Annotated in this window: 51 protein-coding genes; 38 read left to right on the top strand and 13 right to left on the bottom strand. The window is 30.8% G+C overall.

What is annotated here, in order from left to right; genetic code table 11:
- The 4 genes from ACN0WI_RS12550 to ACN0WI_RS12565 form a co-directional block, all read left to right on the top strand.
- A partial coding sequence (locus ACN0WI_RS12550) for a thioredoxin family protein (RefSeq protein WP_417887286.1) occupies nt 1–769 on the top strand: 769 nt, incomplete at its 5' end.
- A gap of 19 nt (nt 770–788) precedes the next feature.
- On the top strand, nt 789–3,581 hold the full coding sequence (locus ACN0WI_RS12555; protein ID WP_417887287.1) for a M16 family metallopeptidase: 2,793 nt from the start codon (nt 789–791) through the stop codon (nt 3,579–3,581).
- A gap of 174 nt (nt 3,582–3,755) precedes the next feature.
- Nucleotides 3,756–4,640 (top strand): helix-turn-helix domain-containing protein, encoded by an 885-nt coding sequence (locus ACN0WI_RS12560; protein WP_417887288.1) that lies wholly within the window; start codon nt 3,756–3,758, stop codon nt 4,638–4,640.
- Between the two features lie 298 nt (nt 4,641–4,938).
- Complete coding sequence (locus ACN0WI_RS12565) at nt 4,939–5,598, top strand: DUF2490 domain-containing protein (RefSeq protein WP_417887289.1); 660 nt, start codon at nt 4,939–4,941, stop codon at nt 5,596–5,598.
- Nucleotides 5,599–6,025: 427 nt separating this feature from the next.
- On the opposite strand, the gene pckA is transcribed toward ACN0WI_RS12565, so the two are convergent.
- From pckA to ACN0WI_RS12585, 4 genes are all read right to left on the bottom strand, one after another.
- Nucleotides 6,026–7,657: a phosphoenolpyruvate carboxykinase (ATP) gene (gene pckA / locus ACN0WI_RS12570; RefSeq protein ID WP_417887290.1), complete on the bottom strand. Its 1,632-nt coding sequence runs from the start codon at nt 7,655–7,657 to the stop codon at nt 6,026–6,028.
- Between the two features lie 75 nt (nt 7,658–7,732).
- On the bottom strand, nt 7,733–8,503 hold the full coding sequence (locus ACN0WI_RS12575; protein ID WP_417887292.1) for a universal stress protein: 771 nt from the start codon (nt 8,501–8,503) through the stop codon (nt 7,733–7,735).
- Nucleotides 8,504–8,741: 238 nt separating this feature from the next.
- Complete coding sequence (locus ACN0WI_RS12580; protein ID WP_417887293.1) at nt 8,742–9,488, bottom strand: energy transducer TonB; 747 nt, start codon at nt 9,486–9,488, stop codon at nt 8,742–8,744.
- 565 nt (nt 9,489–10,053) lie between these two features.
- Nucleotides 10,054–11,919, bottom strand: coding sequence for an ABC-F family ATP-binding cassette domain-containing protein (locus tag ACN0WI_RS12585; protein ID WP_417887294.1), 1,866 nt, complete (start codon nt 11,917–11,919; stop codon nt 10,054–10,056).
- Between the two features lie 107 nt (nt 11,920–12,026).
- Between ACN0WI_RS12585 and ACN0WI_RS12590 the strand changes: the two genes are divergently transcribed.
- From ACN0WI_RS12590 to ACN0WI_RS12730, 29 genes are all read left to right on the top strand, one after another.
- Nucleotides 12,027–12,818: a polysaccharide biosynthesis/export family protein gene (locus tag ACN0WI_RS12590; protein ID WP_417887295.1), complete on the top strand. Its 792-nt coding sequence runs from the start codon at nt 12,027–12,029 to the stop codon at nt 12,816–12,818.
- A gap of 3 nt (nt 12,819–12,821) precedes the next feature.
- Nucleotides 12,822–15,296, top strand: coding sequence for a polysaccharide biosynthesis tyrosine autokinase (locus ACN0WI_RS12595; protein ID WP_417887296.1), 2,475 nt, complete (start codon nt 12,822–12,824; stop codon nt 15,294–15,296).
- Nucleotides 15,297–15,378: 82 nt separating this feature from the next.
- The gene (locus tag ACN0WI_RS12600; RefSeq protein ID WP_417887297.1) at nt 15,379–16,239 is read left to right on the top strand and encodes an ABC transporter permease; all 861 of its coding nucleotides are present in this window, start codon (nt 15,379–15,381) and stop codon (nt 16,237–16,239) included.
- Nucleotides 16,239–17,516 carry an ABC transporter ATP-binding protein gene (locus ACN0WI_RS12605; RefSeq protein ID WP_417887299.1) on the top strand — a complete coding sequence of 426 codons (1,278 nt, stop codon included), beginning with the start codon at nt 16,239–16,241 and terminating at the stop codon, nt 17,514–17,516. The genes ACN0WI_RS12600 and ACN0WI_RS12605 overlap by 1 nt, the downstream gene beginning before the upstream one ends.
- Nucleotides 17,509–18,294, top strand: coding sequence for a sulfotransferase domain-containing protein (locus ACN0WI_RS12610; RefSeq protein WP_417887300.1), 786 nt, complete (start codon nt 17,509–17,511; stop codon nt 18,292–18,294). The genes ACN0WI_RS12605 and ACN0WI_RS12610 overlap by 8 nt, the downstream gene beginning before the upstream one ends.
- A gap of 2 nt (nt 18,295–18,296) precedes the next feature.
- Complete coding sequence (locus ACN0WI_RS12615; RefSeq protein ID WP_417887301.1) at nt 18,297–19,397, top strand: glycosyltransferase family 4 protein; 1,101 nt, start codon at nt 18,297–18,299, stop codon at nt 19,395–19,397.
- Nucleotides 19,398–19,399: 2 nt separating this feature from the next.
- A complete protein-coding gene (locus ACN0WI_RS12620; protein WP_417887302.1) occupies nt 19,400–20,404 on the top strand; it encodes a glycosyltransferase family 2 protein in 1,005 nt (334 codons plus the stop codon).
- Entirely contained in the window at nt 20,401–21,537 is a 1,137-nt protein-coding gene (locus ACN0WI_RS12625) for a glycosyltransferase (protein ID WP_417887304.1), read from the top strand. Before ACN0WI_RS12620 ends, ACN0WI_RS12625 begins: the two co-directional genes overlap by 4 nt.
- A gap of 52 nt (nt 21,538–21,589) precedes the next feature.
- Complete coding sequence (locus tag ACN0WI_RS12630; RefSeq protein WP_417887305.1) at nt 21,590–22,423, top strand: glycosyltransferase family 2 protein; 834 nt, start codon at nt 21,590–21,592, stop codon at nt 22,421–22,423.
- A complete protein-coding gene (locus tag ACN0WI_RS12635; protein ID WP_417887306.1) occupies nt 22,420–23,205 on the top strand; it encodes a glycosyltransferase in 786 nt (261 codons plus the stop codon). Before ACN0WI_RS12630 ends, ACN0WI_RS12635 begins: the two co-directional genes overlap by 4 nt.
- Nucleotides 23,206–23,214: 9 nt before the next feature.
- Nucleotides 23,215–24,237, top strand: a complete 1,023-nt coding sequence (locus ACN0WI_RS12640) for a glycosyltransferase family 2 protein (protein WP_417887307.1) — start codon at nt 23,215–23,217, stop codon at nt 24,235–24,237.
- 8 nt (nt 24,238–24,245) lie between these two features.
- Complete coding sequence (locus tag ACN0WI_RS12645; RefSeq protein ID WP_417887308.1) at nt 24,246–24,929, top strand: sulfotransferase family 2 domain-containing protein; 684 nt, start codon at nt 24,246–24,248, stop codon at nt 24,927–24,929.
- Between the two features lie 56 nt (nt 24,930–24,985).
- Entirely contained in the window at nt 24,986–25,843 is an 858-nt protein-coding gene (locus tag ACN0WI_RS12650) for a glycosyltransferase (protein WP_417887441.1), read from the top strand.
- Nucleotides 25,836–26,900: a glycosyltransferase family 2 protein gene (locus ACN0WI_RS12655; protein ID WP_417887309.1), complete on the top strand. Its 1,065-nt coding sequence runs from the start codon at nt 25,836–25,838 to the stop codon at nt 26,898–26,900. The genes ACN0WI_RS12650 and ACN0WI_RS12655 overlap by 8 nt, the downstream gene beginning before the upstream one ends.
- Before the next feature lie 12 nt (nt 26,901–26,912).
- Nucleotides 26,913–28,067 carry a glycosyltransferase gene (locus ACN0WI_RS12660; protein WP_417887310.1) on the top strand — a complete coding sequence of 385 codons (1,155 nt, stop codon included), beginning with the start codon at nt 26,913–26,915 and terminating at the stop codon, nt 28,065–28,067.
- A gap of 272 nt (nt 28,068–28,339) precedes the next feature.
- Nucleotides 28,340–29,494 carry a cytidylyltransferase domain-containing protein gene (locus ACN0WI_RS12665; RefSeq protein WP_417887311.1) on the top strand — a complete coding sequence of 385 codons (1,155 nt, stop codon included), beginning with the start codon at nt 28,340–28,342 and terminating at the stop codon, nt 29,492–29,494.
- Nucleotides 29,491–30,366 carry an N-acetylneuraminate synthase family protein gene (locus ACN0WI_RS12670; RefSeq protein ID WP_417887312.1) on the top strand — a complete coding sequence of 292 codons (876 nt, stop codon included), beginning with the start codon at nt 29,491–29,493 and terminating at the stop codon, nt 30,364–30,366. Before ACN0WI_RS12665 ends, ACN0WI_RS12670 begins: the two co-directional genes overlap by 4 nt.
- Entirely contained in the window at nt 30,366–31,763 is a 1,398-nt protein-coding gene (locus ACN0WI_RS12675; protein WP_417887313.1) for a UDP-glycosyltransferase, read from the top strand. The genes ACN0WI_RS12670 and ACN0WI_RS12675 overlap by 1 nt, the downstream gene beginning before the upstream one ends.
- A 1-nt stretch (nt 31,764) precedes the next feature.
- Nucleotides 31,765–33,018: an alpha-1,2-fucosyltransferase gene (locus tag ACN0WI_RS12680; protein WP_417887314.1), complete on the top strand. Its 1,254-nt coding sequence runs from the start codon at nt 31,765–31,767 to the stop codon at nt 33,016–33,018.
- On the top strand, nt 33,015–34,175 hold the full coding sequence (locus ACN0WI_RS12685) for a glycosyltransferase family 4 protein (protein WP_417887315.1): 1,161 nt from the start codon (nt 33,015–33,017) through the stop codon (nt 34,173–34,175). The genes ACN0WI_RS12680 and ACN0WI_RS12685 overlap by 4 nt, the downstream gene beginning before the upstream one ends.
- A complete protein-coding gene (locus ACN0WI_RS12690; protein ID WP_417887316.1) occupies nt 34,172–35,695 on the top strand; it encodes a glycosyltransferase family 2 protein in 1,524 nt (507 codons plus the stop codon). The genes ACN0WI_RS12685 and ACN0WI_RS12690 overlap by 4 nt, the downstream gene beginning before the upstream one ends.
- Complete coding sequence (locus ACN0WI_RS12695) at nt 35,696–36,688, top strand: glycosyltransferase family 2 protein (RefSeq protein ID WP_417887317.1); 993 nt, start codon at nt 35,696–35,698, stop codon at nt 36,686–36,688. It abuts the gene before it with no gap.
- On the top strand, nt 36,685–37,653 hold the full coding sequence (locus ACN0WI_RS12700; RefSeq protein WP_417887318.1) for a glycosyltransferase: 969 nt from the start codon (nt 36,685–36,687) through the stop codon (nt 37,651–37,653). The genes ACN0WI_RS12695 and ACN0WI_RS12700 overlap by 4 nt, the downstream gene beginning before the upstream one ends.
- Entirely contained in the window at nt 37,650–38,765 is a 1,116-nt protein-coding gene (locus ACN0WI_RS12705; RefSeq protein ID WP_417887319.1) for a glycosyltransferase family 4 protein, read from the top strand. The genes ACN0WI_RS12700 and ACN0WI_RS12705 overlap by 4 nt, the downstream gene beginning before the upstream one ends.
- Entirely contained in the window at nt 38,762–39,826 is a 1,065-nt protein-coding gene (locus ACN0WI_RS12710) for a glycosyltransferase family 4 protein (RefSeq protein WP_417887320.1), read from the top strand. The genes ACN0WI_RS12705 and ACN0WI_RS12710 overlap by 4 nt, the downstream gene beginning before the upstream one ends.
- 53 nt (nt 39,827–39,879) lie before the next feature.
- Nucleotides 39,880–41,184, top strand: a complete 1,305-nt coding sequence (locus ACN0WI_RS12715) for an O-antigen ligase family protein (protein WP_417887321.1) — start codon at nt 39,880–39,882, stop codon at nt 41,182–41,184.
- A 34-nt stretch (nt 41,185–41,218) separates the two neighbouring features.
- Entirely contained in the window at nt 41,219–42,160 is a 942-nt protein-coding gene (locus ACN0WI_RS12720; protein ID WP_417887322.1) for a glycosyltransferase family 4 protein, read from the top strand.
- A complete protein-coding gene (locus ACN0WI_RS12725) occupies nt 42,157–43,161 on the top strand; it encodes a glycosyltransferase family 4 protein (protein WP_417887323.1) in 1,005 nt (334 codons plus the stop codon). Before ACN0WI_RS12720 ends, ACN0WI_RS12725 begins: the two co-directional genes overlap by 4 nt.
- A gap of 16 nt (nt 43,162–43,177) precedes the next feature.
- Complete coding sequence (locus ACN0WI_RS12730) at nt 43,178–44,566, top strand: exopolysaccharide biosynthesis polyprenyl glycosylphosphotransferase (RefSeq protein ID WP_417887325.1); 1,389 nt, start codon at nt 43,178–43,180, stop codon at nt 44,564–44,566.
- Nucleotides 44,567–44,574: 8 nt separating this feature from the next.
- On the opposite strand, the gene lnt is transcribed toward ACN0WI_RS12730, so the two are convergent.
- Entirely contained in the window at nt 44,575–46,170 is a 1,596-nt protein-coding gene (lnt, locus tag ACN0WI_RS12735) for an apolipoprotein N-acyltransferase (protein ID WP_417887326.1), read from the bottom strand.
- Between the two features lie 123 nt (nt 46,171–46,293).
- On the opposite strand from lnt, the gene ACN0WI_RS12740 reads away from it, so the two are divergent.
- Nucleotides 46,294–47,031, top strand: coding sequence for a CDP-alcohol phosphatidyltransferase family protein (locus tag ACN0WI_RS12740; RefSeq protein ID WP_417887327.1), 738 nt, complete (start codon nt 46,294–46,296; stop codon nt 47,029–47,031).
- Between the two features lie 122 nt (nt 47,032–47,153).
- Here ACN0WI_RS12740 and lptB read toward each other — a convergent pair whose 3' ends face one another.
- The 4 genes from lptB to ACN0WI_RS12760 are packed head-to-tail and all read right to left on the bottom strand — an operon-like array spanning nt 47,154 to nt 50,094.
- A complete protein-coding gene (lptB, locus tag ACN0WI_RS12745; protein ID WP_417887328.1) occupies nt 47,154–47,894 on the bottom strand; it encodes an LPS export ABC transporter ATP-binding protein in 741 nt (246 codons plus the stop codon).
- Between the two features lie 39 nt (nt 47,895–47,933).
- Nucleotides 47,934–48,296, bottom strand: coding sequence for a carboxymuconolactone decarboxylase family protein (locus ACN0WI_RS12750; RefSeq protein WP_417887329.1), 363 nt, complete (start codon nt 48,294–48,296; stop codon nt 47,934–47,936).
- Between the two features lie 2 nt (nt 48,297–48,298).
- Nucleotides 48,299–49,129, bottom strand: coding sequence for a twin-arginine translocase subunit TatC (tatC, locus tag ACN0WI_RS12755; protein ID WP_417887330.1), 831 nt, complete (start codon nt 49,127–49,129; stop codon nt 48,299–48,301).
- Nucleotides 49,129–50,094, bottom strand: a complete 966-nt coding sequence (locus tag ACN0WI_RS12760; protein ID WP_417887331.1) for a KpsF/GutQ family sugar-phosphate isomerase — start codon at nt 50,092–50,094, stop codon at nt 49,129–49,131. The genes tatC and ACN0WI_RS12760 overlap by 1 nt, the downstream gene beginning before the upstream one ends.
- An 83-nt stretch (nt 50,095–50,177) precedes the next feature.
- On the opposite strand from ACN0WI_RS12760, the gene recQ reads away from it, so the two are divergent.
- Both recQ and ACN0WI_RS12770 read left to right on the top strand, forming a co-directional pair.
- Complete coding sequence (gene recQ, locus ACN0WI_RS12765; protein ID WP_417887332.1) at nt 50,178–52,373, top strand: DNA helicase RecQ; 2,196 nt, start codon at nt 50,178–50,180, stop codon at nt 52,371–52,373.
- Between the two features lie 6 nt (nt 52,374–52,379).
- Nucleotides 52,380–52,592, top strand: coding sequence for a hypothetical protein (locus ACN0WI_RS12770; protein ID WP_417887334.1), 213 nt, complete (start codon nt 52,380–52,382; stop codon nt 52,590–52,592).
- 74 nt (nt 52,593–52,666) lie between these two features.
- Here ACN0WI_RS12770 and ACN0WI_RS12775 read toward each other — a convergent pair whose 3' ends face one another.
- Nucleotides 52,667–53,437, bottom strand: a complete 771-nt coding sequence (locus ACN0WI_RS12775; RefSeq protein WP_417887335.1) for a hypothetical protein — start codon at nt 53,435–53,437, stop codon at nt 52,667–52,669.
- Between the two features lie 30 nt (nt 53,438–53,467).
- Nucleotides 53,468–54,175 carry a class I SAM-dependent methyltransferase gene (locus ACN0WI_RS12780; protein WP_417887336.1) on the bottom strand — a complete coding sequence of 236 codons (708 nt, stop codon included), beginning with the start codon at nt 54,173–54,175 and terminating at the stop codon, nt 53,468–53,470.
- Nucleotides 54,176–54,195: 20 nt separating this feature from the next.
- Here ACN0WI_RS12780 and ACN0WI_RS12785 point away from each other — a divergent pair, with 20 nt between their 5' ends.
- Nucleotides 54,196–54,690: a YkgJ family cysteine cluster protein gene (locus tag ACN0WI_RS12785; protein WP_417887337.1), complete on the top strand. Its 495-nt coding sequence runs from the start codon at nt 54,196–54,198 to the stop codon at nt 54,688–54,690.
- A gap of 7 nt (nt 54,691–54,697) precedes the next feature.
- Here ACN0WI_RS12785 and ACN0WI_RS12790 read toward each other — a convergent pair whose 3' ends face one another.
- Nucleotides 54,698–55,948 (bottom strand): exo-beta-N-acetylmuramidase NamZ domain-containing protein, encoded by a 1,251-nt coding sequence (locus tag ACN0WI_RS12790; RefSeq protein WP_417887338.1) that lies wholly within the window; start codon nt 55,946–55,948, stop codon nt 54,698–54,700.
- A gap of 1 nt (nt 55,949) precedes the next feature.
- Between ACN0WI_RS12790 and ACN0WI_RS12795 the strand changes: the two genes are divergently transcribed.
- Entirely contained in the window at nt 55,950–57,182 is a 1,233-nt protein-coding gene (locus tag ACN0WI_RS12795; protein WP_417887339.1) for an ABC transporter permease, read from the top strand.
- Here the strand turns inward: ACN0WI_RS12795 and ACN0WI_RS12800 are convergent.
- The gene (locus tag ACN0WI_RS12800; protein WP_417887340.1) at nt 57,179–57,643 is read right to left on the bottom strand and encodes a copper resistance protein NlpE N-terminal domain-containing protein; all 465 of its coding nucleotides are present in this window, start codon (nt 57,641–57,643) and stop codon (nt 57,179–57,181) included. The genes ACN0WI_RS12795 and ACN0WI_RS12800 overlap by 4 nt on opposite strands.
- Nucleotides 57,644–57,671: the final 28 nt, after the last annotated feature.

Here is a 57,671-nt window from a genome sequence, read left to right on the forward strand (position 1 = left end):
AGTATTACAACTGCACTTATTAGAACGTGAAACCTTTTTAGCAATTTGGATAGCCGTGTTTGGTGGTTTAGCTTTATACCTTTTTGGTAAAATTCGATTACCACATGATAGTCCTTTGGAATATATTTCAGTAGGACGATTAAGTTTGGGGTTAGTGGTGCTAACTTTTACCATTTATCTAATTCCCGGACTATGGGGCGCACCTTTACAATGGATAAGCGGCTTTCCGCCACCAATGCAATATAGCGAATCCCCTTATGGAGTTGGGAATAGCGAAGGCGGAGGATTAGCGGCAACTCCTAAAACTTTAGAAGAGGGGATGGAACTGGGCCCATTAGATTTACCGGTATTTAAAGATTATGAAAGAGGAATGGCTTATGCCAAGAAAGAAGGGAAACCGGTGTTATTAGATTTTACAGGGTATGCATGTGTAAACTGTAGAAAGATGGAAGAACGCGTGTGGCCTGATCCACAGGTGGAAAGTATATTGCGAGATGAGGTGGTATTGATATCCTTGTATGTAGATGATAAAAAGGAGTTACCAGAAGAAGAGCAATATGTATCGGAAACCACGGGTCATAAGGTACGAACAATAGGGAATAAATGGAGCGATTTTCAGATAACACATTATAAAGCAAATGCACAACCTTATTATGTACTTATCGATAATGAGGGAGCGATGCTAGAAGAGCCAACAGCTTACGATCCGGATATAGAATCGTATACACAATGGTTAAAAGATGGTATTAAAGCTTATAAAAAGAAGTAATAAATCTAAAATTTATAAAATGAGATTAAGTAAAAATATTTTTTTACTATTTGTACTAATAGCCAGTTTTGGCTACGGACAGCAGCAGAAAATAAAATATGCTGATATAGTTCAAGGAGAATTAGAAAATGGAATGCATTATTATATAATGCATAACGAAGAACCGGAAAATAGAGCATCATTTTATTTTGCCCAGAATGTAGGATCTATTCTAGAAAATGATACCCAGCAAGGTTTAGCACATTTTTTAGAACATATGGCATTTAATGGTTCAGATAATTTTCAGGATAAAGGAATGTTAGAATATCTTGAAAAAAATGGAATTAAGTTTGGCTCGGAAATTAATGCCTTCACAAGTTTCGATGAAACAGTATATAACATTAATCAAGTTCCGGTTCAGAATCAAAAATTAATAGATTCTGTATTACTTGTATTGCATGACTGGTCTGGATATTTATCATTAACAGATAAAGAGATTGATAATGAAAGAGGTGTGATTAATGAAGAATGGAGAAGTAGAAATACACCTAATTACCGTGCTTCTTCTAAAATTTGGTTAGAAGGATATTTAAAAGGATCTAAATATGAAAACCGAATGGCAATTGGTAAAATGGATATTGTTAATAATTTTAAATATGATACCCTTCGAGCTTATTACAAACGTTGGTACCGTCCCGACCAACAAGCTGTAGTTATTGTAGGAGATGTAGATCCTGAGGAAATGGAAAAGAAAGTGAAATCAGTTTTTTCTGAAATTCCATTAAGAGAAGATTTGCCTAAGAGACCCAAATTCGATGTTCCTTTAAATAAAGACTTTATTTATCTAAAAGCAACTGATAAAGAATTAGGTGAACCAACTGTTAGCTATTTTATAAAACGTAACACAGAGGAATTATCTGTTCTAGAGAAAGAAAAACAAGGTTTAATTAATGGGTATGCTAATTACATATTAAATAATAGATTGTCTGAATTAATGGTGTCAGAAGATAGTCCGGTATTAAATGCTAGTTTAGGAATTCAAGAATTTGTTAGACCTTTAGAAGTATTAACATTAAACATTGTACCTAAAAAAGATAGTTTATTAGCTGCGCTAGATTTTACACTTACCGAATATAATCGTTTTGCTAAATATGGTGCTACAGAAGCAGAATTGGAAAGAACTAAAGCTGCTTTTAAAACAAGTTTTGAATCTTCAAAAAAGAACATCAATAAGCGTAGTAACGATTCTTATGCATCAGAAATTTATAGTGCTTTCTTTAGTGGAGAACAAATTACAGATTATAAATGGACATTAGATTATGATATTTCAATAGTAGATAAAATTACAAACCAAGATATTATTGATTATTTATCAAAATATCAAGGTGAAATAGGTAGAGGAGTAGCTTTTAAAGGATCTAGTGAACATTCATATCCAAATAAATCTGAGGTTTTATCACTTGTTGAAGAGGTAACTAATAAGAAACTAAAACCTTATTCAGAAAAAGTATTTGATAAGAAATTAGTAGAAGAAGATTTGAAGGGAGCCCGTGTGGTTTCTAAAGAAAAAATAAAAGGTATTGATGGTAATTTATATACCCTATCAAACGGTATTAAACTTGCTTTTTATAAAACTGATTTTGAAAAAGACAAACTATATGCACAGGGTTTTAGTCCTGGAGGACAATCTTTAATTACTACAGAAAACCTACCAAATGTATTGGTAGCACCTTATTTAGTGTCTCAATCTGGTTTAGGATCGTTAAATAAAATTGAATTACAAAAGTTATTAGCTGGTAAAGATGTATCGGTAAATACGTCTATTAATCAATTTAGTGAGGATGTATCAGGAATGTCGAGCACAGAAGATGCAGAAATAATGTTACAAGAAATCTACTTGTATTTTACTGCTCCTCGTTTTGATAAAAATGCATTCAATATTTTAAAACAAAATTTAGAGAGTAACTTAATTGCTAAAAAGAATAATGTACAGAGTGTATTTCAAGATTCACTTTCGTTAGCAAGTACAAATTATAGTGATAGAACATTGATTTTCGATCAGTCTCTTATCGATTCAATTAAATTTGATAAAATCTCGAAAATCTATACTACTCGAATTTCAAATGCAAGCGATTTCACCTTTGTTTTTATAGGAGACTTTAATGAAGAAAATTTATTGAAGTTAGCTCGAAAGTATCTAGGTAGCATTCCAAAAGGTAAAAAAGAATCGATTGTAGATCGTCATATGCGTCCTAAAAAAGGAATTACGAAAGTTCATATTTCAGAAGATATGCAAACTCCACAAGCAACCGTAAGTATTTCTTATAATGGTGAAATAGAATATTCTGCAAAAAATAATATGGCTACCTATATGATTGGTGAATTATTGAATAAACGATATATGGAGACTATTCGAGAAGAAGAAGGAGGAAGCTACGGAGTTAGCGTAGGGGGCAATATATCACGTAAACCAATTAGTAATTTTAACCTTAATGTGAGTTTTAACTGTAATCCAGATAAAAAAGATAAGCTGATCGGTATTGTTTACGAAGAAATAGAAAATATAATGAATGATATTGACGAGGTTCAATTACAGAAAGTAAAAAACAATATCAAAAAGAATAGAAAAGAAGCTTTAAAAGACAACAATTTTTGGTTATCACAAATAGTATCAAGTTTAGATAAAGGTGAGCCTGTTAGAACTCAGAAAAGCTTCGAGAAACTTGTAGATGGAATTACTGTTGAGGATATTCAGGAAATTGCTAAAAAAATAAATGCAGAACCTGCAATTGTAGAAGGAGTGCTTTCTCCTAAAGTATCTCAAAAAAAATAATTTGATATAGAATTATTTATGTTATAATTAGTTTAATGAAAAGCCTTAGGTTATAAACCCGAGGCTTTTTTATTTAAATTTTATTAAAAAAATAAGTAAAAAGTCCTATTTTGAACATAAAAAGTAAAATCGATTTTTGTTAAAATTATCGTAAATTTATAGCAAAAGTAGTTTATGAAGAAAAGTATACCTACGTATGATATTTGTAGTTTGACATCAAATGAACGTACAGTACCGGATTTTGCTATTTTTAATCTACAAGACTTTTTTTTAAAACAATGTGCTGCTGCTGAAAAACCACATCGTCTTGCTTTTTACCAACTTATGTTTATAACAGAAGGTAAAGGAGTACATTTAATCGATTTTGAAAATTACGATTTAAATGCTGGTGATATTTATTTTTTAGCTCCAGGGCAAGTACATCGATGGAAGATAGATTCTAGTATAAAAGGCTATTTTTTAAACTTTAATGAATCCTTTTTTTCATCCTTTTTATCAAAAGGTGACTATTTAAATGAGTTTTCTTTTTTTATGGCAAATGGTTATCATTCTAAATTAAAGGGTGTAGAACAACTTAGCCGTATAGAACTAATTTTTGAAGAGATTTTAAAAGAGTTTCAGTCTAATAGAGAACATAAGTTCGATCTAATTAGAGTATATCTTTTAGAACTCTTTATAAAGGCAGATCGAAGTGTAGGAAAAATTTGCAGAGAATGGTATGAGAGTAAACATCAATTTTATCATTTACGAAATTTCGAAAAATTAATTGAAGAAGATTTTAAAAAGAAACATTTACCAAAAGAATATGCTAAGTTATTAAATGTAACTCCTAATTACTTAAATGCATTATGCAAAAAAATTAGAGGACAGTCTGCTGGAGAAATGATAAGGAACCGGATTTTATTAGAAAGTAAGCGCTTATTAATTAATTCTAGTTTATCTATTTCAGAAGTGGCTTATCAGTTAAATTTTAAAGACAATTCTTATTTTTCTCGCTTTTTCAAAAAATATGTGGGTATTTCTCCAGATGATTTTAGAAGGCATAAAATCGATTTATAGCTCATATTGAGGTGCTGTAAAGTTATTGCTTAATTTGTTTTGTCGAAGTTTAAAATTCTTTTTTTAACTTCTATAAAGGAACTACTGTTCTTTCTATAAATTTCCAAAAAACCAGTCAATTATAAGCTAATTTATACTATAACTTGAGTTATAATTAATTTTACTGATCAATATACACATACTACAAATTATATGAATTTTTGTGCTGAAAAAGTAAATTCAAAATAGCTATAAACTCAATGATAACAAGGTTTTGCGGCTATAAAATTGTATATTTGCATCTCTAAATTATGGCGTTATGAAGAAGGTACTATTACCTCTATTACTCCTAAATTTTCTTGTTATTACTGCACAAAACGCAGAAGATCGTTTAGGTTCTTGGACCCTTTTGGCGGGGAATCACAAAATAGCCGAAAAATGGAATATTCCTACAATAATGATTTATCAAACTTATGATGGAGTAGAAGATTTACACTTTGTTTTAGCTCGAACGGGATTGGGCTATCAAGTCACCCCGCATTTAAATGTAACTTTAGGTTATGATTATTTTTATTCAAAAACTTTAGAAAAATATTCAGTAACCGGAAAAAGATTAGATAGATTATTTGAGCAATTTAATTATTCACTTAAATACAATAAATTAAAAATTATACAAAGAGTTCGTTTTGAACAGAATTGGTCCAAAAAAAATCATAAACATAGTTATAGCGATCGATTTAGATATCGTTTAAAATTAATTCATCCGATAACTAAACATTTTTTTGTAGATATCTTTAACGAAATTTTTTTAAATTTTGAAGAGCCTCATTTTAATCAGAATCGATTTAGCGCAAATATCGGTTATGCCTTTTCACCAAATTATAAAATGGAAGTAGGGTATTTACGAAGCGATTTTAAACATAAAGATTATAATAGGTTACGTTTAGCTATTATTTTTAAAACAGACTGGACAAAATAAAAATATACTAATTATAAAAAACGCCCGACTTTAAAAGTCGGGCGTTTTTTTATGCCTATAACTTTAAGTTTTTTAAGAATTTTTTAAGAACATCAGAATTATAATATTGTTTATAGACTGTTCAATTGGTTTGTATAAAATAAAGTAATAAGTACAATTGAGTTATTCAGTAAATTATATTGAGATTGATGAATACTAAGGAAGAATAAAATTGTATTGATATTTAATCATTTTCGATTAAGCATTATTACTAGATTTTTAACTAACACTAAGTTTAGTATTAGAGTTCTTTGGATAAACTATATAATTGATTAGGAAAGTAGAGTAGGAGAGTATTTTTGTTGAGCATAAATTAGTGAAAATAAAAAAACTCACACTTTTATAAAAAAGCGTGAGTTTTCTGCAAAAATGAAACTAAACTCTATTGTTACATCACAGAATTCATTTTGTGGTGTTCGTCGATTAGTGGACCACCTTCAATGATTTCTTTAGAAGCTTCAGAAGCAAATTTCTCAAAGTTTAAGTGGAATGAGTGTGCTAACTGAATTGCTTTTTGAATATAAGATCCTTTTTGTAACCAAGTACTCATAGGATTTAATATTTCAGAAGGTACACCGTGGCAATATTTTGGCATTTGTAATCCGAATATTGGGTGCATTTCGAAATCTACATCTTCTAATTTTCCTTTTAATATTTCAGTGATCATACTTCTAGTATATTTCAAAGAAATTCTAGAACCTACTCCGTAAGGTCCACCAATCCATCCGGTGTTAACTAACCATACGTTTACGTTAGATTCTTTCATTTTTTCGCTTAACATTTCAGCATAGGCAGCTGGGTGTAAAGGCATAAATGGTTCTCCAAAACAAGCAGAGAAAGATGGTACAGGTTCTGTAATACCAGCTTCTGTTCCGGCTACTTTAGCAGTATATCCAGAGATAAAGTGGTAAGCTGCTTGACCAGGAGTTAATTTAGATACTGGAGGCAATACACCAAAAGCATCACAAGTTAAGAAGAAAATATTTTTAGGATTTTCAGCATATGAATTTTCTTGAATATTTTCAATATGATCAATTGGATAACTTACCCGTGTATTTTGTGTAATAGATCCGTCTAAGTAATCTACATCTTTAGTACCTGGTTTAAATACTACGTTTTCTAGTAAAGCACCTGGTTTAATAGCATTGTAAATATCTGGTTCTTTTTCAGCAGATAGATCAATTACTTTAGCATAACATCCACCTTCGAAGTTGAATACTACGTTATCTCTTGTCCATCCATGCTCATCATCACCAATAAGTTTTCTTTCAGGATCTGCAGAAAGAGTTGTTTTACCAGTACCAGAAAGACCAAAGAAAATAGCAGTATCTCCGTCTTCACCTACGTTAGCAGAGCAGTGCATTGGTAATACATCTTTTTCTGTAGGTAAAATTAAGTTAAGAGCAGAGAAAATACCTTTTTTCATTTCTCCTGTATATGCAGAACCAGCGATTAAAGCTACTTTTTTAGTAAAGTTAAGAATACTAAAGTTACCTTGTCTAATTCCATATTCTTCAGGATTTTCTTCAGAATAACCAGGAGCACAAAGTACTACCCATTCTTCTTCAAAATTTTCAAGTTGTTCGTCTGTTAGACGTAAGAACATATTTTTTACGAAGAAGTTAGACCAAGGAAATTCAGTAATAGTTCTAACATTCATTTGGTATTCAGGATTAGCACATACGTACCCATCATGAACATATACTTCTTTACCGTTTAAATAATCGGTAACTCTATCGTATAATTTATCGAAGTTTTCTGGTGAAACAGGTTTGTTTGTTTTACCCCACCATACGTTTTTAGTATAGTCATCTTTCACTAAAAAACGATCTTGAGGAGAACGTCCAGTAAATTTACCAGTATTAACAGCTAAAGTACCGTTTTCGGTTTCTCTACCCATTTCTTTTTCTAGTGTGATTTTTTGAAGTTCTTCACCTTTTAAGTTCCAGAAAGCAGTGTCGGTTTTTATTCCGTATCTTTCAAGATCTTTTGCAGTTGGGAGATTTTGTACGTTTTTCATGACGTTTAATTTAATAGTTGAATGAATTGTTAATATACGAAATTCTGTTGAATTGTTTGGCTAGATTTAACTGTTTTAGTCTAAAACTAGTAATGGTTTTGTAGTATGTAAACTTAATAATTTAGTTAGTTTACCCTCGGAAGCAGAACCGTTTTTAGCATGTGTATTTGGTAAAATTGCTAACATGTCGATATCATGCTTACCTAAGTATTGTATAATGCCTTCTACAATATCGTCACTTTCAAAAAAGCTATGGTGAGAATAAAATATTTCTAAGAAATATTTTAGAGTATTCTCGTTACTTTCATGAGTTTTAGCATAAAAATCATCGTCTTTACTAACCGTTAAAATATGAACTTCTGCACCGAAATGTCTGGCTACATCTAACAGAGTGTAAAGCGCATTGGTGTCAACAATTTTTTCTTTACCAAGCGTCAATAGAATTGTATCTAATTTAAAATCTTCTACATTTTCAGGTATAACCAATACAGGGCAATCTGCTATATGTACAAATTCAGAAGTTTTAGAATTCATGTTTTTTGTACGTACTCTTGCACCTTTAGTTCCCATTATAATAAGGTCAATTTTTTCCCTTTTCTGAATCTTAATCATTTCTTCATTAAGGTCGCCTGCTTTTATAATAGTTGAAATTTCTAAAGGACGTTTGCAAACTGTTTCTTGTAATTCGTCTATTTTAGATTGTATTTCTTTTTCATCATCTTCCTCTGTCTCCTTAATATGTATCACAAAAATTTGAATAGCATCTTTAGAAGCAAACTCAACCGCATATTTAAAAGCATTTATTGAAGCTTTAGAAAAATCTACTGGTACGAGGATAGTTTTCATAATAGACAGAATTTAATTTGGCTTTACCTGTTTGTTTTATTATGGTATAAAGTTAAATTTATTAACAATTTTAAAACATGACTTTTGTTAGTTTTTGAAACAAAAATTCAAAAAATCGTATTCTAAGTTTATTCTTTTACGAATATATTAAATAAAATAGGCCTTTAAAAGGATACTTTTAAAGGCCTGGCCAATTCAAACGGATTCTTATTAAATTATGTCATATATATAGTATAGTTTATGGTTCTCTAATTTGAAAGACAATAGGTAGCGAATAGATAACTCCTACCGGCCGGTTACGTTGTTTGCCTGGTATTACTTTAGGAAGTTTTTTTACCACACGTTTTGCTTCTTCTTCTAGTTTTTTATGAGGCCCTCTAGTTTTAATATCGGTTATATTTCCATTTTTATCTATTTTGAATACTACGATAATTCTATTAATACCATACAAACCTAATTCTGCCCCTAATTCGTTGTTAAATTCTTTTTTTACAAACCTATCGATCTTTTCAGCCATACAAGCTTTTCGAGCATCATTGTCTTTTAAATTTTCACAGCCCGGAAAAATAGGAACGTCTTCAACCATTACAAAAGGAACATCTGCAATTTCTTCTTCTTCTGCATTACCTGTTTCATTGATATCTTCTACTTCTTTTACATTTTCTATTTTATCATCTTGACTAGTTTCAGTAGATTTTATGTCATCTTCTTCTATATCTAACTCATTATCAACAACTGTTATAAGTTCAGGAATTACCGGTGCTGGTGGCGGAGGAGGAGGAGGCGGCGTATTCATTTGAGTAATTGGAATATCTTCCGTTAATTCTTCATCTACCTGAACCTGATAGTTTTGAGCAACATTTTTTTCTAGGGTTTTCCACTCTAACCCAAAATATACAGCGCCTAGTACAATTATTAACCCTATCTGAAAAAAGAAAATACTATTTCGGCTGATACTTACTTTCGGGTTTTTTTTAGCTTGCATGGCAGTAAAGTTTAAAAATTATAGTTCCAGTTAGTGATGATACATTCATCTTTAGATAAGCGTCACTACAACGTTTTCTTAATTGCTCAGTATTTATTCTTATAATTAATTATTAATTTCTTTTAGTAGAATAAAAATATAACGTATTCTGAATTTTTAATATGATAATTATCATATTGGTTAAAAATACCGTGTAATTTTTATTATATGATAATATAAAGGGTGTGATATATTCTATTTTAATTGCTTTATAATCTAAAGAATTGGATTCTAGATGTAAATTTAATGTTAATTTTTACCGTATATTTGTAGTGCATTCTTCGGCAAATGCAATACAGCATGAGTTTAGATTATTATTATATCGAAAAGAAAAAGCGATTGAACTTTGTAAGAGTAATACACAAAAATAATTGCGAATTGCTTCCAACAGAAAATGGTCGTATTCCGTTAGGTTTTTTTGAAAGTACTATAAAAGCAAAAACTTCAGCCACAAATAAATTTGGTAAGCTGAAGTTTTGCAAGGTATGTTGTAAAGATTAGTAAATTGAAAATGAAGAATATTTATTTAAGCCTCCATTTTTTCCATTAATTCGAACCAGCGTTCCGTTTTAGCTTCAATTTTATAGGTAATTGTTTTAAGTTCTAACGAAGTTTGATCGATTTCTTCACCGGTCATCTCTTCTAAAAATTTTTGCTGAACTTTCTCTTTTTCTTTTTCAAGTTTTACTATTTCTTTCTCTAATTTCTGATATTCTTTTTGTTCAGTATAACTTAATTTTGTTCCGGTACTTTCTTCTTTCCAATCTTGTTTTCCGGTTTTAGGAGTTTCTTTGTTTGGTTCTGAAGTAGCAGCACTACTTTCGTAAGCGCGATAATCAGAATAATTACCAGGGAAATTATCTATAGTTTCATTACCTGAAAACACAAATAAATGATCTACAATTTTATCCATAAAATACCGGTCGTGAGATACCACAAGTAAACATCCAGGGAAATCTAATAGAAAGCTTTCTAATACATTGAGTGTTACAATATCGAGATCGTTTGTAGGCTCATCTAAAATTAAAAAGTTTGGATTTTGGATTAAAACAGTGCATAAGTACAGGCGTTTTTTCTCTCCACCACTTAATTTTTCAACAAAATCGTATTGCTTTTTACGGTCAAATAAAAATCGCTCTAATAATTGTTGAGCCGATATTTGTCTTCCTTTTTTTAATGGAATATAATCCCCAAATTCTCGAATTACATCAATTACTTTTTGTCCGGGTTTTACCGTAATTCCAAGTTGTGTGTAATATCCGAATTTTATAGTTTCCCCAACAATAACTTTACCGGTATCGGGTTGTAATTTTCCGGTAAGGATATTTAAAAATGTAGATTTTCCGGTACCATTTTTTCCAATTATTCCTGCCCGCTCTCCTTTATTGAAATTATAGTCAAAATTTTCGAAAAGTGTTTTGTCTTCAAAGCTTTTAGAAATATTGTGTAGCTCGACCATTTTACTGCCCAAGCGCTCCATATTTATTTCTAATTGAATTTGATGATCTTTTCGGCGTTTAGAAGCTCGATCTTTAATTTCATGAAAATCATCAATTCTCGATTTTGATTTGGTAGTCCGAGCTTTGGGTTGGCGGCGCATCCAATCGAGTTCTTTTTTAAAAAGTTGCTTTGCTTTTTCGGTATTCGTATCCTCTAAAGCTAAACGAGCATCTTTTTTATCTAGATAATACGAATAATTACCTTTATAAGTGTATAATTGACCTTCATCTAACTCTACAATTTCATTACAAACACGTTCTAGAAAATATCGATCGTGCGTAACCATAAAAATAGTGAAATTCTCTTTTCTGAAATATTCTTCCAACCACTCAATCATATCCAAATCAAGATGGTTGGTTGGTTCATCCATAATTATGAAATCTGGCTTCTGCAATAGCATATTGGCTAGAGCCAAACGCTTTTTTTGTCCACCCGAAAGCGAAGATACTTTCTGGTCGAGTTTTTCTAGCTTTAACTGAAACAGAATTTGTTTGTACTGCGTTTCAAAATCCCAAGCTTGTGCGGCGTCCATTTCTTCGAAAGCTTTTTGGTAAGCTTCGGCGTCTTCAGGATTTTCTAAAGCTGCTTCATATCGTTTAATAATATCAAGGGTCTCATTTTCTGAAGAAAAAATAGTTTCTTCAATGGTTAATTGAGCGTCTAAATTTGGCTCTTGATCTAAAAAAGAAGTCGTTAAGTTTTTTCGGTAGACAACATTACCTTCATCGGGTGTATCGGTCCCTGCCAAAATGTTAAGTAACGAGGTTTTTCCTGTTCCGTTTTTCGCCACAAAACCTACTTTTTGGCCTTCATTAATTCCAAAAGAAATGTTCGTAAATAATACACGTTCGCCATACGATTTGGCGATATTTTCTACTGAAAGATAATTCACAATTGTTCCATTTAACTACAAATAAAGGTAAAATATCGAGAAAGCTGATAATAATTTTGTTATTAATTCCCATGGACTATATTTGTTTGATAAATGTAAAAGATTGCATGAGGAGAATTATTTTATTTTGTATTACTATTTTATGTCTATCCGCATTTTCCTGTATATCGACTAAAAAGCTTTCGTATCTACAAAAAGATAAACAGACTATAGATAGTATTGCAAAAATTCATCGTCTCAATAAACCGTATCGTATACAAGTAGGAGATTTATTGAGTATTCGGGTTAAAGCATTAGACCAAGATATTATGGGTATGTTTAATCCGGTTAATGAAGGAAATTTAAATGCAACTGGAGAAGAGCGGATGTATTACGATGGTTTTGCGGTGGATGATCATGGGAATATTAGAGTACCCACCTTAGGTAATATAAATGTATTAGGATACACTTCAGAAGAAATTAGACAAAAAATAGAACAACTTTTACTACGTGATTATTTTAAAAAAGAAGCTAATATTTTCGTAACAGTTAAATTAGCAGGTATCCGTTATACTACTATTGGAGAAATTGGAGCAGGAAGCCAAGTTATTTATAAAGAGAAAGTAACCATTATGGAAGCCATAGCTAATGCAGGTGGAATTACTGATCTGGGTGATAGGGAGCACGTAAAAATTTTACGCCAATATCCGTCAGGAGAAGAACTTCATCAAATCGATTTAACAAGCTTACAGGCTATCAATAATCCATTTTATTATATTCAACCTAACGATTTAATTATGGTTGATCCATTACCTCAAAAAGCCTTAGGAGCTGGAACAACAGGACTAGAAAGTTTTAGAACCATAGGTACTGTGATTTCGTTATTATCCACAACCATATTGCTTTTTACACGATTATAATACATGGCGCAAGAAGATGATCACATATCGGATATAGGTTCAACCTTTGATTTTAAAGGCTTTGTTCTAAAAGTTATTAGTTATTGGAAACTTATTTTGCTTTCAGTAAGTATAAGTTTAGGGGTAGCTTACTACAATAATGTTCGAAAATTACCAGTATACAATCTCGCAAATTCGATTTCTATTAAAGATGATCAAAATCCGTTTTTTACTTCTAATACAAGTTTAACTTTTAATTGGGGAGGTACTTCCGACAAAGTAAATACGGCAATGACAATTTTAAAATCGAGGACTCACAATGAAGAAGTTGTGGAAAAGCTCGGTTTTTATGTTGATTATCGAAAAGAAGGAGAATACCAACGTATAGATGCATATGGAGCAATGCCTTTTACCATAGAAGTTGATACGTCAAAATTTCAGGCATTAAATATTCCATTTACCATTACGGTAGTCGATTCGGCAACTTTTACAATGCAAGCTACGATACCTGAAAATTATACAAGACAAAATTATAAAACTAAAGAAAAAGAAAATTTTACTGCTACGTCTGCTATTCAATTAGATAAAAATTTTGAGTTCAATAACTTGATAATTGCACCATTTTTCAATGCAACGGTACTCCGTAACGATCGGCCAATTAAAAAAGGGCAAAAATTTTATGTAAAATTCTTGAATTTTGATAATGCTGTTTCAAGATTTAGAAATGTAAAAATATTAGCAGAATCTAGTGGTTCCTCAGTTTTAGAACTCTCCCAAACCGGTCATAATAAATCACGAATAGTAGATTATTTGAACGGATCGGTTCAGGTGTTGAGTGATAATATGTTAGAACGTAAAAATTTATTTGCAACTAAAACAATCCGATTTATCGATAGTAGTTTGAATGTGAAATCTAAAGAACTCAAAATTGTTGAAGATGAATTAAATTCTTATAAAAACAACAATGAGATTATTGATATTTCAGCAGAAAGTCAGCAACTATCGAGTAAACTTCGCGATTTAGATGTACGAAAAGAAGATGCTTCTCGGCAACTTAATTATTATAAAACCCTAAAAACCTATTTAGAAACCCGTACAGATTACTCGAATATTCCGGCTCCATCCGTAGCAGGTATTTCGGAAGGGAGTATTTCAAATGCGGTGAGTAGACTTATTGCATTAGCTGAAGAACGAAGTAATTATCAGTATAGTTTAAAAGAAGGAGCCCCTATTTTTGATGATATTGACCGAAAAATTAATAGTGTAAAATCGGTTTTATTAGAAAATATAAGCTCTTCACGAGGATTGCTAGAAAACGAATTGCAAAGTATTAATCGGCAAATAGCTTTTTCTGAAAACGAAATTAAATCCTTACCCAAAGAAGAACAAGATTTACTTAAAATTCAACGAAAATATAATATTAGCGAGAGTACTTATAATTTATTTCTTGAAAAAAGAAACGAAGCGGGTTTAATTAAAGCGGCCAACGTAAGTGATGTATTGGTAATAGATAATGCTAAAGATATTGGCGGTGGTAAAATTGGCCCCAATACACGTTTAAACTATGTAATGGCTGTGATGGTTGGTGGTGTGATACCACTTACATTTGTTTTTTTATTAGTTTTTATGAATACTAATATTCATAATGCTCAAGAAGTAGAGCGTTTATCTCCAATTCCGATTTTAGGAATGATAGGTAAAAGTAAATTGAAAAATAATTTAGCCGTTTTTTCAAATCCAAAATCGGCAATTTCAGAAGGATTTCGAGGTCTACGTTCCAGTTTGCAATTTATGTATAAGAGGCAAGGTATTGAAGGAGCCAAAACACTTCTAGTAACTTCTTCGGTTTCAGGAGAAGGAAAAACTTTTTGTGCGATGAATTTAGCCACCGTGTTTGCGTTAAGTCAGCGAAAAACAATATTAGTTGGGGTCGATCTTCGAAAACCAAAAATATTTGATGATTTTAAATTAGATAATGATTTAGGAATTAGTAATTATTTAATTAACGATACTACTTCTGAAGAAATTATTCAGAAAAGTCAAATTCCATATCTGGATGTAATTACCTCAGGTCCGGTGCCACCGAATCCGTCCGAATTATTAATGAACGATCAGATGGATGCGCTGATGAAAAAACTTCAGCAAGAGTATGATTATATTATTTTAGATACGCCACCAATTGGTTTAGTAGCTGATGCTTTAAGTTTAGTTAAATATGCAGATACAAGTATTTATATGATTAGACAAGATTATACGAAGCGAGGAATGTTAGAAGCAATTAATCAAAAGTATAATAAGGGAGAATTAAAAAATATAAGTTTTGTGTTAAACCACTTTGTACACCGTGCAAAATATGGTTACGGTTATGGTTATGGTTACGGCTATGGCTACGGTTATGGTTATGGTTATAATAAATATAATAAAGGCTATGGATCTGCACCAACTAAAATAAATCAGTTGAAAAAATCATGGAAGCGTTTTAAACAAAATTTTGAATAATTGGTATTATCAAATAGTCAATCATCAGTTTCAAAAAAAATACAAAAATAGAGAATTGGTTAATGCCAATTAATAATATCTTATGCATAAAGTGAATAATGAATGGTTATACGAGATTACGCCCAAACGTAAGTTAATCGATTTAAATTTTAAAGAGATTTGGCGGTATCGTGATTTATTAGTATTGCTTGTTAAACGAGATATTACAACTGTTTATAAGCAAACTATTTTAGGACCATTATGGTTTTTTATTCAACCTTTATTTACTTCGGTAATTTATACATTAGTATTTAATAATATTGCTAATATTCCAACAGGAGCGGTACCAAGCTTTTTATTTAATTTAACCGGAATAACGGCATGGAATTATTTTAACCAATGTTTTACCAGTACTTCAAATACCTTTAATCAAAATGCAGCGTTATTTGGGAAAGTTTATTTTCCCAGAGTAATCATGCCAATGAGTAAAGTAATTGCCGGATTAGTGAAATTGGGAATTCAGTTATTAATCTTAATAGTATTTTATGTTTACTTTGTTTTACAAGGATTTTCTATTTCTCCCAATTCAAATTTATTACTATTCCCTGTTTATGTACTATTAATGGCATTGATGGGTTTGGGGTTTGGAATGATAATTTCTGCAATGACCACAAAATATCGTGATTTAACGGTCTTGATTGGTTTTGCAACCTCATTGTTGGTGTACGTGTCAGCAGTGCCTTATCCGGTAAGTCAGGTAGAAGAGAAGATGCCGCAATTAGCCTGGTTGGTAAAAATGAATCCGCTTACTCAAATAATAGAAGGATTTCGGTATATGATATTAGATGAAGGAATTTTTAGCCTTATCGGTTTTTTATATACTATCGGCGTGAGTGTGTTAATTTTTATAATAGGTTTACTTATTTTTAATAAAACGGAGAAGAATTTTATAGATACGGTATAATGAGCGTGATATTAAAAGCAGAAAATATTTCGAAGCAGTACCGTTTAGGGACGGTAGGAACAGGTACGCTAAGTCACGATTTAAACAGGTGGTGGCATCAAATTCGGGGAAAAGAAGATCCGTATCTAAAAGTGGGAGCCGTCAACGATCGTTCGGCAAAAGCCAGTGAAGACTATGTTTGGGCATTACGAGATATTAATTTTGAAGTAAAACCGGGAGAAGTTTTAGGGATTATAGGAAAAAATGGCGCAGGCAAATCTACATTACTGAAATTATTATCCAGAGTTACTTCTCCAACTACAGGAAGTATTAAAACTAAAGGTAGAATAGCTTCCTTGCTTGAAGTGGGCACTGGTTTTCATCCAGAACTTACTGGAAGAGAAAATATATTTTTAAATGGAGCTATTTTAGGAATGACGAAGCCGGAAATCAAATCCAAAATCGATGAAATTATTGCTTTCTCTGGTTGCGAGATGTATATCGATACACCGGTAAAAAGATATAGTAGTGGGATGCGTGTTCGTTTAGGTTTTGCGGTAGCAGCACACCTAGAGCCCGAAATTTTGGTTGTTGATGAAGTTTTAGCAGTTGGTGATGCTGAATTTCAAAAGAAAGCTATCGGTAAAATGCAGGATCTCTCTAGCGGGGAAGGAAGAACGGTGTTGTTTGTGAGTCATAATATGGCGAGTGTTCAAAATTTATGTACACGAGGTATAGTTTTGGAGAATGGGAAGGAAAAATTAAATGGCGATATAGAATTTTGTATTAGAGAATATTTAATGTCTGGAAATTCTTATAAAGGAGTAAGTATATTAGAAAATGAAAAAAGGTTAGGTGGAAATGATTTTAGATTTACTGGGGTAAAATATGAAGATTTTTATAATAACGAAATTATTACTCCTCAATCAGGAATGAATCTTAAAATTAAAATTTTTTTTAATTGTGTAAAGAATTTTAAGAATGTTGAAATTAGGTTACAATTTAAAGATAGTAATGGTTATATTGTGGCTACTTTAAATAATTATCATACTGATTTTTTATTTGATTTCGATAAGGGTAATAATATTGTCGTTTGTAATATTTTCAATATACCATTTATTAAAGGAAATTATCTTCTAAATTTACGCGCAGTTGATTTTTCCAAAAAGAAAATATTGGACGAAGTAAATGAATGTGAAAGGGTCACTATAGAAAGTGGAGATTTTTTTTCAACAGGAAAATTACCTACAGTTAAGCAAGGTGTATTAATTAACCATAATTGGGAAAATTGTGGATAAAAAAGTAGTAATTATTTTAGGAATGCACCGTTCAGGTACATCTGTAACTGCAAATTGGCTAAATGTATGTGGACTAAATTTAGGAGATGAGTTATACGGAGCTTCCAAATTTAATAAAAATGGATATTATGAAGATATTGATTTTTTAGAACTTCACATGAAACTTTTACAAGAATGCAACATACATTCTAGCGGTCATGAAGATTTAAAAAAAATAAAGCTTTCATCTAAGCAAAAAGGTGAGATAAAAAAATTGATAATTAATAAAAATGTAAAATTGCAGTGGGGTTGGAAAGAACCCAGAACTTGTCTTTTTATAGAATATTACAAAAAACTAATACCAAATGCAGTTTTTTTAGTGGTCTATAGAGATTATAAAGACGTTGTTGCTTCATTGATTCTAAGAGAGCATAATTTGAAAATGCCATCTAGAATAACTGGATTAAAAGATTTAATTTATTTAGTAAAGTTTCAAAAATTAGTAGATCATTATTCTAAGATTTGGTTGCACTATAATAATCTTTTGATTCAAAATTTATACGGTCATAAAAATGTAATATTTACGAATTATAAAGATCTCTTGAAGAATGATAAAAAGGTATATGAATTTTTGATAAGTACAGGAGTTAAAATACGTTATATTTCGTTTTCTGAAATTTTTGATAATAAATTGATGCAAGAAAAAAGAAATAAAAAAGTTGAAGCAAATTTTATTTTAAAAAGGAAAATTAAAAAAACAATGCAAAAACTAGATAGCAATATAATTTCTAATAAATAAAAATGAATATTGCAATCCTATCACCTTCGCAAAATGCGTATTCAGAAACCTTTATTCAGGCACATAAAAATCATCTTGATGGAAATATCTTTTATTATTATGGAGATTCAAAAAATATAAGGCTCGAAGGGGAAGGTAGTATAAATAAAAATTCAAAGGCACTCTTTTATAAATTAAAAAGAAAGCTTTTCAAGAAAAAATATAGTTGGTACTTTAACCAACTTTTGATTGATTCTTTAAAAAGAAATAAAATAGATGTGGTATTGGCAGAATATGGTACTACTGCTGAAATGTGTTTAAAGCCAATTAAGGAGTTAAATATTCCATTAATAATCCATTTTCATGGCTACGATGCTTCTAAAAAACAAATAATTAAAGCAAACAATAATTATAAAAAAAGTTTTGATTATGCTAGCTATGTAATAGCTGTTTCAAAAAAAATGTATCAGGATCTATTATCTATAGGTTGTCCAGAAAGCAAGCTTATATTAAATACATATGGTCCTAATCCTGAATTTTATAAGGTCTACCCTTTATTTAATAACCAACAATTTATCGCAGTTGGTCGTTTTGTAAATAAAAAAGCACCTTATTATTTATTGTTATCTTTTGCAGAGGTTATAAAAGAATTTCCGAATGCTCAATTGATTATTGCAGGAAAAGGAGAGCTTTGGGATACTTGCAAGAATTTAAGTGTTGCACTTGGTCTAGAGAAGAATGTTAGTTTACCGGGGATTATATCTCCTGAACAGTTTCAGGCATATTTATCTGAAAGTTTGGCTTTTGTTCAGCATTCAGTAATAGCAGAAGATGGGGATAGTGAAGGTACACCAGTAGCAATTTTAGAAGCTTGTGCGGCTGGCTTACCTGTTATTTCAACCTACCATGCCGGGATTCCCGATGTCGTAATTGATGGTTATAATGGTTTCTTAGTAAAAGAACATGATTATAAAACTATGGCTGTTAAGATAAACCATATTTTAAGTGAAAAAGATCTAGCTAGAGGTATAGGAGAAAATTCTAGAAAGAGAATTCAGGATAATTTTAGTTTAGAGAAACATATAAATCGGCTTGATGAGTTAATAAAATCGCTAGTCCCTTAATAATGAATAATCCTTTAGTTTCCATAATTATTCCAACCTATAACCGGGCTCACTATATTGGTGAAACCTTGGAGTCTGTTATCATGCAAACGTATCAAAATTGGGAATGCATTGTAATAGATGATGGCTCTAGCGATTATACGGATGAACTGATGGAATTCTATTGCGAAAAAGACGCTAAGATTCAATATCGTCATCGTCCTAACCACAAACCTAAAGGCGCAAATGCCTGTAGAAACTATGGAATAGAATTTTCCAATGGGGATTATTTAATTTTTTTAGATTCAGATGATCTTCTTCATACTGTTTCTATAGAAACCAGAGTTGATATAGCTATTGCAAACTTCACTAAGAATTTTTTGATTTTTAAGATGACCGTTTTTCATAAATTTCCGGGTGATACTAATAGAATAGTGAATAGGTATATAGAAGAGGGAAATTCAGATAGTTATTTGTTGATGTTTCTTAGGCATGAAATTCCTTGGCAAATTACTTCTCTTTTTATAAAAAAAGAATCTTTGGGCATAAGATTTGATGAAGGCCTTAAAAGACTTCAGGATGTTGAATTTTCTTCAAGATTATTATTAATGAATAAAACTGAAAATTTTTTGGTAATTAATAATATAGCTCAAGATTGCTTTTATCGTAATGAAGAGAGACATTCAAACTATAGTATTTCATTTTTGAAAGTAATTGTAAATTCTTTAGCTAGATATTATCAAAATTTAGCTCCTATATTAGAAAAAATAAAAGATGAAAAGACATATAATCTTTACAGAGGTTCTCTGATAAAAACATTTTATCATTTTTATAAAAACTACTTTTTACTTTCTAATTGCATAAACTGGAAAGAATTAAAGGAACTTAAACAAATCTTACTTCAAGAAAAATTTATAACTAGAACCGATCAGATGAAGTTCCAGCTTCTTGAAATTATTTATTTTTTTGGTCTTCATAAAATAAAAGGAATTGGGGTATATAGGTTAACAAAAAATTGGTTAGAATGAAGATTTTATTTGTTTCTATGCCTTCAATTCATTTTATCAGATGGATAGATAACCTGAAAGATCAAAATTGGGAATTGTTTTGGTTTGATATTTTAGATAGAGGAAAGCTTCAAACTGAATTGGGGATCAGACAATATACTGGATGGAAAACGAGAAAAATCCCTTATATAAAAGGAGAATATTCTCTCAGAAAGAAAATACCTATTTTATATCAAAAATTAAGAATCTTACTTGAGGTAACAGAAGCAGAGAAATTTGAACTAATTTTAAATCAGATTAAACCAGATATCGTTCATAGTTTTGAAATGCAAGAATGTTCTTATCCATTATTAAATGTTTTAAATAAAAAGAAGTATTCTCATATTAAATGGATATACTCATGTTGGGGAAGTGATTTGTATTACTATAGAAATTTTAAAAAGCAAACAATTAAAATAACGAAGACACTTAAAAGGATTGATTATTTACATGCTGATAATGAGCGCGATAAAAAGATAGCAAAAGAATTAGGGTTTAAAGGAAAAAGTTTTGGTACATATCCTGGAGGAGGGGGGTATAATATTCCTTCAAAAGGAAAATTTTTTAATGCGAACAGAAATCTAATTTTAGTTAAAGGTTATCAACATAAATTCGGAAGAGGATTAACGATAATAAGGGCTTTAGAAGAAATCTTACCTAAAATCAGTGAGAGAGGTTATAAGGTTATAGTATTTGGAGCTCATAACGAAGTTTTAAGGTATATTGCCGATAAGTCCTTACCTTTCGAATCATTTTCGCGACATGCATTGATTCAGGAAGATGTATTGCGAATTATGCAAAAGACTTCTATTTATATCGGTAACAGCATTTCTGACGGAATGGCTAATACGATGATTGAAGCTATAATTAGTGGAGCTTTTCCTATCCAATCTAATCCAGGAGGCGTTAGTGAGGAAATAATTGAAGATGGAAAGAATGGTTTTTTAATTAATGATCCAACTTCCATAGAATCTATTAAATTTTTAGTAACTCGTATTTTGGAAGATAGAGGATTATTATATAGAGCTTTTAAAATTAATTATGACTTAGCAAAAAATCGTTTTGATTATAATTTGGTAAAAAATCAAATCATTCAAAGTTACAATAACTTATAAATAAAAATTTAAAGTAATAATTTGTATAGATGCTTTCGTAAAATTTTTCTCAATGTTAGAAATCGCATGTAGTGATACTGTTTTAAGTATTGTAATTCCCTGTTATAATCAGGGACAATTTTTAGAAGAATGTCTGGAAAGTGTATTTAATCAGACAGCGAAAAAATGGGAATGTCTGATAATTGATGACGGATCGACAGATAATACTAGTGAAATTGCAGAACAATGGATAAAGAAAGATTCTAGATTTGAATATTATTATAAAGAAAATGGAGGTGCATCGAGCGCTCGAAATTTTGGAATTAAACATGCGAAACAGCCTTACATTCTACCATTGGATGCAGATGACAAAATTCATAAAACTCTTATCGAGGAAGCTTATAAAATAATGCAAAATGATATTTACGATCTTATTTATTTTGATGTTGAACTTTTTGGAGTAAAAAATGAAAAATTACAGTTACCTGCATATAGCTATAAAACTTTACTACTACAAAATTGTTTTATAGTATGTTCTATTTTCAGAAAGGATTTATGGCTAAGGGCTAAAGGATATGATGAAGAATTGAAGTCTTTTGAAGATTGGGATTTTTGGATTAGAATCCTTAATGAAAATTCTAGAATTTATCATTTGGATAAGATTTTATATTTTTATCGAAAGCATGAGGTAAATAGCTTGTCCAACAGGTTTAAAACAGATCCGAAATACTACTTTAGCCTTTATGATTATATTTACAACAAAAATTCGAGTATTTATCAGGAAAATTTTCCAAATCCAATTTTAGCTTATCAGGAAAATGAATCTTTGAAAAAATTTAATAAGAAGGTGAAAAACACTTTTTTTTTTAAAGTATATGTATTATTTAAGAAATATTTTAAGATGTGATTTCTGTAGTAATTAGAAATAAAAATGAAGCGAAAGATTTAGAGTTTTTATTGTTTAATCTTACAAGTAGATATTCGGATTCTATTGATGAAATTATAGTAATCGATAACGAATCTAAAGACGAGAGTAAAAAAATAGCTGAGAAATTTAAAGTTCGTTTCGAGACTATAAAAGATTTTTCTTACGGGGGTAGTGCAAATTTTGCTGCTGAAAAAGCTACAGGAGATATTATTGCGATATTCAGTGCGCATTCTTATCCAGTGAGTCCGAATTTTTTTAAAAGTATAAAAGAAAAATTCGATAACAACAAAAAATTGGCGGGAGTAAGATGTTTACACTCTTCCAACGATTATCGAAATTATATTTTGAATATAGGTGTTGAAAAAGATCCAAATAAATCTGGATTAATATTTACAGGTTCAGCATTTAGCAAAAAAGTTTGGGAGAAAATTCCGTTTAATGATAAAGTGCCAACTTTTGAAGATAAAGACTGGACATTAAGAGTAGTTAAAAAAGGCTACGAAATAGAATTTGCTCCTGTTGTATTTGCTTACGAGATTAGAAGATCGAAAGCTCAATCTTATTTGCGAAAAACAAATGATTTGTTGGGTAACTACCAAATATGGCATGAAGAAGTAAAAATGAGACAGGCCTTTAATAACGTTGTTGGTACATTCTTAAATGGATCTAAGAACTTATTTATAGACACTTTTTATGCCATTAAATTCTTATTCTTTGTTTTGAAGTTTAAGATAAAAAAGCCTGAAAAATTTAAATATTAGTCTGATCTCATGCGGAAAGGAAATAATCCCAATAAAGATAAAGTTACCTCTGATGACAGGTTTGGACATCAGATCATTATTCCGGTTTATATCCCTAATCAAAAAGATTATTTTAAAGATGCTTTTAAAATCTTCAAAAAGTGTCTTCAATCGATATTAGAAACGGTAGATTTTGATTACACTTATATTTCTATTATAAATAATGGGAGTTGTGTTGAAGTTGAAAATTATCTTTCAGCTTTAAAAAGCGAAAACAAAATTCAGGAGCTTATTAATAGTTCGAATATTGGAAAATTAAATGCAATTTATAAGGGTGTAGTAGGGCATAATTTCGATTTGGTTACCATTGCAGATGCTGATACGATGTTTTTGTCTGGGTGGCAACAGGAAACTATTCGTGTTTTTAATGCTTTTCCAAAGGCCGGTACAGTTGGTATTGTACCTCAATTTAATATGTATGCTAATTTTTGTACCAATGTGATATTCGATAATTTTTTACAAAAAAGAATGCAATTTTTTAAGGTAGCGGAACCAAAGAAAATGCAAAAATTTTATCAGAGTATTGGATGGAATATGAAAGAAGATCATTATTATTTACAGTATATTTTGGGCCTTGAAAAGGGCGAAGTAAAGGCTTGTATAGGCTCTAGCCATTTTGTAGCAACATACAGAAAGGAAATTTTAAATGAAATAAAAAAATATATTCCTGCCAAAATGGGAAATAACAGTGAACGTTTATTAGATATGGCAGCTCAAAATAATGGTCTATGGAAACTAACTACATTTAAAAATTATGCATACCATATGGGCAATGTTTATGAAGATTGGATGGATGAGATAATATTTTCAAAAATGACTTTGAAAATAAATTATATAAATTCTAAAAGAAATAAACCTTCAAAATCAATATTTTTACTTAAGAATAAAGTTTTTAAAAGAATAATGAGAATTAAGTTAGTTAATGATTCTTTTTTTAAAATTAAAGGATTGCCTAATAGTATTTTAGCAAAAATCGGTAAAATTTATTATTAAATAATATTATGATTTCTCATAAACATAAATGTATTTTTATTCATATACCCAAATGTGCAGGAATTAGTATCACTACATTTTTATTAGGGGATGAACTGATAGCTTGGAATAAGCCAAATTACAATGTGTTATATGGGTGGTGCCCAAAGCGAAAAACCTTTTTGCAGCATGCTTCTGCGAAATTTTTGGTTGAAGAGGGGTTGATCACAGAAAACCAGTGGGCTGATTATTATAAGTTTACATTTGTTCGAAATCCTTGGGATCGAGTTGTTTCCGACTATTTTTGGCTGCAAAAAGATCAAAAAATTAAAGGAAGTTTAAATGAATATTTAACTAAAAAAGGGAAATTTGAAAATGCCTTAACGCAAAAGGGAACTTTACATTATAGGGGAGATCATTTATATCCTCAAACATCTTTTTTTGATACAAATGGGGATTATCAATTAGATTTTATAGGTCGGTTTGAATCCTTAGAAAGTAATTTTGAGTTTTTATTAAAACAAATGAAAATTAAGGATCATTTTAGTCTGCATCTCAATAAAAGGAAAAATAAAAGAAAGCATTATTCCAGATTTTTTACAGAAACTAATAAAAATCTTGCTGAAAAATTATTTCAGCAAGATATTAATTTGCTGAATTATTCTTTTGAAGATGAACGAAAAGGTATAGCTAAACTATATAAATACTTTTAATGAATTCAGAAATTATTGTAAGTGTTTTCATGTTAACCTATAATTAGCAAAGTCTAATAGCACAAGCTATAGAAGGGGTGGTGAATCAAAAAACAAATTTTAGATTCCAATTAGTAATAGGTAATGATGCAAGTACAGATGATACTCTGAAGATTTGTAAAAATTATCAAAATAAATATGGAAACAGAATTAAGTTAATAACTCACGATAAAAATATAGGCTTAATCAATAATTTTATAGAAACTTCTAAGTCTTTGACTGGTAAATATATAGCGATTTGTGATGGGGGTGATTATTGGACGGATTTGGATAAATTACAGAAACAAGTTGATTTTTTAGATAAAAATAATGATTATTCGATAGTGTTTGGTAAATGTCGAAGATTATATTCTAGCGGAAAAATAAGTGAAAAATCGATGAATTTTGAAAGAAATAATTTCGATTTTACCGATTTAGTGATGAATAATTTTATTCCTTCAGTCACTGTATTATTTAAAAATTCAGAAATTTTAAAAAATTTACCTTCTTGGTTTTTTAATTTACCTTACGGAGATTGGCCGATATATCTATATATAGTATCGGATGGTAGTAAAATATTTTTTTTTGATGAATACTTTGCAGTTTATAGAGTTGAGGTAGGAGAATCTTTCAAATTGAGAAAGAAATTAAGTAATGTATTCAAAACCGATATGTTTATTTTAGAGAATTTGAGAAAAGAATTAGGCTTTGAAAAAGGACAAGAAAATTTTAAAAAATCCATTCAAAAAAAGAAAAAATCTTTAATATTAGCTTATAATAGAGAGGGAAATTATATAGGAGCATTTTGTGAATATTTAAAATTAGTTCTTTTTCACGGAGAAATCAAATTCACCAAATTATATTTTTATTCTTTAATTAAAGTTTTTAATGCTTAGCCTTGTACTTACATATCGGAATCGTGATTTGGAAATTGTAAAACGCTGTTTAGCATCATTAAAAATGCAAACCGATAAGGCGTTTAGGGTTTTTTTGATAAATTATGGTAGCTCAGATACATTTACAGTTGAGATTGAGAGGCTTGTAAAATTATATGATTTTTTAGACTACATTTTTGTGCCTGCCTGTGGGCAATTGTGGAATAAAAGTAAAGCCATAAATATAGGCTTAAAAAAGAGTAACAGTAAACTGGTCTTAATTGCAGACATTGATATGATTTTTCATCCAAATCTGATTTCAAAATGTCAAGATATATACCAGAAGTTTGGTATGTTTTACCTTCAAACTGGTTTTTTAAACAAAATTGAAACTGAAAAAAAATTAGATTTCAATAATTTAAAAGTAGCATTTAAGAGTAGTTTAGGTGCAACAGGGATAAGCTTATTTGAATTAGATGCATTAAAGTCTATTGGGGGTTATGACGAATTTTATCACGGTTGGGGCGCAGAAGATACCGATGTTCATCTGCGATTAAAAAATGCAGGGTATTCGATTTATTTTTATGATCAGGAAATTTTGATCAAGCATCAGTGGCACCCAAAACTTTATCGAAGCAAAAAAAGTCTTTTTCCTTATCATTCTTTTTTAGAGCAAATTAATCATCAATATATGCTGCAAAAGCAAAAAAATATGGTTGTAAGTGCTAATCAAAATTATGAATGGGGGGTAATCCCAAATAAAGGTATTAATGATTCAATTCAGGTTTCTAGGTTAAAAATCACACCAGAGAGTTCAAAGGTAAAAGCAGTTCTTTTTAATGTTAAGATGAGGAATGAAAAGGCTAATATTATAATTGAAAAGGTGCCTTCTCGGGAAAAAATTAAAAATGCCGTAAAAAAAAAGTTAGGTAAAAAGTATAAAGATTATTTTAGTATCAACGAACTTAATAATTATATCTTGGAGTTTTTGATCTTTCATCATTATAAATATGTATATGAGTATAAGATAGATTGGAAAGAAGAAAAGGTGTTCTTAAAAATACAACCTATAATTTAGAATTTTTTTATATTGAAAATTTTAGCGGTATCAATGGCTTCAGCCCACTTCTTTAATTGGATAAGCCAATTAGAGGGAACTCATCATGAAATTTATTGGTTGGATGTCTATGACTCCGGGAATAAGGTAAAAAAAATTGATTTTGTCCATCAGTTTGTAGGATGGCGTTATAAATGGGATTTTCCTGCTCGTCATCTGTTAAAAGGTAATTTTCCGAAAGTGTACTCTGTGATAAGTAGGTTCAATGAAGTGAAGCTAGAAAAGATGATGGATAGTGTAATAGAGCAAGTACAACCTGATATAGTTCATAGCTTTAATTTTCAATCTGCTGCTATTCCATTAATTTCCGTTATGAAACGGAGACAACTGAAATGGATTTGCTCTTCTTGGGGTAGTGATATTTTTTATTATTCCTCTATTAAAAGTGAATTGAAATTGCTGGACTCTCTTTGCAGCATAATTGATTATCTTTTTACGGATTGTAATAGAGAATACAAACAATCATTAAAACATGGTTTTAAAGGTAAATTTTTAGGTGTGTTTCCTGGGCGTGGTGGGTTTTTAACACAAGAGCTGCGACAAGAAATTAATTTTAATAAACGAAAAGATCATAAGACTATAATAGTAAAAGGGAATCACGGTGTTTTTGGTAGAAGTCATACCGTTTTAAAGGCCTTATCGCTAATTAAGTCAAAGATTTGTGATTGGAAAATAATTGTATTTGGTTGTTCAGAAGTTACCCTAAATTATATCCAAACTTTATTTAATAGAAAAGAAATTGATGTTTATGGACAAATTTCACATCAACTTATAATTAAATTAATGGGGAATGCTGCTATTTATATAGGCAATAGTATTTCTGACGGTATGCCGAATACACTTTATGAAGCGATAATAATGGATGTTTTTCCAATTCAATCAAATCCAGGGGGAGCAACATCAGAAATCATACGGCATAATTTCAATGGATTATTAATAGAAAACCCTAATGATACGAAATCGATAAGCGAATTAATACTTAAAGCGACCGGTAGTTCCAAGCTAATAAATAATGCTATTATTTTTAATAGGGAAAATATCATTCCATCAATCGAAAGAAATTTTATTCGGGAAAAGGTTATCAATAGATACAATTCTATTGAACTAGATTTAGGTATAAGTAATTGAATTTTAAAAAAAGTATGGTATAAATATACGAAATGATATAATCGTTTGAAGCTTCTATAATATAAAGCTATCTTTGGAGCCATAGACCCTATAATATATTATAACACTGTTCCTGATAAAAATAAGCTAGAATGTGTACTATTTTTAAAAACTAAAGGTGTAAAAGGATTTTAAAGCATTTAGAGGGTAAGATCCTTTAATACTTTTAGTATGATTTTTGAAGTATAGTTATAATTTTATACCTATTACTAAACACTATAATTAACATGTTAATGAAGGCAGTAGGTTTTATTCCATTACGGAAAGGTTCTAAAGGTATTCCCTGTAAAAATAAGCGTAAAATGCTTGGTAGACCTTTATTTTGTTGGGTCTTAACCGAAGCTATCTTTTCGAAACTAGATGAGGTAATTGTGTTTACTGACGATAATGAAGTTATTGAATTTATCGAAAATCAATTTCAGTGGTCTTCAAAAGTAAAAGTAATTTTACGTCCCGAAAATACGGCTACCGATACGGCTTCTACCGAAATGGCAATATTAAATTATTGTGAGTCTGTAAACTATAATTTTGATGTATTTTGTTTATTGCAAGCTACTTCCCCGTTTACAAAATCGGATGCCATTAATAACGGAATATCAAAAATTGAAGAAGGAGCCGATGCTTCATTAAGCGTAGTGAAAACCCATCGTTTTATCTGGAATCATAACGGTAAATCGTTGAATTATGATTATAAAAATAGACCAAGAAGGCAAGATTTCGAAGGCTTGTTAGTTGAAAATGGTGCTGTGTATTGTACTACAAAAAATGCCCTTCAAACTAGCCAAAACCGAATAAGTGGAAACATAGTTCCGTTTGAAATGCCGGAAGTTTCATATACTGAAATTGATAGCGAAGCCGATTGGATTACTATGGAAAATCTTTTGGCAACCGACTTAAGAAAACAGAAAGTTAATAGTAAAATCACTCATTTGGTATTAGATGTAGATGGGGTTTTTACTGATGGAAAGGTTTTGTTTTCTGAAAATGGAGAATTAGCGAAATCTTTCGATATGCGTGATGGTATGGGCTTAGAAATTTTGCGTCAACACCAAGTAAAAGTAATGGTAATGACATCAGAAAATTCTGCTCTGGTTGCTGCAAGAATGAAAAAGCTCAAGATCGATACCGTGTTCTTAGGAGCAAAAGATAAATTCGGAATGCTTCAAGATTATTGCATGAAAAATGATTTAGAGATGAACAGTTTGGCGTACGTAGGAGACGATGTTAACGATATGACTAATATGTGCCGTGCAGGTTGGTCTTTTGCTCCTGCAAATGCTATGGATGAAATTAAACGAATTGCCGACGTAAATTTGGCAAAAAAATCAGGAGAGGGTGCTATTCGAGAAGTAGCTCAATTTATACAAAAATACAATACAAGATTTTGAATACTTATAAAAAACCTTACGTAATTGCCGAAATTGGATGTAACCACAAAGGCGATATGGAAATTGCAAAAGAGCTTATTAAAATAGCTAAAATATTTTGCAAGGTAGATGCTGTGAAATTTCAGAAACGGAATAATAAAGAGTTGCTGACTGAAAGTCAGTATAATGCACCACACCCTAATCCGGTAAATGCATATGGCGATACGTATGGTGAACATCGTGAATTTTTAGAATTTTCGGTAGCGCAACATCAAGAATTAAAATCTTTTTGTGAAGAAATGGAAATTACCTATTCTACTTCAGTTTGGGATTTATCCTCCGCTCAAGAAATTGCCAGCTTGCAACCTGATTTTATTAAAATTCCCTCGGCTTGTAATAATCATTATGAGATGTTGAATTGGTTGTGCGAAAATTATTCCGGCGAAATTCATATTTCAACAGGAATGACCACTAAAAACGAAATAGGAGATTTAGTTGACTTTTTCACTGAAAAGGGTAGAAATCAAGATTTAGTAATATACAATTGTACCTCTGGTTATCCGGTTCCATTTGAAGACGTGTGTTTATTGGAAATCGCAAGAATGAAACAACTTTATGAAGATAAAGTAAAGCATATTGGGTTTTCGGGTCATCATTTAGGAATTGCAGTAGATGTAGCCGCATTTACCTTAGGAGCCAATGTAGTGGAACGGCATTATACGTTAGATAGAACTTTGAAGGGAACCGATCATGCAGCTTCGTTAGAACCTTCGGGGATGCGTAAATTAAAACGAGATTTAAATGCCGTTTACCAGTCCTTAACCTTTAAAGAAAAAGATATTTTAGATATAGAAGCGGTTCAGCGTGAGAAATTGAAATTCAGAAAAAATTAATGGCTAAAAAAAAAGTTTTTGTTTTTTTACCGGATGGTGTAGGCTTACGTAATTTCGCGTACACTAATTTTAACAATTTCGGTGAGGAATTAGGAATAGATGTAGTGTATTGGAATAATAGTGTTTTTCCATTACACGAAAAATTAGGACTACATGAAGTTAAAATAGCATCCGATAATTTACATCCATTAACACCTATTTATTCCAGAGCGCGAAAACGAATAGAGCTTAATTTATGGCAAAAAGAATTTAAAGATTCGGTTTATAAAACCTATAAATTTCCTTTTCAATATCATACCACTAAAAAAGCCACTCGCAGCATAGTAACCAAGCTTTTAATTGCCAAATATAATTCCCCAAAAGGAATAGGTTCAATAAAAAAGAAAATAGCAAAATTAGAACGTAAAAATCCTAAATATGAGTATTGTAAAAAGCAACTAGAAAAGCATAAGCCTGATTTAATATTATGTACCAGTCAGCGTTCTACTCAAGCAATAAGCGCATTATTAGCTGCTAAAGATTTAGGAATTCCAACGGCTACATTTATTTATAGTTGGGATAATGTGCCTAAAGCGATGTTAGTGGTAGAAAGCGATTATTATTTTGTGTGGAGCGATTTGATGAAAGCTGAAATACTGAAGTATTATCCATTTCTAAAAGAGAATCAGGTTATTGTGACTGGTACTCCACAATTTGAGCCTCATTTTAACTCAGATTTAATGATACCCAGAGCTAAATTTTTTGCAGATTATGGGTTGAATGAAACCAAAAAATATATTTGTTTTTCAGGTGACGATACAACTACTTCTCCGTTAGACCAATATTATTTAGAAGATTTAGCTGTTGCTGTAAAGAATCTTAACGAAGAAGGGTATAATTTAGGAATTATATTTAGGAAAGCACCGGTAGATCATACGGGGAGGTATCAAGAAATTATAGAAAAGTACAAACAGGAAATTACGGAAATAGCCCCGGCTTGGAAAGCAATGGGCAAACAATGGAATACTATTCTTCCTGAACCTTACGATTTTTCATTGTTATCAACAGTTTGTGAATATTCAGAACTTGTGGTGAATATTTGTTCTTCTATGGTTTTCGATTTTGCCATTCATAACAAACCTTGTATATATATCAATTATGAGCAACCACAATTGAAAAAAGGGATCAGAGATATTGGGCAAAATTATAAATATGTACATTTTAGATCGATGCCTGCTAATGCAGTAGGTTGGGTTACAAATAAAAATCAGTTTAAACCGATATTACAGCAAATGCTTCAAGATCCTGAACCTATAGTAAAATTTGCTAAAGAATGGTTTAAAATTATAGGTGGAGAAAATCCAATGCAGGCATCGAAAGAAATTTGGCAAGTTACGGCGCAAATAATAGATCGCTAGTATGATTACTTTTGGTAAATTAGGTCGTAAAGGTAATTTAGGAAATCAGCTATTTCAAATTGCCTCTACAATAGGAATTGCTATTGAAAATGATCATGAATTTGGGTTTGAAGAATGGGAATACCAGTCTTTTTTCAAGAATCATTTACCAAAAATTGATAGTAAAAATTACAATTTTAAACATGTTTTAGAAACTATGTATGAGTTTCATGATTGGGATTTGGAGACTCACAAGGATTATGATTTGGAGGGATGGTTACAATCAGAAAAGTATTTTCAAAAAGACTTAGTTAAGCATTATTTTGAATTTAATACGAAGCTTAAAAATAAGATTGACACTTTGTTCAAAATTGTTTTTGAAAAACCTACCATTTTAATTTCCATCCGGCGAGGAGATTTTGTTAGACATCCTGATTATTATCAAACTCCTATTAAATATTATCTTAATGCTCTTTATAATTTTTTCCCCGATTGGATAGAAAAAAATTTAGTCATATTAAGTGATGACATCAGTTATTGTAAGTATCATTTTTCCTTTTTGAATAATGCACATTTTGGGGATAATTTATCTGTTATAGAACAACTATATTTAGGTACAAAATGTGATCATTTTATAATAAGTAATTCTACTTTTTCTTGGTGGTCTGCTTGGTTAGGTGAAAGTGCATCATCTATTGTTGTAGCTCCATTTCAAAATTTCCGAGGAGATAAAAGCATTGAATCTAATGACAAGGATTTTTATCCTGATAGGTGGAATAAATACAATTTTGAAAAGGATAAAATACCACTAAAATTTTTAAATATAGAATATAATGATAGGACAAGCGTAGAAAAAGCCATGATGAACTATTACTTCTATTTAAATGATGGAGAAGGTATTAAACAGAAATTATTTTTAAAACCAAATTATATTATATCTCCAATTGTTATCTATTATTGTAGTATTCTTCATTCAAACTTGAATATTTATACCTCACATAAGATAAATAATGTATCTGGTATATTTGATCGAAAAGAATTTACAGAAGATTATGACTTTGGCTTTTTTTTTAACATACTAAAATTATCGAAAAAGGTGAAAAAAATTAAAATTGGTAAATTTACCGAAGAATCAAGCTTAAAGTCTGAAATTGAGGATATTTATGTAATAGCAGGGCGGTTTAAAAAATTTGGAGGATTTAATTTTCAATTTCTGATGTGTAAAAGAAATATAAAAAAGAGTATTAAAGTTCAGCTTAAAAGATTGATTAGATGATTAAGTTAAAGCATATAGGTTTCATAGTAAGTCATTATCCACATTTGGCATTTGGTCATGATGGAGGTCTTGGAACAAGTGTATATAACTTGGTTCAATCTTTAAAAACCAAATTTGAAGTATCCGTTTTCGTATATGGACAGGAAAAATACTTTGAGATAGTGGAGACTAATATGAAAATTTATAGCCTGAATTTTAAATCAGATAGTTTTGGCTTTTATAAAACAAGAAAAAAAATCAATCAATTTGTAAATAAAAAAATACAAGATGATGATATTCAGCTCATAGAAGTTCCCGATTGGACGGGGATTTCGGCATTTATGAGTTTTCCTGTGCCCGTCGTGATGCGTTTTCATGGTAGTGATGCCTATTTCTGCCATCTGGAAAATCGTAAGCAGAAATGGAAAAATTTTTTATTTGAAAAGTTAGCGGTTAGTGCGGCAAATGCTTTTATTGCCCCTACGGGTTTTTCAGCCCAGCTTTCCAAAGAAATATTCAGAATTAAAAATAAGGAGATTAGAACCATACATTATGGTTTACGACTTAATGACTTCAATAATCCTGAATCCGAGAATTTTAAAAATTTTCAAATTTTATATATAGGTACTTTAATTCGAAAAAAAGGTGTTTTAGAGCTTCCATTTATTTTGCAAAAAATAATTTTAAAATTTCCTGAAACGAGGTTAATAATAATTGGGAGTGATGCGCCCGATATAGAAACAGGTCTACCCTCTACATGGGGATTACTTAAAAAGCAATTTGGAAGTGCTATAAAAAATGTAACCTATTTGGGCAAAATACCTTATCATTTGGTACAGGAAAATATTAAAGAATCACATGTTTGTATATTTCCCTCTTATGCGGAAACCTTAGGAATGGTTACTATCGAATCCATGGCCTTAAAAAAAGCAGTAGTAAATACAAATATAGGCTGGGCTAAGGAAATTATTGATAATGGTGTTAATGGATTAATGGCTTATCCTGATGATCACGAAAGTTTCTCAGATCATATTATGCATATTTTTAGCGATGATATTTTCCGTAAAAAAATTCAATCGAATGCAAGGTTAAAAGTGGAGAGCCATTTTGATATTGAGAAAAAAACACTAGAAAATATAGAATTTTATGAAGAAATTATAAATGCTAAAGATAGATGATAGTTCTAGTACATCAAAAAGGGAAAAAGCTATGTAGTATTATTAGAAATGGTATCTATTTGCAGATTACCTCTAATAATCTTATATCTTCGTTTTGGAAAGTTGCAAAAGATTATCCTGAAGAGTTAATTGTATGGGTAGAAGAAAAGTTTGAGAGTCAACTATCAGAGGCAGGTTTTAAAAAGGTATTTCATCATGATCTTATTATGGCTTCTTATTCCATTGAAACTACTTTTTTTAGTGATGATATAGGTTATATTGATGATTTTCCATTTATTAATATCAATAGAGAAGTAAAGTATCCTACCTGGTTAATGAGTAGTGATTTAGGAGGGATTAAAGGTAAAGTAGCCTCTCGATTTCTATCATCTTTCGATAAAATCCATAATTTTGATTATCTGTTAAATGCTATAGCTAAAATTGGTCAACAAAATGGACTTTTCTGCTATCATGCACCACAACTTTCGTATCAAAAAAGTGCGGGCTTAATATACAGATCCACGCGTTCTCAACTTTTCAGATTTGTATTTCAATTTTATAAAAAGTACAGGGGGGGCATTCTATTTTGGTGTTTAAGGAAATATGGAAAAGAAAATGTAGTTAAGCAACTAGTACATTTATCGAGCAAAAGTTTTTTTGGACTTGAAATTGATTTTTCTGATTTTAAAATAAAGTCTTCAAAAAATGTCCAATTTGATAGTATTGATGTTATCATTCCAACAATTGGAAGGCCTTCTCATTTATTGAATGTTTTAGAAGATTTAAAGAAGCAAAGTTTTTTACCAACTAAGGTAATTATTGTCGAACAAAATCCAGAAGAAAATTCAAAAAGTGATTTTGACTTTAAGGAGGAGGAATGGCCGTTTATAATTGATCATACTTTTACAAGGCAAGCAGGAGCTTGTAAGGCCAGAAATTTAGCATTAAGCAGAGTAGTTTCAGATTGGGTTTTTCTATGTGATGATGATGTAAGATTACAGCATGATCTCTTAAATAATATTATTGGATCAATTGAATTATGGGGAGCAGATGCTGTTAATTTGAATGAAAAAAATATATCAAATAAATATATTAAAATCAAACAATGGGGTGCTTTTGGTTCAGGGCTCGCCATTTTAAAATCTTCGACTATAGAAAATAATCTATTTCATCTTAGCTTTGAATTTGGATATGGGGAAGATTTAGATTTCGGCATGCAATTGCGAAAAAAAGGTATTGATATCATTTTTATGCCTAATTTAGAAATTACTCATTTAAAAGCCCCTAGGGGAGGGTTCCGGCAGAAAATTGATAAACCTTGGGCAAACGCTAATCCTTCACCAAAACCTTCACCTACCATTATGGCTTATGTAAAACGTAATTATACGAAAAAACAGATATTAGGTTATAAAACAATTTTATGGATTAAGTTTTATAGAGCTCAATCTATAAAAAATCCTATTAGATATAGAAAAGAAATGCAAAAGAGATGGGAAATAAGTGAAACCTGGGCTGATAAACTTTTAAAAGCCAATTCATAGATGCATTCTTTTTCACTAATTATTTGTACTTACCAGCGGCCTTATGCACTTTTAAAGTTACTAAGATCTATAGGCGAACAAAAATTATATCCTTATGAGATCATTATTGTAGATGGTTCCACAAATCTAGAAAGTAAAAATCTGATTGCAGAATATAATTTTAGAAATATTGAATACTATTTAGTTGCTGAAAAAGATCGAGGTTTAACCAGGCAAAGAAATTTTGGAATAGAAAAAATAAGTCGAGATAGTTTGATTATCTGTTTTTTAGATGACGATGTGGTGCTACAACCCGATTATTTTGAAAAGCTGATGGAAACTTATGAGAATTATCCAGATGCTCTAGGTGTAGGCGGTTATATTATTGAAGAACATATAGCTTGGGAAAAATTAGAAAACGATAGCACTGACTTTAATGAATTTGAATTCGATGGTTGGAAAAGAAAATTGGGCAGTAGAAATGTGTTACGTAAGAAATTAAATTTGTTGAGCGATAGGCATCCGGGAATAATGCCTGAATTTTCTCATGGATTTTCTATTGGCTTTTTACCACCTTCCGGAAAAACCTATCCAGTAGAATATTTTATGGGCTGTGCTATGAGTTTTAAAGCTCCTGTGACCAAAAGACTTAAGTTTTCAGACTATTTTGAAGGTTATGGCTTATATGAAGATCTGGATTTTTGTTTAAAAGTAGCTAAATTGGGACCGTTATATGTAAATACTGCGGCAAAACTATATCATCACCATGAGCCATCTGGACGTCCTAACCAGTTTAAATATGGTAAAATGGTCAGCCAGAATGGTAAATATGTTTGGCGCTTAAAATATCTAAATCCAAAATTATCAGTTAAATTGAAATTTTATATAATATCAATTTTATTAGCACTAGTTAGATTTGGAAATGTTTTCAATACTTCTAAACAAAAGGAAGCTTTTACGGAAGCTATGGGGAGGTTTTACGGATTGTTAATTTCTAGCAGAAGTAAATCATGAAGGTTTTTATTTATGTTTTAACAGATGTTCATTATTACGCTTTCTATATCCAGGGTTTATATAAAAACTTTGGAAAAAGAAATGTTATTTTTAATTTGGATAGATTTCCAAATTTCGGAATAAAATCGTGTGCGCTAATTTTACAGAATAACGAAAAATCAAAAAAGATAATAATAGATGCTTACGATTCTTGCAATGTTAGAGATAATTGGTTAAAATGGTGTGATGTTTATGCCAAAGTAAATGTAAATAATAACCACCACTATCCCGAAAAGGTGCTTAATATAGGACCTAGTTTTGGTATTCAAATATGGAACTATCCTCAAAGTGTTTATTATTCTTTATCAAATTACTTCTTAGGTAAAGCATATATTCATAATAAAAAGGAATTTTTTGCTGCTTATTGGAGACAATTAAAACGAGAAAGATATAAGAGATACCATGAAGATTATTCTTTAAACTCTGATTACGTTTACTTTATAAGTTCTATATGGAAAAAAGAAAAAAGAACGAATGAAGCCCGATATAAATTTATAAAAGCTTGCCAAAAGTTGGAAAAAATTAATTTTGAGGGAGGCTTTGCAGATCGATCTGATCATGATAATTTGGGATATCATGAAGTTTTAACGCCTAGAATTTCTCTATCCGAATATATAGACAAAATTAAAAAGTCATTACTTGTTTTTAATACTCCAGCAGTTGAGGATTGCCATGGTTGGAAGCTTGCCGAGTTTTTTGCTTTAGGTAAAGCGATAATATCGACTCCAAGTTTTAATAAGCTTCCAGATAAAAACGAAAGAATAATACATTATATTCAACATTTAGATGAACTTTCTGAAGCGATCCAATTTATTCAGAAAAATGCTGCTTATAGAGAAAGCTTGGAGGTTAACTCTAAAAAATATTGGGAAAAACATTTATCTCCTACTAAAGTTATAGATAAAATCAAGAACTATTTATTTTGAATTTTTTAATCATCACTCATGTACGGCATACCTGTAAAAATGGCCAATATTTTGGTTATGCGCCTTATATTCGAGAAATGAATATGTGGTTACAATGTGTGGACCATGCAGAGGTTATTGCCCCTTTAGTTAAAAAATCATCCTCGAATATAGAAATAGCTTATAGTCAAGATCTATTAAATTTTACTGATGTTCCTGCTTTCCAAATAACATCTTTAACAAACACTCTAGCAACATTTATAAAGCTTCCTTTTATTATTTTTAAGCTTTTTAAAGGAATGAAATCTGCCGATCATATTCATTTACGTTGTCCTGGTAATATGGGGTTGTTAGGAAGTGTAATTCAGATATTTTTTCCTTTCAAATCAAAAACAGTAAAATATGCTGGTAATTGGGATCCCAATTCGAAGCAACCATTGACTTACAAGCTGCAAAAATGGATAATTTCAAATACATTTTTAAGCCGAAATACAAAAGTACTAGTATATGGTGAATGGCCGAATCAAACAAATAATATCATTCCTTTTTTTACCGCATCTTTTTCCAAAAAAGAAATAATAGATCTTAAACCCAAGAAACTTGGAGAAAAAATAAATTTTATTTTTGTAGGGAGTTTGGTTGATGGAAAACAGCCATTATTGGCTATTAAAATTGTTGAAGCATTAAAGAAGAAAGGTCATCATGCTATAAACCTTAAAATATTTGGGGAAGGTATTTTGAAGCAGAGTCTTTTGGATTACGTTAAACAAAAGAAACTTGATGGCTATGTGAAAATATGCGCTGGGATATCTTTAGAAGAATTGAAAGAAGAATATTGTAAAGCTCATTTTTCAATATTACCTTCAAAAAGTGAAGGTTGGCCCAAGGCGGTAGCAGAGGCAATGTTTTTTAGCTGTGTTCCTATTACAACTCCGGTTTCTTGTGTACCTTGGATGCTAAATAATGGAGAAAGAGGGATTTTACTGAATCACAATTTTGAGAAAAATATTGATGAAATAATTAAAGTAATTAGAAGTCCTGAACAATTTAGCAGAATGTCCAAAAATGCTGCCGAATGGTCTACTAAATATACATTGGAGTATTTTGAATCTGAAATACAGAAAATTTTATGAGAGTATTGCAGATTATAGATTCATTAGATGCAGGTGGAGCTGAACGAATGTCTGTAAATTTATTTAATTCCTTAAATCAAGAGCGGAAGGTAATTTCTTTTTTAGTCGTTACCAGAAAAGAAGGAATTTTGAAGGAAGATATTAGTATTTATTCTAATTATTTATTTTTAGACAGAAAGAATACTTGGGATATTAGAGCCTTTTCAAAGCTAATTAAATTTACGAGATTAAACAAAATTTCGCATATTCATGCACATGGTAGTTCCTATTTTATTGCGAGTTTATTAAAAATGGTAATACCTAAGTTAGTACTAATTTGGCATGATCATTATGGAAATAGTGAGTTTTTAGAAAATAGACCTCATAAATTTATTTTAAAAATTTGTTCTAATTTTTTTAATGGAATAATTGCAGTTAATAATAAATTAAAGGAATGGGGAGAAAGGGAATTATTTAGTAAGCATGTTGCCCAAATTAATAACTTTGTTGAGTTAAGAAATTTAGGAGAATCTAATCTTCTTTTAAAAGGCAATGAAAAGGAGAAAATAATTTGTATAGCAAACATAAGACCTCAAAAAAATCATCTTTTTCTGTTGCAAGCTTTCGATAAATTAAAAAATAGGTATAATGTAAGCCTTCACCTATTCGGAAAAACATTTAATACAATATATAATGCTGAAGTATTAGCATTGATAAATAATACAAATCATGTTTATTTTTACAATTCTCAGGTAATAACTAAAAGTATTTTAAAACAAGCAACGATTGGACTATTAGTTTCAAAATCAGAAGGTTTACCTTTGGCTTTATTAGAATACGGAATGGCAGGTTTACCAGTAATTTGTACTGATGTGGGAGACTGTCGGAAAGTAATCGGTAGCTATGGAAAGCTTATAGAGTCTAATGATGAAAAGTCGCTATTAGAATCTATAAATTATTATGTAAATAATGAAGAAGCAAGAAAAAAAAACGCTCGATTATTACAAGAAAGAATACGATCAAAATTTGGCTCCGAAGAAATTATAAATCAAATATTGAAGTTTTATAAAGCGTGCAAGTAACTTTTAAACAAAATAGAAAGCAATACATATCTTTTCTATTGCTACATATAGCAATGGCATTCGCTATTTATTTGTATAGGCCGATTTCTGTTTTGTTTACTAATGGAATTTTATTGTTCTGGTTGATCTATATTCTCCAAAAAAAGAATAAAAATAATGAAGCCTTAATGGCTGCTGCTTATCTTGCCGGAGCTGAGGTATACTTTAGAATGACAAACGGACTTGTTTTTTATGAAACAGGAAAGTATATGATAATTGTATATCTGCTTGTGGGCATGTTTTTCAAAGGAACATCTTCAAGAACGATCCCTTATTGGTTGTATTTGTTACTATTATTCCCAGGAATTTTAATAGCTTCTTTTAATTTAGGATATCAAGCAGAATTTAGAAAGTTAATTGCATTTAATTTAAGTGGACCAGTGTGCTTGGGAGTAGTTTCTTTGTATTGTTATTATAAGAAAATTCAAAAAAGAGATTATCAAAAGGTCATTCTTATGCTTTTAATGCCCCTGATCTCAAATATGTTTTATCTGTACCTCTATACGCCGAGTTTAAAAGATTCTTTAATTAATGTAGGAGCAAATTATGCTGCTACAGGAGGTTATGGACCCAACCAGGTTTCTACCGTTTTTGGTTTGGGTTTTTTCTTATTAGTCACTCGTTTATTTACAGTAAGAGATAAATTATTGAACTTAATAGATACTATTTTATTGGGGTTAATGGCTTATCGTGCAATAATTACTTTCTCTAGAGGAGGCGTAATTACCGGAGTGGTTTGTATTTTATGTTTTGTCATTCTATTTTATTATAAACAAGATGGTGTAAATAGAGGTAAAATGCTTCAAAAAATGGGTTTGTTACTAGGGGCAGGTGTGCTGGTTTGGTTTTTTACGTTAGTACAAACAGGAGGATTAATCGAAAATAGATATACTAACCGAGATCGTGCCGGACGTTTAAAAAGTGATATTACAACAGGGAGAGCTGAACTAATTGAAACTGAACTTCATGCTTTTTATACCCACCCTTTATTAGGAATAGGTGTAGGAAAGGGAAAAGAATATCGAAAAGAGGAATTAGGTATTAGTATTGCCACTCATAATGAAATTAGCCGTATGTTATCGGAACATGGTATGTTAGGAGTTATTAACTTATTAATTTTAATTTCAGTACCCTTAATATTTTGGTTTAAGTTTGAAAATAACTACTTTTTTTTAGCGTTTTTGGCTTTTTGGTTTATTACCATTAATCATTCGGCAATGCGAATTGCACTTCCGGAATTTATTTATGGCCTATCTTTAATTTATATTGTAGATGATAAAAAGAATACTCTATATAGGAAACGACTTGCGGTCAACTAGTTTCACCGCTACCTATATTTCTTTTCTTAGTAAAATGTTAAGGGAAGAAGGATATTCGGTTCAAACAGCTTCAGGTAAGGAAAATAAAGTTTTACGGCTTTCAGAAATGTTAGGCCTTATTATCAATAACTATAAAACAACTGATATTGTTTTAATAGACACATACGGGGCCACTAACTTTTATTATGCGTATACTGTAGCAAAATTGTGTCAATATTTTTCTATACCGTATGTACCTATTTTACATGGCGGAAATTTACCCGATCGATTAAAAAATTCAGCTAAGTTTAGTGCTAATTTGTTTGGAAATGCTTATATGAATATAGCTCCTTCAAAGTTTCTATATCAAGAATTTAAAAATAGAGATTTTACGAATCTTATGATAATTCCGAATTCTATAAATCTTAATAAGTTTCCTTATTTTAAAAGAGAAAATTTTAAACCAAAATTATTGTGGGTTCGGCGTTTTCAGGATCGTTATAATCCAAAGATGGCACTAAAAGTTATAGAAGATTTAATGCGAAAATTCCCAGATGCTTCATTGTGTATGGTGGGGCCTGAAAAAGATGGAACTATGGCTGTTTGTAAAAATTATGCTATAAAATATAATTTGAATGTAACTTTTACAGGCAAGTTGAAAAAGAGAGCTTGGGCCGAATTGTCAAAAGAATATGATTTTTTTATAAATACAACAACTGTAGATAATACGCCTTTAAGTGTTATTGAATCGATGGCATTAGGTTTACCCGTAATTTCAACAGATGTAGGGGGAATGCCTAAATTAATTCTCAATAATAAAGATGGAATCCTGGTTAATAATGGTGATGTAAATGCAATGGTGAAAGCGGTAGAGACTCTTATTCAATATCCTAAAATAGCACAAAAAATTTCAGAAACTGCTCGTGAAAAAGCTGAAAGTTTTAGTTGGGAGACCATTAAAAATTGTTGGATTAATTTTTTAGAATCTATAGATTGAAAAACTTATTGTACATAGGGAATCGCTTAGAAAAACATGGTTTTACGCCTACTTCAGCCGATATAATGCCTAGCTTATTAGAAAAAGAAGGATTTGTAGTAACAGTTGCTTCCGACAAAAAAAATAAAGGTCTTCGATTTTTGGATATGCTTTGGCATACACTGCAACTATTTAAAAACACACAAACTTTTGTTTTAATTGATACCTATAGTACTCAAAATTTTATTTATGCCTATAGTGTAGCTAAAATGTGTTTACTACTTAAAATTCCTTATATACATATTTTACATGGAGGAGATCTTGAAAGGCGATTACGATTTAAGAGAAATCGTAAAATTTTTAAAAATGCTTATGTAAATGTAGTTCCCTCATTGTTTTTACAATCAAAATTCAATAATTATGTACCTAATTTAATATATATTCCGAATAGTATACCATTAAAAAATTATTCTTTTACTGAAAGAAAATTTTTTTCAGCTTCTTTATTGTGGGTACGCGCTTTCCAAGAATTTTATAATCCGATGTTGGCTATTAAAGTATTGGAGAAATTAAAAATTGATTATCCAGAAGCAACATTAACAATGGTCGGACCTGATAAAGATGGCGCCTTAGCTGTTTGCCGTAAATACGTAGCAGATAAAAATCTTCCAGTTATTTTTACCGGAAAATTATCAAAACCCGAATGGCATAAATTATCAGAAAAATCCGATATTTTTTTAAATACAACAACAATAGATAATACTCCAATTAGTGTTATTGAAGCCATGGCATTAGGACTGCCAATAGTAAGCTCTAAAGTAGGAGGAATTCCTTTTTTAATAGAGGATGGGAAAGATGGATTATTATTTAAAAATAACGATGAAGAAGCTTGTTTACAACAGGTTTTATTTATAATTGAACAACCCGAAAAAGCACAGCAATTAGTTAAAAAAGCCCGTGAAAAAGTAGCTAATTTTGATTGGGAAGAAGTGAAAAATGCTTGGCATAAAATTTTAGCTTAATTATCTTTTAGAATATATGCAAAAACCATTATTACATTTTGAAATTTCTGAACGAAAAGTATTACTGAGAACTTTCGATATTTTATGGGTATTGTTAGCATTGTATTTGTTACAAGTATTTACTGATTTTTCCTATTTCAGAATTGAAAAAGAATTTTGGTATTGGACGGTTATGTTCATAGCTTATTTAAACATATTTGCTCATATTTTTGAAATGTATGATTTACAAGTGGCTAGTAAATTTGATTTAATTTTGAAGAATACACTGTTAACTTCATCATTAACGGTTTTATTTTTCATATTAACTCCCATCTTAAGTCCAAGTTTACCAAGTAATAGATTTCAAATTTTATATTTTTTCTTAACTATTTTAGGAACGCTTTTGTTATGGCGTGCTGCGTATATTTTTTTAATTTCTTCTCCCAGATTTAATAAGCGAGTTATTGTTGTTGGGGATAGTTTTGATATTGACTTAATTGTAGAATCTTTTAAAAAAGCTGATCCAAATTATGAGATTATAGGTTTTGTAAATACAGACCAGGAAGTAGGTAGTAATACTCGTAATAATTTGATAAAATTAAAAGTAGGCGAATTACAAAAAGCTGTTGATGACTATTCTATAAAAGAGATCGTTGTAGCAAGCGGTTACAAAGAAGGATTAATGCTTCCTTTATATCAAGAATTAAGTGCTTTGCTTCATAGAGGATTTCCTATAAGAGATTTTATGCTTGCTTATGAGGAGATTACCGCTCGCGTACCTGTTCAGCATGTAGATCACGATTTTTATAGATATTTTCCGTTTAATAGGAGTAATCAGAATAAATTTTATTTATACTCGTCACGTTGTTTTGATATCTTTTTTTCAATTATAGGAATTATTGTAGGGCTCTGTTTACTTCCTTTTATTGCTTTAGGCGATTTAATAGGAAATAGAGGTAGTATATTTTATACTCAGGAGCGAGTGGGTAAAAATGGAAAATTATTTAAAATAATAAAGTTTCGGACTATGGTTAAAAATGCTGAAACTAATGGGCCTCGGTATGCTCAAAAAAATGATTTCCGAACAACTCCTTTTGGTAAATTTATGCGAAAAGCCAGAATCGATGAAATTCCACAGTTTTTAAATTTGCTGAAAGGAGAAATGAGTTTAATTGGACCTCGTCCTGAACGTCCATTTTTTGTAGAACAACTTTCCCAAAAGATTCCGTTTTATAATATTCGGCATGTTATAAAACCCGGACTTACCGGTTGGGCTCAAGTAAAAGCTGATTATAGCGCAGAAGAAGCTGGAGCCTTAGAAAAATTACAATACGATTTATATTATATAAAACACAGAGGAATTTTTATAGATTTGAATATTGTTTTAAAAACATTGAGTACTGTATTATCTATGCGTGGGCAATAACCAGTTAGTTATAAAGAATATTTACTTCTTTTAAAACCAACGATAGTAAATAGAAAGATGAAAACAGCTAGAAATTGACATATTCTAGCTATATAATCTCCAAATTTTGTATAAAAAGTTTCAGAAGTATTCAATATAATATCACCTTTTAAGGTTCCTCGTTCTGCATAAGCCAATTTACCGGTAATTTCTCCTAAAGGATTAATAATTTCAGATATACCCGTATTTGCACTTCTTGCAACACTGCGCCTTGTTTCAACAGCTCGTAATTTTGCGTAACTAGCATGTTGCCTATGCCCTTCTGTATCTCCCCACCAAGCATCATTAGTAATAATGCTCAAAAAATTAGCCCCATTTTGTACATAATGAGTTACATATTCTCCATAAATAGATTCATAACAAATAATAGGAGCAGTAGTAATAGTGTCGTGCAGTTTAAATACAGCTCGATTAGGTTGTGTAGTTTTTTTAGCTACCGTTCCGCCAAGATCAATCATAATATCTCCTAAAAGTGGTTTTAAAAGCTTCTGATAAGGGAAGTTTTCAACACCAACAACTAATTTAGATTTGTGATAAAACTGGTTTTTGTGATTATTATTAATTAAAAAAGCCGAATTATAATCGTTAAACCAATCATTAGGTCCTAATTGGTTACTTTGAGCATTTACTTTGTCTGGATCTGAAAAACGTTCATAAAAAGAAATACCACTTAAAAATGAAAGTTTTGGATTTCCACGGACTATTTGTTTACCGTAATAATCAGCTTCAGAATTTGTGAATCTTGATAATATTGTTCCATCTGCAAAAACAGTTTCGGGTGCTAAAATAATTTCGGTAGAATCAGTCTTGTTTTCTCGACTCATTTTTAATAATAAATCGCCAATCCTAGTATCGGTTGTGTTATATTTTTCGGTATAGGGGTTTATATTAGGTTGCAGAATTAATGCTTCTAATTTTTGAGTGGGCATCTGGTAATTCCATAAAATAACGTACGATACCAAAATAGGCAAACCAATAAATAAAACAGATTTTAATAATGATTGGTATACTATGGCTTTTTCTTTAAATTCTGCATAAGATAGAACAGCTTTAAAAAGCATAAAATTAACTAATAAAATCCATAGAGTGCCACCAAAAGTTCCTGTATATTCGTACCACTGAACCCAATTTATATATTCCGAAAATCCGTTTCCTAAATTTAACCAAGGCCAAGAAAAATCCCAGTTTAAATGTATTTTTTCAAAAACAATCCAGATGCTTGTAAAAAAGCTAGACGAAGCTCTAAAATTGGTTCTTTTTGCAATAATATGGTAGAGTAGAAAAACGATACTCATTAAAAGCGAATTGGCTAAAATGGCAAAAGCTCCTCCAAAGGGAGTAGAAAAATAGATCCAATAGGTAGCTATTAAATTCCATATAAAGAAAGTAAGATAAGCATGCCCAAATACTTTCCATTTTTTATGTTTAGCGTTTGAATTTCTTATTTTAAATTCAGAAAGTAGAAGAGGTACAAATCCTATAAATAAGAGTAAAGGAAAGCCATAGGTAGGCCATCCGAAAGCCAATAATATTCCACTAAATAAAGCTAAAGCAAAGTTTTTCATGAGACTTTCGGTTTTTGAAATTCAAAAGTAAGAAACTCTAACGAAAAATCTTTTAAGTAAATTTTATTAGTAGTCGCAAAGTATTTAATTAAATTTAGCTTTTTTGCAAACAGAACTAAACCGATGAAAAAACACATACCCAATTGTATTACATTATTAAATTTATTAAGCGGTAGTATCGCTACTATTTTAGCCGTTCAGGGCAATTTAATAGGTGCTGCTTTTTTTGTTTGTTTAGGTATCTTTTTCGATTTTTTTGATGGACTTGCAGCACGTGCTTTAAATGTGAAAAGTGAAGTTGGGTTACAATTAGATTCTTTAGCAGATGTTGTTACTAGTGGGGTAGTGCCCGGTATTGTAATGTTTCAACTTTTAAATTCGGCATTACCAGGAGCAGATGCAATAACAGAATGGTCTGGAGATAGTAATTGGTTTGATTTTGATTTTAATCCAGTTGCTATTTTTGGTTTACTTATTATTTTAGGCTCTGGTTTTCGGTTGGCTAAATTTAATGTAGACGATCGTCAAACCGATTCGTTCATTGGTTTGCCAACACCAGCCAATGCATTATTAATACTAAGTTTACCATTAATTTTAACGTATCAATCTGGAAGTTTTGCTACGGATATTATTTTAAATGAATGGTTTTTAATTGGTCTTACTATACTAAGTGTAGTTATGCTGAATGCTGAACTTCCATTGTTTGCATTAAAGTTTAAGCAGTGGGGATTTAAGGGGAATGAGGTACGATATATATTTATTGCTTTGTGCGCTGTCTTCCTGATTCTTTTTCAGTTTTTAGCTATACCACTTATTATTTTAAGTTATGTATTACTCTCTTTAATAGTCAAATCGAAATAGTTATGCTGTTAAAACAGTTTATTTCTGCTAAAATAAAATGGCTTCAATTTTACTTTTTTAATAGAATTGAAGCCATATTAAACCTTTGTTTTTATGAAGTAGCCAAAAAAATAAATTATATTTTATTTAAAAATTTTCTTTTTACGAAGCTCAAAATTTTGTCCTAGATACACTTTTCTAACCATTTCATCTTCCGCTAACTCTTCAGGAATACCGTGTTTTAGAATACTTCCTTCAAACATTAAATAAGTTCTATCGGTAATAGCAAGTGTTTCTTGTACGTTGTGGTCGGTAATAAGAATACCGATATCTTTGTCCTTTAGTTGTGCAACAATACGTTGTATATCTTCAACCGCTACCGGATCTACGCCGGCAAAGGGCTCATCTAACAAAATAAATTTAGGGTCTGTAGCTAGTGCTCTAGCAATTTCTGTTCTACGGCGCTCCCCACCACTTAATAAATCACCTCTATTTTTTCGAATATGATTTAAGCCAAATTCTTCAATTAGAGATTCCATTTTTAGGTGACGTTCTTTTTTAGAAAGTTTAGTAAGTTCTAAAACACTCATAATATTATCTTCAATACTTAGTTTTCTAAAAACCGAAGCTTCTTGTGCAAGATAACCAATACCATATTGTGCTCTTTTATACATTGCATAATCGGTAATATTGGTTTTATCTAGGTAGATGCTACCGCCGTTTGGTTTTATAAGTCCAACAATCATATAAAATGAAGTGGTTTTACCTGCTCCATTAGGTCCTAGAAGTCCTACAATTTCTCCTTGTTTCACTTCAACAGAAACCCCTTTTACAACTTTTCTTCCTTTGTAAATTTTTATAAGATTGTCGGCTCGTAATATCATGTAATGACTTTTTTGTCTACTTTTTAAAGATGTAGGATTTTATTTTTCTTCTCTTTCTTGAGTTTCTTCTAAAGTTTCCCAAAATTCGTAAGCTCGTCGAAGATGTGGTATTACAATAGTACCACCAATTAATGTACCAATACTAAGGGTTTCCATTATTTCTTCTCGCTTTAAACCTTCTTTGTAGCTACTTTCTAAGTGATAACGGACACAATCGTCACATCTTAAAACAACAGAAGCTACTAGACCTAATAATTCTTTAGTTTTTTTATCTAATGCTCCTTCTGTAAAAGCATTAGTATCTAAATTAAAAATTCTTTTCAGCACTTTATTATTTTCGCCTAGAATTTTATCATTCATTTTTGCACGGTACGAATTGAATTCGTCTACCTGATTACTCATAGCTAATTTTTTTCTGAGGATTCTTTTTTATAAATAATTTTCGATATTATAATGCTTACTTCATATAAAATAAGAACGGGGACAGCCACAATTATTTGGCTAACAATATCGGGTGGGGTTATAATAGCCGAAATTATAAGCACTACAATTAATGCATATTTTCGGTAAGTTTTTAAGAAATCGGGAGTAACTACCCCAACTTTAGTTAAGAAATAAATAAGAATAGGAAGTTCGAAAATTAATCCTGTAGCCAGTACAGATGCTCTTACTAAACTAATATAACTGCTTAAATCGAATTCGTTAAGTACAATTTCACTGACTTGGTATTTTCCTAAAAAGTTAATTGATAGTGGCGTCACTACATAATAGCCAAATAAAACTCCCATAAAGAACAGAATAGAGCTTATAATAATAAAGCCTTTAGCATGCTTACGCTCTTTGCTATGCATAGCGGGAGATACAAATTTCCATACTTCATATATAACATAAGGAAATGCAATTATAAAGCCTGCTGTAATAGAAGTCCAAACGTGAGCAGAGAATTGCCCTCCCATTGTTCTACTTTGTATAGTGAATGGTAATTCTTCAGCACAAAAACCTCCGTCTATTCCTACTAATTGCGATATTTTGCAAAGCATGTGATACGACCAGAAATCTCCTTTACTCGGACCAAATAGTAAGAAATCAAAAATAAAACCTTTAGCAAGAAAAGCACCTCCGGCTGCTATTACTACAGCAAGAAGAGACCTGATAATATGCCAACGAAGTTCTTCAAGATGGTCTAAAAAAGACATTTCTTGATCTTGTGGTTCTGGAGATTCTATACGTTTCATTATAATATTCCTTCTCTAATTAAATTATGTAAATGTACTACACCAGTATACTGTTTATTTTTTACTGCTAAAAGCTGCGTTATTTTGTAAGTTTCCATAATGTCTAATGCTTCGGTTGCTAATGCATCTTCATCAATTGTTTTCGGAGAATTAGACATAATCTCTTTTGCCGTTAAATCTTTAAAACTTTCATTATTTTTAAGCATTCTCCGTATATCTCCATCAGTAATAATACCTATGATAATATCATTTTCTACAACAGCTGTTACGCCTAACATATTTTCAGACATAACAACAAGAACTTCAGTTATTTTAGTATTAGGTAAAACTACTGGTTTTGAGTTTTGTTTTGTAATGTCCTTAACTCGCAAATATAATTTTTTTCCTAAACTACCACCGGGATGGTATTTTGCAAAATCTTTGCTAGAAAATCCTTTCAACTCTAATAAGCATATAGCTAAGGCATCTCCTATAACTAATTGTGCCGTTGTACTGGTGGTTGGTGCTAAGTTATTAGGGCAAGCCTCTTTCTCTACATACGAATTTAATACATAGTCGGATTCTTGGCCTAGAAAAGATTCTTTGTTTGCGGTAATTGCAATTAACAAGTTGTGGAATTCTTTAATAAAAGGAACCAATACTTTAATTTCCGGACTATTCCCACTTTTACTAATGCATAACACAATATCTTCTTTTTGAACAATACCTAAATCTCCATGAATAGCATCAGCTGCGTGCATAAAAACAGCAGGTGTTCCTGTAGAATTTAGAGTGGCTACAATTTTGTTCCCGATTACGGCACTTTTGCCTATCCCCGTAACAATTAGCCTACCTTTTGAATTATAAATAGATTCTATAGCTTTTGCAAACTCAGAATCAATAAGATGTTCTAAATTTGCGATAGCTTCGGCTTCGGTAGCAATTGTTTTTTTTGCTACTTTTAAAATTTTTTGATGAAGTTTCAAATTTGCTATTATTATAAGTTGCAGATACTAAAGAAATACTTATATTTAATTTGCAAATGTATGTAAAATTGTAACACAATTGAATGGGTTTGACGGAATTTGATTTACATAAAGAACTGAAGAAATACTTTGGCTTTAGCCAATTTAAAGGTCTTCAGGAAGACGTTATTAATAGTATTGTAAAAAGAGAAAATACCTTTGTGGTTATGCCAACAGGAGGGGGTAAGTCGTTATGCTACCAACTTCCAGCTCTAATACAAGAAGGAACGGCAATTGTAGTTTCACCACTTATCGCTCTTATGAAAAATCAAGTAGATGCTTTACGAGGTATCTCTTCAGATTACGGAGTGGCACATGTATTAAATTCTTCACTTAATAAAACGGAAGTTAAAAGAGTGAAAGAAGATATTACTAATGGTGTAACTAAATTATTATATGTAGCGCCAGAATCTTTAACTAAAGAGGATTATGTTGAGTTTTTAAAGCAACAGAAAATTTCCTTTTTAGCGATTGATGAAGCACATTGCATTAGTGAGTGGGGTCACGATTTTAGACCGGAATATCGTAATTTAAAAAATATTATAGAGCGTATAGGGAGTAATATTCCAATTATTGCGCTTACAGCTACAGCTACTCCTAAAGTTCAGGAAGATATTCTTAAAAACTTAGGAATACCTAAAGCGACAACATATAAAGCTAGCTTTAACAGACCTAACTTATATTATGAGGTACGACCTAAAACTAAAAACGTAGATGCAGATATTATCCGTTTTGTAAAACAAAACGATGGTAAAAGTGGTATTATTTATTGTTTAAGTCGTAAAAAGGTAGAAGAGTTAGCACAAACACTCCAAGTAAATGGTATTAATGCTATACCTTATCATGCAGGGCTAGATGCTAAAACAAGATCTAAACATCAAGATATGTTCTTGATGGAAGATGTAGATGTTGTTGTTGCTACAATAGCATTTGGTATGGGAATCGATAAGCCTGATGTACGGTTTGTGATTCATCATGATATACCTAAAAGCATAGAAAGCTATTATCAAGAAACAGGACGAGCCGGTCGAGATGGAGGAGAAGGTCATTGTTTAGCATTCTATTCTTATAAAGATATAGAAAAGCTAGAGAAGTTTATGAGTGGTAAACCTATAGCAGAGCAAGAAGTAGGCCATGCACTATTGCAAGATGTTGTAGCTTATGCTGAAACTTCGATCTCTAGGCGTAAATATATTCTTCATTATTTTGGAGAAGATTTTGATGAAAATACAGGAGATGGTGCTTCTATGGATGATAATGTTCAAAATCCTAAAAAACAGCATGAAGCTAAAGAACAGCTAGAACTTTTAATCCAAATAGTTAAAGAAACAGGACAATTATATAAAGCCAAAGAAGTTGTAAAAACGCTTGTAGGTAAAACCAATGCATTAATACTTTCTCATAAAACAGATCAAAATCCATTATTTGGAAAAGGGAAAGATAAAAATGATAATTATTGGATGGCTTTAATACGTCAGGCTTTGGTAGTTGGATATTTGCGTAAAGATATTGAAACCTATGGTGTTATTAAATTAACCCAAAAAGGAGAGCAATATCTTGAAAATCCGGTTTCATTTAGCATGACAGAGGATCATATTTTTGATGAAAATACAGAATCTGTAAAAGTAGTTGCAAAATCGTCTAGCGGAGTAGATAGTCGATTAATAGGAATGTTAAAAGATCTTCGTAAAAAAGTTGCTAAAAAACAAGGAGTTCCACCTTTTGTGGTATTTCAGGATCCTTCTTTAGAAGATATGGCGCTTAAATATCCGGTAGATCTTAAAGAATTAAGTACTATTCACGGTGTAGGTGAAGGAAAAGCAAAGAAATACGGAAAAGAATTCGTGAATTTTATTGCTAAATATGTAGAAGAAAATGAAATTGTTAGACCTGATGATTTAGTTGTTAAATCAACCGGAGCTAATAGTGCTTTAAAACTATATATAATTCAGAGTGTCGATAGAAAATTACCATTAGATGATATTGCTTCAGCTAAGGGAATGTCGATGTCTGATTTTATAAAAGAAATGGAAGCCATTGTTTATAGCGGAACAAAACTTAACATCGATTATTATCTTGAGGATGTTTTAGATGAAGATCAGCAAGAAGAACTCCAGGAGTATTTTTTAGAAGCAGAAACAGATAAAGTAGCCGATGCTTTAGAAGAATTTGATGGCGACTATGATGATGAGGAAATTCGATTATTCCGTATTAAATTTATAAGTGAAGTTGCTAATTAAAAAATCATGAGTTTACTTCAAAATCCTAATAAAAATCAAGCTATAATTTTATTAGTTGTAGGTTTATTTTCGATAGTAATGGCTACATTTTTAAGTCATTTTACCGATTATAATTTTTTAATGGGTAGTATCTATGGTTTTGGTTTTTCTTTTGAATTAATTTCTCTAATTGCTTTAGCTCGTTTAAAATCTAAAAAAATAAACAATCATAAATCATAAATTAATTGAAAATATATAACAAAAAAGGCTTCTTATAAAAATAAGAAGCCTTTTTTATTGCGTTAACTATTGATTTATTTTCCTCCGTTAGCGCGTAAATCTTCAATACAAAGTGGTCCTAAAACTGGAGGTGTTCCTCGTATTTCATCAATTATAGATCCACCAAATTCAAGCGAAGCTCGCATTAAACAATTTTCTTCTGTGCAGTGGTGCTCACTATCCGGGTCTTCATGATCAGATTGTGGATCAGACCCTATATTTACTAAGCCGAATAAATGCCCAAATTCATGAGTAAGTACAGCTGTTTCAATAACACTTATGTCAGGAGCATTTATACGATTAGAGTAATTGTTTATAGTTTCTTTATAAATAACCATTGATGTGTTTCGGTAAGCAGAACCTAAAATAAATCGATTTTCTGTATCATCTTCATTGCTTCCATCAGCAAAATAGATATATACACTAATATCATCTCCTGTATTGTAGAATTCTCGTTCAGAATCTTCAATATCAATAACTTCATTAGAATTGAAAGGAGCATTTTCAGAAGAAGCAACTTCTTTATAGGTTATATTAATTCCGTCAGGTTTATAAGTGCGTTCTTCTAGAAAAGTTTTTAAATTTTCAATAGCACGCTGGGTAGGCGCAAAACCACTAACAAAAACAATCTCTAAATTTAATGAGGTGTAATTAGCATCGCTTAATAAATCGTTAGCTGAATCTCCTAGACTTTTCTTGTTGAGGGATTTATTAATTACTGGTATTTCTGGAGAACTATCACTAGAGCACGAAGCAATTGTAATAGTAAAAAAAACTAGTAAAAAACGAAAGTATATTTTTTTCATTATCAATATGTTGAATATATTTCGGTAAATTTATAAAATTTTTGGCGTTAAGCGAGCTAGATATTCATAATGTGATCCTTCTGTAATACAAGTACAGGTGAATTTATTTTTTTCAGCAGCTAATTTCAATAATTTATAATCTAAATATAGCCAGGGAAAAAGAGTTGATCTTTCGTTTTTATAACTCAAACTGAAATCTATTTCACCTATATAATTATCTTCGGTAGTAGGTAATGAGTCTTCATCATCAATTAAAAAATGAAGATCTGAAGAATCGATTAAAATTTGTCCTCCGGGTTTTAGTAACTCTTTACAGCTTTGAAAAAAATTATCGGTATTAATTAAATTACCAATAATTCCGGTGCCGTTCATTAAAAATAATAGCGTATCGAATTGTTGCGTTTCAGAATAAAAATCTTTTACTTCAGCGTTTTTAACCCCTCGTTTTTTAGCAATTTCTATGGCTCCTTCAGAGGTATCTATAGCTTTAACTGAATATCCCTTTTTTTGAAGATACAACGCATGACTTCCTGCACCACAACCAACATCGAGTATTGAGCCTTTCGCTAGTTTTAAAGCCGATTGTTCTACAACTGGCATATCAGGATAATCCCGAAACAGGTATTCTACAGCAATTTCATCATCATCGAAATCTGGAGAATGTACAGTAATAGGTGTGGTGTCCTTTTCGTAATAAAAGGCTTTCATCGCTTTTCCGAAAATATCATTTTCCTTCATAATCTTTATATATTTGTCCCATGCAGGAAATTTTAAAAGCTCTGCCAGGAATGGCCAAAGATAAGCAGAAGGAAAATAAAAAGTTTTTTTCTAAGCTAAAGAAAAAAACACCTAAGGATCTTGATCTACAAATGCAGGATATGCATGAAGAAGAATTTTCCAGAATCAATTGTTTAGATTGTGCAAATTGCTGCAAAACTACCGGACCTTTATTTACGAATAAAGATATTGAACGGATTAGTAAATTTTTGAAATTGAAACCGCAACAATTTATCGATAAATATTTACGGATTGATGAGGATAAAGACTATGTATTACAACAAGTACCTTGTACATTTTTAGGCCACGATAATTACTGTTTAATTTATGATGTACGTCCAAAAGCTTGTCGAGAATATCCACATACCGACCGAAAAGACTTCCACAAAATATCGAATCTTACTATAAAAAATACGGCAATTTGCCCTGCTGCTTATAATATAGTAGAAGAGATGAAACGAAGAATTAAAGTTTAGTTTCTTTTTAAGGATACAATAAATAGCCTTGGCGCTTTTCTTTAAACTTTTCAAGTCCGGGCTGCCAACTTTTTCGAATTTTTTCTGCTGTTAATCCATTTTCGATTTGTTCTTGTAATTTTTTTGTTCCTGCTAATTTGATGAAGAAGTTAGTAAAGAAATTCGATTTGTTGTTAGTGTTTTTGTAAGCTTTAATAAGCCATTTCAGATTTATTTTATCTAAAAATGCAGTAGTGCTTAAATCTTCACCATAACATTTTACTCCAAGATGTTTTGGATGTTTAGCTCCATGCATCGATTTTGGAGTGTAACTGTATGGAAATAAATCTGGATTTAAGAAAGGAGAACCGTAAACTTGAAATTGTTTATTGGTGCCACGGCCTGCATTAATAGTAGTTCCTTCAAAAAAACATAAACTAGGATAAAGGTTTATAGCTTTATCGTTCGGTAAATTTGGAGAAGGTTTTACTGGTAAACTATATTTTTTATGATGTGTGTAATTATTCATTTTAATGATTTTTAAATCACATTTTATGTGATTTTTTAGCCAGCCTTCACCATTTATCATTTGCGCATATTCACCAATCGTCATTCCATGTACAATAGGAACTGGATGCATTCCGACAAAACTTTTATATTTTTTTTCTAATATTGGTCCGTCTATATAATGTTCATTAGGATTTGGTCGGTCGAAAACTAAAAGCGGAATATTATTTTCTGCGCAAGCTTCCATAACATAATGCAACGAAGAGATATAGGTGTAAAAACGTGCGCCTACATCTTGTAAATCGAAAATAAGAATATCAATATCTTTTAATTGTTCTGGTGTTGGTTTTTTATGACTTCCGTAGAGGGAGATTACGGGTAGTCCTGTTTTCGGATCTTTTCCGTTTGCTATTATTTCACCAGCATCTGCATTTCCTCTAAAGCCATGTTCTGGTGCAAATACTTTTTTTAAATCGACTTGTAAAGCAAGCAGCGAATCTACAAGATGAATATAGTTACCATTTTTTTGTTTAAGTAATGAAGATTGATTGCCTAATAAACCTACTCTTTTATGCTGTAATAAAGGTAAATATTGTTCGGTTTGATTGGCACCAACTTCAATTTCCTTTTCTTTTTTTGAAATAGCTAACTGAGATTCATTAATTTTTTTATCTTTTTTTTCGGACTTAGAATTCGTGTTTCCACAGGAAAGAATTGCTATAAGACTGAATAAAAATGTACTTTTGAAAAACCTAATAATATAGTTAAGCATCTTGAATTTCGAATTTTTTGTAGTTAAGCGCCTAGTTAGCGCTAAAAAATATAAAAGTAGCATTTCCGCACCTATAATAAAAATAGCAATTACTGCTATTGCTATAAGTGTTATTATGATGTTAGTTTCTTTTGCTACTGGTTTAGGATTACAACAAAAAATCCGCGAAAAAATCGCTGCGTTTAATGGGCATATCGTAATTAGTAATTACGATAATAATAGCAGTGAAGTAACCTTAGAACCAATTGATAAAAATCAGGATTTTTATCCCGATTTTAAATCAGTAGAGGGTATTTCTCATGTTCAGGCAGTAGCTACTAAAGCAGGAATTATACGTACTGCAACCGATTTTGAGGGTGTTATTGTAAAAGGAGTAGGCCTAGATTATAATTGGTCCTATTTTAAGGACTTTTTAGTAGAGGGTAGACTGCCGAATTTTAATTCAAAATTAAACGATGAGGTTCTTATTTCTCAGTATTTAGCCAATCGATTACAATTGAAATTAGGCGATAAAATACCTACTTATTTTTTACGAGAAGGTCGAGAAAGGCCTTTAGTAAGAGGTTTTAAAATTGTAGGAATTTATAATTCCGGTTTTCAAGAATTTGATGAATTGTATGTGATTACGGATTTAAGGCATATTCAAAAGTTAAATGGGTGGGAAGATAATCAAGTGGGAAACTTTGAAGTTTTTATTGACGATTTTGATCAGTTAACCGAAAAATGGAAAGAGGTATATTTAAATACCGGATCTTTTTTAGATGCTCAGAATATTTCACAAAAATATTATGGCATTTTTGAATGGCTTTCTCTATTCGATTTTAATATTGCGCTAATTATCGGAATTATGATATTAGTTTCCGGTATAAACATGATAACAGCATTATTAGTTTTAATACTGGAAAGAACACAAATGATAGGTTTGTTTAAAGCTTTAGGAACTACAGATTGGTCAATTAGAAAGATATTTCTTTATAATGCCGGTTATTTAATTTTATTAGGATTGTTTTGGGGGAATCTAATCGGTTTAGGTTTATTGTCTATTCAAAAGTATTACAAATTAATTCCGCTAGATCCCACAAATTACTATGTAAGTGAAGTCCCAATCTATTTAAATTGGGATTATATATTGGCTGTAAATATTGGTACAATTTTACTTTGTATGCTAATGTTGCTAGTTCCGTCTTTGATTATTTCTAAAATATCTCCGGTGAAAGCTATAAAATTCAACTAACTATTAATAGAATCTTTTGAAATTTGGCGTAACGTATATTCATTAGATTTATCATCTTTTTTTATGCGTTTGACAGTAGGATTTATCCATTTTAGTATATTCTCAGAAACTTTAAAACTATCGTTGGCAAGTTTTAAAATAGTTCCATCTTCATTCCAATGGTAGTTTCCCGTTTCCATTTTAATTTCTCCTGCTTCTTTATTATTGTCATTATAATTTTTAATTAGCCGGTAAGTTCCGTCTTCCTTCAATTGTAATTTAACAATAATACCACTACAATCTTCGCAGGGAAGTGTTACTTGGTAACTAGCATTTTGATCCCATTTTTTTTCTGAAGATTTCTGTTGCCATTCAGTTGTAGATTTTTGTTCTTTAGCTTCTTTATCGTTTTTACAAGCACCAGTAGCCAGTAAAGTAAGGATACAAACAAAAATCATTTGTTGTAAAATGAAGTTCTTCATAGCTTAAATTTTTTGCAAAATTAAAATG

Origin of the sequence: Zunongwangia sp. (genome assembly GCF_048269745.1) — a bacterium.
In the GTDB taxonomy this organism is placed as follows: domain Bacteria; phylum Bacteroidota; class Bacteroidia; order Flavobacteriales; family Flavobacteriaceae; genus Zunongwangia.

Bases quoted from the DNA above. Each gene is read 5' to 3' on its own strand.
- ACN0WI_RS12555 (WP_417887287.1), top strand. From the start codon at position 789: ATGAGATTAAGTAAAAATATTTTTTTACTATTTGTACTAATAGCCAGT.
- ACN0WI_RS12560 (WP_417887288.1), top strand. From the start codon at position 3,756: ATGAAGAAAAGTATACCTACGTATGATATTTGTAGTTTGACATCAAAT.
- ACN0WI_RS12565 (WP_417887289.1), top strand. From the start codon at position 4,939: ATGAAGAAGGTACTATTACCTCTATTACTCCTAAATTTTCTTGTTATT.
- pckA (WP_417887290.1), bottom strand. From the start codon at position 7,657: ATGAAAAACGTACAAAATCTCCCAACTGCAAAAGATCTTGAAAGATAC.
- ACN0WI_RS12575 (WP_417887292.1), bottom strand. From the start codon at position 8,503: ATGAAAACTATCCTCGTACCAGTAGATTTTTCTAAAGCTTCAATAAAT.
- ACN0WI_RS12580 (WP_417887293.1), bottom strand. From the start codon at position 9,488: ATGCAAGCTAAAAAAAACCCGAAAGTAAGTATCAGCCGAAATAGTATT.
- ACN0WI_RS12590 (WP_417887295.1), top strand. From the start codon at position 12,027: ATGAGGAGAATTATTTTATTTTGTATTACTATTTTATGTCTATCCGCA.
- ACN0WI_RS12595 (WP_417887296.1), top strand. From the start codon at position 12,822: ATGGCGCAAGAAGATGATCACATATCGGATATAGGTTCAACCTTTGAT.
- ACN0WI_RS12600 (WP_417887297.1), top strand. From the start codon at position 15,379: ATGCATAAAGTGAATAATGAATGGTTATACGAGATTACGCCCAAACGT.
- ACN0WI_RS12605 (WP_417887299.1), top strand. From the start codon at position 16,239: ATGAGCGTGATATTAAAAGCAGAAAATATTTCGAAGCAGTACCGTTTA.
- ACN0WI_RS12615 (WP_417887301.1), top strand. From the start codon at position 18,297: ATGAATATTGCAATCCTATCACCTTCGCAAAATGCGTATTCAGAAACC.
- ACN0WI_RS12620 (WP_417887302.1), top strand. From the start codon at position 19,400: ATGAATAATCCTTTAGTTTCCATAATTATTCCAACCTATAACCGGGCT.
- ACN0WI_RS12625 (WP_417887304.1), top strand. From the start codon at position 20,401: ATGAAGATTTTATTTGTTTCTATGCCTTCAATTCATTTTATCAGATGG.
- ACN0WI_RS12630 (WP_417887305.1), top strand. From the start codon at position 21,590: ATGTTAGAAATCGCATGTAGTGATACTGTTTTAAGTATTGTAATTCCC.
- ACN0WI_RS12640 (WP_417887307.1), top strand. From the start codon at position 23,215: ATGCGGAAAGGAAATAATCCCAATAAAGATAAAGTTACCTCTGATGAC.
- ACN0WI_RS12645 (WP_417887308.1), top strand. From the start codon at position 24,246: ATGATTTCTCATAAACATAAATGTATTTTTATTCATATACCCAAATGT.
- ACN0WI_RS12655 (WP_417887309.1), top strand. From the start codon at position 25,836: ATGCTTAGCCTTGTACTTACATATCGGAATCGTGATTTGGAAATTGTA.
- ACN0WI_RS12665 (WP_417887311.1), top strand. From the start codon at position 28,340: ATGAAGGCAGTAGGTTTTATTCCATTACGGAAAGGTTCTAAAGGTATT.
- ACN0WI_RS12675 (WP_417887313.1), top strand. From the start codon at position 30,366: ATGGCTAAAAAAAAAGTTTTTGTTTTTTTACCGGATGGTGTAGGCTTA.
- ACN0WI_RS12680 (WP_417887314.1), top strand. From the start codon at position 31,765: ATGATTACTTTTGGTAAATTAGGTCGTAAAGGTAATTTAGGAAATCAG.
- ACN0WI_RS12685 (WP_417887315.1), top strand. From the start codon at position 33,015: ATGATTAAGTTAAAGCATATAGGTTTCATAGTAAGTCATTATCCACAT.
- ACN0WI_RS12690 (WP_417887316.1), top strand. From the start codon at position 34,172: ATGATAGTTCTAGTACATCAAAAAGGGAAAAAGCTATGTAGTATTATT.
- ACN0WI_RS12695 (WP_417887317.1), top strand. From the start codon at position 35,696: ATGCATTCTTTTTCACTAATTATTTGTACTTACCAGCGGCCTTATGCA.
- ACN0WI_RS12700 (WP_417887318.1), top strand. From the start codon at position 36,685: ATGAAGGTTTTTATTTATGTTTTAACAGATGTTCATTATTACGCTTTC.
- ACN0WI_RS12710 (WP_417887320.1), top strand. From the start codon at position 38,762: ATGAGAGTATTGCAGATTATAGATTCATTAGATGCAGGTGGAGCTGAA.
- ACN0WI_RS12715 (WP_417887321.1), top strand. From the start codon at position 39,880: ATGGCATTCGCTATTTATTTGTATAGGCCGATTTCTGTTTTGTTTACT.
- ACN0WI_RS12720 (WP_417887322.1), top strand. From the start codon at position 41,219: ATGTTAAGGGAAGAAGGATATTCGGTTCAAACAGCTTCAGGTAAGGAA.
- ACN0WI_RS12730 (WP_417887325.1), top strand. From the start codon at position 43,178: ATGCAAAAACCATTATTACATTTTGAAATTTCTGAACGAAAAGTATTA.
- lnt (WP_417887326.1), bottom strand. From the start codon at position 46,170: ATGAAAAACTTTGCTTTAGCTTTATTTAGTGGAATATTATTGGCTTTC.
- ACN0WI_RS12740 (WP_417887327.1), top strand. From the start codon at position 46,294: ATGAAAAAACACATACCCAATTGTATTACATTATTAAATTTATTAAGC.
- lptB (WP_417887328.1), bottom strand. From the start codon at position 47,894: ATGATATTACGAGCCGACAATCTTATAAAAATTTACAAAGGAAGAAAA.
- ACN0WI_RS12750 (WP_417887329.1), bottom strand. From the start codon at position 48,296: ATGAGTAATCAGGTAGACGAATTCAATTCGTACCGTGCAAAAATGAAT.
- tatC (WP_417887330.1), bottom strand. From the start codon at position 49,129: ATGAAACGTATAGAATCTCCAGAACCACAAGATCAAGAAATGTCTTTT.
- recQ (WP_417887332.1), top strand. From the start codon at position 50,178: ATGGGTTTGACGGAATTTGATTTACATAAAGAACTGAAGAAATACTTT.
- ACN0WI_RS12770 (WP_417887334.1), top strand. From the start codon at position 52,380: ATGAGTTTACTTCAAAATCCTAATAAAAATCAAGCTATAATTTTATTA.
- ACN0WI_RS12775 (WP_417887335.1), bottom strand. From the start codon at position 53,437: ATGAAAAAAATATACTTTCGTTTTTTACTAGTTTTTTTTACTATTACA.
- ACN0WI_RS12780 (WP_417887336.1), bottom strand. From the start codon at position 54,175: ATGAAGGAAAATGATATTTTCGGAAAAGCGATGAAAGCCTTTTATTAC.
- ACN0WI_RS12785 (WP_417887337.1), top strand. From the start codon at position 54,196: ATGCAGGAAATTTTAAAAGCTCTGCCAGGAATGGCCAAAGATAAGCAG.
- ACN0WI_RS12790 (WP_417887338.1), bottom strand. From the start codon at position 55,948: ATGCTTAACTATATTATTAGGTTTTTCAAAAGTACATTTTTATTCAGT.
- ACN0WI_RS12800 (WP_417887340.1), bottom strand. From the start codon at position 57,643: ATGAAGAACTTCATTTTACAACAAATGATTTTTGTTTGTATCCTTACT.